Here is a 57671-nt window from a genome sequence, read left to right as displayed (position 1 = left end):
AGACAATTTATTGGTGATGAACCATTTGCTGTCTTATTAGGTGATGACATCGTTGAATCAGATAATCCAGCTATTAAGCAACTGATTGAAGCTTATGAAGAAACGGGGAAATCTGTCATCGGTGTTCAAGAGGTGGATGAAGCACAAACACATCGTTATGGTATTATTGATCCACTACAAAAGTTTGGTAGAAAATATGAAGTGAATGAATTTGTAGAAAAACCAAAACAAGGCACTGCGCCTTCTAATTTAGCTATTATGGGGCGTTATGTTCTAACGCCTGATATTTTTGATTACTTAGCTACGCAAGGCGAGGGTGCAGGCGGAGAAATTCAACTCACTGATGCCATAGAACGCTTGAACAGAGCAGATCAAGTCTATGCATATGATTTTGAGGGTGACCGTTATGATGTTGGTGAAAAATTAGGTTTTGTAAAAACGACGATAGAGTACGCTTTAAAAGATGAATCAATGCATGATGAGTTAGTTGAGTTTATAAAAAAACTGAAGCTAAATTAAATGACGATGAATTTAAAAAAGTATTAGCTAAAAAGTTTAATGTAATGACGTCTTTTTAAAAGTCATATGGAGTGATTGATAATGAAGCAAAAGAAAACCAATGCAATGAGAATGCTTGACCGAAGTAAAATACCGTATGAAGTTAATACTTATGAAGTTTCAGAAATACATATGGATGGTGAAAGTGTAGCTGAAAAGGTAGGCGTGGATCCCGGTCTTGTATATAAAACTCTTGTACTTGAGAATACAAATCACGCTCATTTTGTGTTTGTTATTCCAGTTCGCGAATCTTTAGATATGAAAGCGGCAGCGCACGCGGTGGGAGAGAAGAAACTGCATTTAATGCCACTTGATGATTTGAAAAAAATTACTGGATATATCAGGGGTGGTTGCTCACCTATTGGTATGAAACGCGCATTTCCAACGATAATAGATCAACAAGCAATGGACATCGATACCCTTTATGTAAGTGGTGGTGAACGGGGCACACAGATTAAAATAGATGTTAGAGACTTAATTAATGTGACGAAGGCAAAGATTGTCGAAGTCATACATAAATAAAAGCATGTAATAACAAAGCGGCAGACAGGAATCTGATTATATAGATTGCTGTCTGTCATTTTTTTGTATATAAGTATTTAAGATAACTCAATTTGCAACCACATGATGAACTACAAACGAGTATTAGATTTTAGATGAATAAATAACGTGTTTGTTCATATTATACAAACGATAAAAGATTAAGTTTGTGATGATAAAATTTAACGTAGCGCTTTATTTACAAATAACTAAAAATGACAATTAATAGAACTTTTAAGGTTGTATATGACTGTTTTTGATTGTTTTTGACGAAAAATGATTGAAAAAAGAAAGCGTAAACATTATAATGACATTGAGATGAGGTGAAGCGATGATAACGGAAAAACGCCATGAACTAATTTTGACTGAATTGTCAAAACAAGATTTTTTAACGTTACAAGAATTAATTGAACGCACAGGTTATAGTGCTTCAACAATTCGGCGTGATTTATCAAAATTGCAGAAATTCGGGAAACTCAAAAGAGTACATGGAGGTGCAACGCTAAATCAATCATCTGCATTAGAACCTAACTTGGCGGATAAAAGAAGTACCAATTTAAGGGAGAAACAAGAAATTGGTAGGCTGGCAGCAAGTCAAATTGAAAATCGAGATTGTGTGTTTTTAGATGCCGGTTCAACAACATTGGAAATGATTCCTTATATCAAAGCGAGTGACATTATTGTTGTTACAAACGGCCTAACACATGTTGAAGAACTATTAAAACATGGCATCAGAACACTGATTATAGGTGGGGAAGTCAAATCTACCACATTTGCAACCGTTGGTGCGAGCGCTTTAGAAACATTGCGTCGTTATCGATTTGATAAAGTGTTTTTAGGAATGAATGGTATTGATTTGAAATATGGTTTGACGACACCAGATGAACAAGAAGCAATTATAAAGCATCATGCCATGCAATTAGGCACACAAGTTTATGTATTGATAGACCACGATAAATACGAAAAAGTTTATTTTGCACATGTACCTTTAGAAGAAGGGATTTCAATCATTACTTCCAAAAAGGCACAATCACTTAAACAATTTCATCTGTTTGCTGGTCAATATAATTTTATTGGAGGCACATTATGATTTATACGGTAACTTTTAATCCTTCTATTGACTACATTATGTTCGCAAATGATTTTGAACTTAATGGATTAAATCGCGCCACGGAAACATATAAATTTGCAGGCGGTAAAGGCATTAATGTATCAAGAGTGCTTAAAACACTTGATGTATCATCAACGGCACTTGGATTTGCGGGTGGTTTTCCTGGTCAATTTATCGCAGAAACATTAGCTAAATCAGATATAGTTACGAACTTTGTACAAGTTAATGAAGATACAAGAATTAATGTTAAATTAAAAACTGGGAAAGAAACAGAAATTAATGCACCTGGACCGCAAATAACAGATGAACAGTTCGAAACATTGTTAACACAAATTAAAAAAACCACAAAAGAGGATACGGTTATAGTTGCTGGGAGCATTCCGAAAAGTGTACCGAATGATGCATATGAACAAATTGCTCAAATCACTAATGCAACGGGAGCCAAACTAGTGGTTGATGCAGAAAAAGATTTAGTTGAATCGGTATTGGGGTATCATCCTTTATTTATTAAACCGAATAAAGACGAGTTAGAAGTGATGTTTAATACTACGATTGAGACTGATCAAGATGTAATCAAGTATGCGACTGAAATATTAACAAGGGGTGCGCAATCGGTCATTATCTCGTTAGGCGGTGAAGGCGCAGTTTATGTCGATGCACAACAGAGCTTTAAAGCCATTGTGCCTAACGGTCACGTAGTTAATACAGTAGGATCAGGAGATAGTACGGTTGCTGGTATGGTTGCCGGTCTTGAGGCTGGATTGCCAATTAAAGAAGCATTTAAACAAGCAGTGTCTGCTGGAACCGCTACAGCATTTAACGAGGATTTGGCTACAGCAACTGCGATTGAAGATATTAAAAAGCAAGTCGTTATTACGACATTAGGTGGGAGGGAGTAATATGAGAATTACTGAGTTATTAACAAAAGATACAATTGCTATGGATTTATCAGCTTCAGACAAAAATGGTGTTATCGATGAATTAGTCAATCAGCTGAATCAGGCAGGTAAATTGAATGATTTAACAAGTTTTAAAGAAGCGATTCATAATCGTGAATCCCAAAGTACAACAGGTATTGGTGAAGGTATAGCGATTCCACATGCTAAAGTAGCTGCAGTTAATACACCTGCAATCGCATTTGGTAAGTCTAAAACAGGTGTGGATTATCAAAGTTTAGATATGCAACCAGCACATTTATTCTTTATGATTGCAGCACCTGAAGGCGGTGCTCAAACCCATTTAGATGCTTTAGCTAAATTATCTGGAATTCTGATGGATGAAAATGTCAGAGCATCATTATTACATGCGGAGTCACCAGAAGAAGTCCTTAACATTATCGATAAAGCTGATGATGAAGCAACGGAAGAAGAAGCCGCAGAAGCACAAGGCACGCCTGCTTCAACTACGGATTCAAACGAGCCATACATTTTAGCTGTAACAGCGTGTCCAACCGGTATCGCACATACGTATATGGCACGTGATGCTTTGAAAAAACAAGCTGAAAAAATGAACGTTAAAATAAAAGTAGAAACAAATGGCTCAGGTGGTATTAAGAATCACCTGACTGACGAGGATATCCAAAACGCAACAGGTGTCATCGTAGCAGCGGATGTACATGTAGAAACAGATCGTTTTGATGGTAAAAATGTCGTGGAAGTACCTGTAGCAGATGGGATTAAACGTCCAGAAGAATTAATTCATTTAGCGCAAGATACTTCGCGTAAACCATTTGTAGCTAAAGGTGGTAATACGGTAAATAAAGGCGCTGCAAGTAATGAAAAACAAGGTGTAGGTAAGACAATATATAAACACTTGATGAATGGTGTTTCTAATATGTTACCACTTGTTATTGCTGGTGGTATCTTAATGGCGATTGCTTTCTTATTTGGCGCAAATTCATTTGATCCAAAGAGTTCTGAATACAATGCCTTTGCTGAGCAATTGTGGAATATAGGTAACAAGAGCGCATTCATGTTTATTATTCCTATTCTTGCTGGTTACATTGCACGTAGTATTGCGGATAAACCAGGTTTTGCAGCAGGACTTGTAGGTGGTTTGCTTGCTAGTACAGGAGATTCTGGATTTATCGGTGGTATCATTGCAGGTTTCTTAGCAGGTTACTTAACATTAGGTATTAAGAAATTAACAAGTGGTATGCCACAATCATTAGAAGGATTGAAGCCAACGTTAATATTCCCAGTATTGTCTGTGTCTATTACTGGTTTGCTTATGATTTATGTGATTAATCCGCCTGCTTCTTGGTTGAATAATACATTATTGAATGGTTTACAAAGTTTATCTGGCACGAATATTATGTTACTCGGATTAGTCGTCGGTGCAATGATGGCAATTGATATGGGAGGACCGTTTAATAAAGCGGCCTATGTGTTCTCAGTAGCTGCATTAACAGAAGGAAATGCAGCACCTATCACGGCAGCAATGATTGGTGGTATGGTGCCACCACTTGCTATTGCAACAGCGATGTTAATCTTCCGTAAAAAATTCACCAAAGAACAAAAAGGTTCTATTGTACCAAACTATGTTATGGGCTTGTCCTTTATTACAGAGGGTGCCATTCCGTTTGCAGCCGCTGACCCACTTAGAGTTATCCCATCAATGATGGTTGGCTCAGGTGTAGCCGGTGCCATTGCATTAGGACTAGGCTCTTCAATTCAAGCACCACATGGTGGGATTATCGTCATCTTAGGTACGGACTTTAGTCATGTGTTGCAATCACTTATCGCAATAATTGTTGGCGCTATCGTGGCAGCAATCATTTATGGTTTATTAAAACCAAAATTAACGCAAGATGAAATACAATCTTCAGAAGCTATGAATGAGTAAAGTAGATTTATCGTAATAGCTTAGATTAAAAAAGTCAGAAACGTCTCATGTCATGAGTGCGATTTCTGGCTTTTTTTGTTTTATGAATTTTAGGATTAAAAACTTTTGAATATAATATTGACACTTGATTTGGTAAAATGTGAATAAAGACTGCAATAAAGATGCATAGAGTAAATAAACTTAAAGAAGGTTGAAAAAATGAGCGAATATGTTATTGAAAATGGACGGATTTATACTGAGACAGAGACAATAGAGCGAGGCTACCTCGTTATTAACAATGAGAAAATAACTGAAATTAAATCGGGAGACTATCACGGAGATTTAACAACAATTGATGCGCAAGGACAACATATTATACCTGGATTTATAGATATTCATATGCATGGTGGATATGGGGAAGATGCTATGGATGCTTCTTATGATGGGTTGAAACATTTATCTGAATCACTATTGTCAGAAGGAACTACGAGTTATCTAGCGACGACAATGACGCAATCTGATGAAAACATCACGAAAGCATTAGAAAATATAGTGAATTACCAAAAAGCGCAAGATCAATACAATGCAGCAACTATTGTCGGTGTACATTTAGAAGGACCGTTTATATCTGAACATAAAGTAGGCGCACAAAATCCAGCTTATGTTCAAAGACCTACTGTCGCAAAAGTTGAACAATTTCAAACCACAGCTAATAATCAAATAAAAGTAATTACCTTTGCACCAGAAGTTGAAGGTGCGCATGAAACACTAGAGGCATTACATAAAGAGATTCAATTTTCAATTGGACATACAGTCGCTACTTTTGATGAGGTAAATGATGCTGTTGCACATGGTGCCAAACATGTTACACATCTTTATAATGCTGGAACATCATTTGAACACCGAGAGCCAGGGGTCTTTGGTGCTGCTTGGTTGAATGATCAATTAAGTACGGAATTGATTGTTGATGGTATTCACTCACATCCTGCAGCCGTTAAAATTGCCTATAAACAAAAAGGGAATGCGCGCTTCTTTTTAATCACAGATGCTATGAGAGCTAAAGGCATGCTTGATGGAGAATATGATTTAGGTGGGCAAAATGTAATTGTTAAAGGGTCCGAGGCGCGTTTAGCTTCTGGCGCATTAGCGGGAAGTATATTGAAAATGAATACCGGCTTGAAAAACTTAATCAACTTTACAGGTGATACATTAGATCATTTATGGCGTGTAACGAGTCTAAACCAAGCGATAGCTTTAAATATTGATACACAAACAGGCAGTTTGGAAGTTGGGAAAGATGCAGATATTGTCATAGTCAATGACGATATCGACGTGCTAGCAACGATTAAATCTGGTAAGATTCACAAGTTTAAATCAGTACTTTAATGTAATAATAAATCTTTTTGAAAATTGATTTTAAGAATGGATTAATTACAAAAGTTGACTTAAGTTGTCATTTAGGTTTAAATGTTATGTTAGAATATTGATTTTTAAGCATGTAAATAACAAGAACTGTATCCATTATGATAAAATAAAAGAAATGCGTATTTTTAGGGAGGTGTCGCAATGGGGAGGATTTAGTATTCAACATAGTCATGCATAATAAAAAAAATACTTATGTTCGGTCACCTTTTGTGACACGAAATATGGAGGTGAATCCCTAGAAATAGGGAACTAATTGGAAACAGTGACCATAATGAATTTAGTAATATTTTTTCTTTTAATAGCATTAACAACGGTATTCGTAGGATCGGAATTTGCTTTAGTAAAAGTGCGTAGTACAAGAATCGATCAACTCGCTGCGGAAGGTAATGGTAGCGCACGCGTAGTTAAAAAAATGATAAAAAATCTAGACTATTACTTATCGGCATGTCAACTCGGTATAACAGTAACGTCATTAGGTTTAGGTTGGTTAGGTGAACCAACTTTCGACAAATTATTGCATCCATTATTTGAACTGATTCATTTACCAGATGCTTTAACTACTACAATTTCATTTATCGTATCCTTTATTATCGTGACATACTTGCACGTAGTATTGGGTGAGTTGGCACCGAAGACATTAGCGATTCAACATACTGAAAAATTAGCATTGTTATATTCAAGACCACTTTATTATTTTGGTGTCGTTATGAAACCATTAATTTGGTTAATGAATGGTTCAGCAAGGATGATTATTCGTATGTTCGGCGTTGACCCAGATGCGAATAACGATGCAATGTCAGAAGAAGAAATAAAAATCATAATTAATAATAGCTATAACGGTGGAGAAATCAATCAAACAGAATTAGCTTATATGCAAAATATCTTTTCATTCGATGAAAGACAGTCTAAAGATATCATGGTTCCCCGTACACAAATGATTACAATGAATGAGCCATTTAATGTAGACGAATTGTTAGAAACGATTAAAGAACATCAATTCACACGTTATCCAATCACAGCAGATGGAGATAAAGACCATGTGAAAGGCTTTATTAATGTTAAAGAATTTTTAACAGAATATGCTTCTGGTAAACAAATTAAAGTAAGTAACTACATTCATGATTTACCTATGATTTCAGAAACAACACGTATTAGTGATGCACTGGTACGTATGCAGCGTGAACATGTTCATATTAGTTTGATAATTGATGAATATGGCGGTACTGCTGGTATCTTGACAATGGAAGATATATTAGAAGAAATTGTTGGTGAAATCCGTGATGAGTTTGACGATGATGAAGTCAATGATATTGTTAAAGTAACGGAAAATAGATACCAAATTAATGGTCGTGTGTTATTAGATGATTTAAACGATCAACTTGGCATTGAATTTGAGGATTCAGAAGATATAGATACCATTGGCGGTTGGTTACAAGCACATAATACCAATTTACAGCAAAATGATTATGTGGATACTGAATACGATAGATGGGTTATTTCAGAAATTGATAATCATCAAATTATCACAGTTATTTTAGAATTAGAACATAATAAAACAAGACCAACTTTAGAAGAACTTGAAGAAGAAGAAGAAAACGATTAATCTAATTCCAGTTTCAGATGGAATAGTTATACGAAATCCTGACAAAGCATCAATGCTTTGTTGGGGTTTTTTGATTTTTACATATATGAAAAGATGATATAGTGTATTTTAGTAACAGTATTGGTAATATGTGCAGGATTTAGAAGCATAAATGAAAAGGGGTTTGAATTATGTTAGAAGACGTATATTATTTAAACAACGGTTATCCTATGCCGAAAGTTGGATTAGGTGTCTATAAAATTACTGATGACGAAATGAATGTTTCAGTAGCAACAGCACTAGATGCTGGTTATCGTGCATTTGATACTGCCTATTTTTATAAAAATGAAATAGCCTTAGGCAATGCATTAAAAAAAGCTGACATTCCGCGTGAAGATTTATTTATTACATCAAAATTATGGAATGATTATCAGGGTTATGACCGTACAATTGAATTTTTTACTAAATCTATTGAAAATTTAGGTACTGATTACCTAGATTTATTTTTAATACATTGGCCATGTGAAGCAGATGACTTATTTATAGAAAGTTATAAAGCTATGGAGGCATTATATGAAGCGGGTAGAATACGTGCGATTGGTGTATGTAACTTTAAACAACACCATTTAGAGAAATTAATGAGTGAAACAGATATCGTGCCAGCTGTGAATCAAATTGAAGTACATCCTTACTTTAATCAACAAGAACTGCAAGCATACTGTGATAGTAAAGATATTGCTGTTACAGCGTGGATGCCGTTGATGAGAAATCGAGGTTTACTTGAACATGAAGTCATTTTAAAACTAGCAGAACGCTATGAGAAGACACCGGCTCAAATTGTGTTACGTTGGCATCTTGCACATAACCGACTTATTATTCCAAAATCAAAGACACCTGAACGTATTAAAGAAAATTATGATATCTTCGATTTTAATCTTGAGCTCACAGATATCGCAGAAATTGATGCAATGAATCGTGATGAAAGACAAGGTAAAGATCCAGATGAAGTACGCATCGGTACATTAAAATAAACGAAAGATGAGTCTGGGACATAAATAGTTGTCTCAGACTCTTTTTCGTTTAGGCAGTAGATGACTGAATTGAAAATACGCTTATATCAAGCTTTTTTCAATCCTAGTCATCCTTGCCGGGGTGGGACTACGAAATCTCTATTAAAAAATTTGATTTCTGTCCCACTCCCTTTATTTATTGTTGCAATGGTTATTGTTTTCAAATAGTTCCAATAGTTGATAGACTTAATGTAACAATTTATATCTTTAATCATTTTAAATTTCAGTCAATATGATTGGTTGAGTAAAAATCGTTTTTACTGAGTTTATGAACATTAAATTGACATGAACGTGTTAATTTAAGCAAAGGCAGAAACTAAGCATATACATTAAGTTTTACCATTGAACATTAAGGCTATATAAAGATTGTGTAAATTTAATTGATTTAGATAGCATGATGTAGGTGGGAATTGATAAAGTAAAATTGAAGTAATTGAAATGAAGGTGTTTAGGTATGCAAATCAGAGTTATAGTACCTTGTTATAATGAAGGTGAAGTGATTTTAAAAACGTATGAAAAATTGACTGAGATTTTATCGAAAGATAGTCAGTACCATCACTATGACTACGATATATTATTTGTAGATGATGGTAGTAAAGACAAAACAATTAATTATATACAAGATATGGCTACAAAAGATCATCACGTAAAATTTATTTCATTTAGCCGAAACTTTGGTAAAGAATCTGCAATGATAGCTGGCTACCAACATAGTAAAGACTGTGATGGTGTGATTATGATAGATGCCGATTTACAACATCCGCCGGAACTCATCCCTCAGATGATTGAAGGTTATATGGACGGTTACGATCAAGTGATAGCTAAGCGTGATAGAATTGGTGAAAAACAATCCAGAAAAGTAATGACTAAAATTTATTATAAATTAATTAATCATTTTGTTGAAGATATTAAACTAGAAGACGGTATTGGAGACTTTAGATTACTGAGTCAACGTGCTGTTATATCACTCACACAATTAGATGAATATAATCGTTTTTCAAAAGGATTATATGAGTGGATTGGTTATAATACCAAAGTGTTTACGTATGAAAATGTAGAGCGTGAAGATGGCGAATCAAAATGGTCATTTAGTAAATTATTAAATTACGGTATAGATGGCTTAATTTCTTTTAATAATAAACCATTACGGGCCATGATATATCTCGGGCTTATCGTGTTCTTTATTAGTTTACTTTATATAGGATACATTTCAGTCGGTATTATGATTCGTGGTGTGGAAACGCCAGGTTATTTCTCTACGATTGCCGCTATCTTATTACTCGGTGGGATACAGTTGACATCCATTGGTATTGTAGGCGAATATATTGGACGTATTTATTATGAAGTGAAACAACGTCCAAAATACATCGTCCAAGCAACGAACTTTAACTATGCGTGTGATAATAATAAACAAAATATAAATCAAGACATTAACCATGAAATTGAACGCAACAATCGACAACATGAAATGTCTGAAAAAAGTAAATCAGAAAAAGAATTAATTAAAAACAGATGAGTTACCTGTTAATTGTTAAGCGTATTGAAAGTTAGTGTGCATAATGATTTTGCAACACACGCGATACAAGGTGGACACTTGATAAGTGGCTAGCTTGTATCGCTTTTTTATTTATATAAAGTGCAATTAGGACTAATAATATTATGATAAATGGTCAACAAAGACATAGAAAAAAAGCCAATTTCGATTATTCGAAATTGGCTTTTAAAAATTGCGATTATTTTTTACGTAATTTACCAAAAATAAATGATACAACTGCTACTAAGATAATTGTACCGATAAGTGCTGGGAACACAGCGATGCCACCTAAGTGCCAACCCCAATCTCCAAGTAGCCAAGAACCTAATGCTGAACCAACGATACCAGCAATAATATTACCTAAAATACCACCTGGAATATCTTTACCGACGATACCACCAGCAATCCAGCCGATTAAACCACCGACAATTAACATAAGAATAAAGCCCATAATGATTTACCTCCTTTAATAAAAACTTAATTAACTGTTATCATATACCACAAAATATAATATCTTAATCATTTATTAGAAAAAAATATATTCTGCCATAATAAAAACCCGATAAATAGTAAATGAATTATGATGAAAGCATACCAATAGGGTGTTAATAAGGTCATTATCGTAAAGGAAAGTATAATCAATAATTGCCCGACAAAGATAGGGCGCTTAATCCGATTCATAGGTTTAAGTTGTTCTTTTTCTTTTGGCTGAAAGGTACTATAAAATAGTAAAATTGCTCCAATAAGGAAAATAGCTGGCGCTAAATAAGGGATAGACATGTAATAAGAATCATGACTCGTACTATATGTAAGAATGAGTGAAGTACTCAAAATGATTGTGAGTACAACTGCGATAAATTTTTGGTCTGTTACCTTGAAAGCAGCTACTTTTCGGTCTAGATATAATTGTAATAATGTCCAAATTATTAGTTGACCACATGTATAAAATACGATGTAATCATATTCTCCAACTAGAAATATATTAATAAAACTGTTGAGACAGATTGCTATTAGTATAGAGCTAAACTTTAGTTGTTTAAAATTCTGACGATATAAATCAATACCAAGTATGATGCATATCGCAGCGATATTTATAATGATATTAATCAGCATGATGCTCTCCTAACCTAGATACTTCATTGAAACATTATATCAATTAAGTTAAAGTTAATCATTTAATTTCATGTCTTTAATTAAAAATTATCCAATATAGTTTGAATAAGAATAACTTGATATAAATGAATGAAATGATGTCTACAGTGATAATCCACTATATAATATTTGCATCACAAAAAAAGCGATTCGTTATATAGACAAAGAGCATTATACAACGGATCGCATTCAATACTCAATTTAAACACCTTTTTTGTTACTCCAAAGCAGTGTGTGTAATTGAGGTAATACATATACATTATTCATATCACTACTCACCATCACACGGTCTACCAATGTTTCATATAATGATAATAATTTTTCAGTGTGAGCTTCTACATGCTCACCATCTAAGTAGGGATTTCCGACCTGTAAATAGAAAGGCACAGTAGGATAACGATGATGAATCATCTTAGCGAATTGGTAGTCTTCGTCATCAAAGATTACAACTTTCAAGTTCAATGATTCCGGCACACATTGCTCGATGACTTCATCTAGAATAGGGAGATTAGGTTTCATTTTTGAACTTGGTGGTTTGGGGCTAATAGTTAAGTCATCAATTTGAGTCATCCATGGTTGGAATTTGCTACCTTGTGTTTCTAAAGCACTTTGAATCCCTTTGTCATCAAATAAATCTACTAATTGTTGAATGCCTTTAATTAAAGCAGGATTTCCACCTGAAATAGTGACATGATTAAATGAATCGCCAGCAATATGATAAAGTTGGTCATATATTTCTTCAGCTGACATCATTCTAATATCTTCTTTAGCACTACCGTCCCAAGTGAAACTTGAATCGCACCAACTACAACGATAATCACACCCTGCTGTACGCACAAACATGGTCTTTCTACCTATCACGCGTCCTTCACCTTGAATAGTTGGGCCAAATATTTCTAAAACGGGTATTTTACTCATGTTTTGTCTCCTTTGGTCGATAAACAACGTAACTGGTAGGTGTTTCTCTGACATAGACCTGTAAACATTTAGGTTGGTTGTCACGTTGATTCAACGAAGTTTGAACCATTTCATAAATAGTTTGGGCAACGATTTCGGTAGAAGGGCTTTTGCCTTCAAATTGAGGTAAATCATTAAGTAAATAATGATCAAATTGGCCATGAACCAATTGTTTCAATTCACTAAAATTCACTAAGAAACCATTGTGATCTAAAGTGTCACCAGCAATTGTTAAATTTACAAAGTATGTGTGACCATGTATACGCATGCATTTTCCTGCATCATCACTTGGTATGTAATGTGCAGCAGAAAAATTAAAGTCTTTATTTAGTTCGAAGCTATAGGGATGTTGTACGCTTGGATAATTTTGTTGGAACATATTAGTCCACTCCTTTTTCCGCTAGATAAGCATTTAAACCATTTGCTCTTAATTGACAAGCTGGACATTCTCCACAGCCATCTCCAATGACGCCGTTATAACAAGTTAACGTATTGTAACGGATATAATCTAAAACGCCTAAATCATCACTTAAAGCCCATGTGGCTTTTTTATCTAACCACATTAAAGGTGTATGAATGACGAAGTCTTTATCCATAGAAAGTGATAATGTGACATTCATTGATTTAACAAAGCTATCTCTACAGTCTGGATATCCTGAAAAGTCAGTTTCGCAAACGCCGGTAATAATATGTTTGGCATTGGTTTGGTAAGCTAATGCACCAGCAAATGAAAGGAATAATAAATTTCTTGCAGGTACAAAGGTATTTGGAATACCATCATCACCAACCTCGATGTCTAAGTCGTGTTGCGTTAATGCATTGGGTGTAAGTTGTGAAAGTAATGACATATCAAGTAGATGATGCTTCACACCTTGTTCATCTGCAATTTGCTTTGCGACTTCAATTTCGGTGTCATGTCTTTGACCATATGCGAATGTGACAAGTTCTACTGACTCAAAATGTTTTTTTGCCCAAAATAAGCACGTCGTACTATCTTGACCACCACTAAATACGACGATGGCTTTGTTATTGTCTAATGTTTGTTCTGACATTTGTCTTGCACTCCTTAAAAATAGTCGAACTAACTGGTACAGGGTATAGATAAGCGCATAAAAAAACGCCTATCTCTATAAAAAAGACAGACGTTATACATGTGTCTAGTTTTTTATAGAGGGTATCAGCTAGGAACCTCTTTATATTCATTTATAACGTGATTCAGAATAATATATTTAAACTGTAAAATCAAGCTAATATTTGTGATAATAAGTATAACAGACTATTAAACATTTTTAAAAAGAGGCGACAACATGATATTAATTATTGATAATAAAGATTCGTTTACTTATAACATTGTAGACTATGTAAAACAAAGTTATCGTGGCTTAATCGAAGTGATAGACGTTACGTATTTAACAGTAAATAAAATACATGAGCTAGCACCTAAAGCAATTATTATTTCTCCGGGGCCAGGTGCGCCCAGAGATTATCCATTATTAAATGAGGTTATTAAAACATTCTCTGAAGCAATGCCCATACTAGGTGTTTGCCTTGGCTTCCAACAAATTGTGACTTATTTTGGTGGCGATATTATCAAAAGTGATAAACCGATTCATGGGCATACTACTCAAATTCGACATAGTGGCAAAGGTCTATTTCATCAATTACCGGAAACTTTTAAAGTTATGCGCTATCATTCTTTAAAAGCTCATGCACAAAATTTTCCGAATACATTAGAAATTACTGCAATCAATGAAGACAATATTATTATGGGATTAGAACATAAAGTATTACCTATATATGGCGTTCAATATCATCCTGAATCAATCCTAAGTGAACATGGGTTAACACAAATACAAACATTTATAAATATAGTGGAGGCGTATCATGCAAATACACTTTAATTATCGTTATACATTAGATGAAGAAAATTATGAAATGCATCAATATTTACTCACACAGTGTACAGATAAAAAAGTAGCTCTGAACATTGAAACGGTTGGGGAAGTGATTTCTTTTGCAGAAGCTAAGCAAAAAGCAGGTTATTATGTTGCGCTTTATATAGCCTATGAAGCGGCACCGTATTTTAATCCTCAAATGTCTACAGTGAAAATTGAAGATGCGTATATATATGCAGCAGCTTATGCGTTTGATCAAGCTACGGATGCTGAAAAACAAAATGACAAACAACCACCGCAACAGAAATGTAATTTTAAATTTAAACACCCATCGTCTCAACTGGTAGAACATATTAAAATGATTCAATCGGCGATTATTGAAGGCAATACATATCAAGTAAACTACACAACACGTTTAACAGATCAAATACGACAACCCATTGCAGATTTATATTATACGTTATTACAACAAAATCATGGTTTTTATGCTGCACTTATAGATACAGAAGAAATACAAATTGCCTCTATGTCACCCGAATTATTTTTCCAACGAGGCCCTTTTAAAAACAAAGCAGATGTACTATTAAGTAAACCAATGAAAGGGACCATCGCACGAGGTAAAACGAAAGCAGAAGACCAACTTAACCAAATGACACTGGCAGAATCGGCAAAAGATAGAGCGGAGAACGTGATGATTGTAGATTTATTACGTAATGATATGAGTCGAATTGCAAAGACTGGAACCGTAAAGGTCTATAAACCTTTTCATATCGAAACGTATAGCACCGTTTTTCAAATGACTTCAATGGTAACAAGTGAACTTAGTAGCAAGACAGATTTAATAGATGTATTAACTGCTTTATTCCCTTGTGGTTCAATTACCGGTGCACCTAAATTGAATACGATGCAATATATTAAAGATTTAGAACAGACACCGAGACATGCTTATTGTGGCACAATCGGCTTATTATTGCCGGAGGGTAAATCTATTTTCAATGTGCCAATTCGCACAATACAATACTTAAATGATGAAGCAATTTATGGAGTGGGTTCAGGGATTACTATTGATTCTATACCTGAAAATGAAGTGCAAGAATTTAAAGATAAAACAAAAATACTGGAGAGATTATAATGCAGCTATTTGAAACTTTGCGTATGGAAGCAGGTAAATTACCAAGATTGTCTTATCATAAAGCACGAATGGAACGGTCAGCAGCACGATTAGGATTCAGGTTTGATGGTGATTTATGGAAAAATGAGATCAATACCATCATTGAAAAACATCCAGTAGGACATTTTAGAACGAAACTTATTCTAAATCCAGATGGCACAATGCAACATGTCGTTGCAGATTTATCAGATAAAAAGGCATTTACAGCAAAATTTCAACAATTACAAAATCATATACCTAGATCAGTAGTAATCAACAAAACAACGCAAAGAGACCACTTAGCGCACATGCATGAGACAGACCTTATACTACTTTATGATGAAAAGGGTAAAATATTAGAATTTGATATTGGGAATGTAGCTATTAAAGAAAATAATCAACTTTTTACACCTGTTTATGAAGCAGATTTTTTACTCGGTTGTAAGCGACAAGAGATGATCGACAATGGCGCATTGCTAGAAAAAAACTTTTATTTAAACGAATTAAAGGAAAAAGTTGCGCAAGGCAAGGTATCCCTTTTTCTGATAAATAGTTTGAGAGAGGTTGCCGACGTAGAAATTTATCTATAGAATATAAAAAGTATAAACATGGTGTAGTAAATAAAATCATAAAGTGGTTTAATCATGAATTGAGTAAATAAAATAAGGGCAAAATAACAGTAGAATGTGAGTGAAGCAAAATGATGATACTAGCTTGGATACTAGTAATTATTATAATTTCTGTCATTACCAAATGGGTAGTACATTTATTAACACAACGACAAAGCATTTACTTAACTAAGTTGGTCATTACGACATCATGTATCATTCAGTTTATTATTGTCTTTTTTTTGATGAAAGCAATCGTACATTATCTGGCACAAGCATTAGATGTGTTTTATCGATAGTAACAAATTACGAGGTGAGCCTATGAAAATATATAGTCAAGGGGACCAAGCTATTGTGGTTTCTATAGAAAAAGAGGTCTCTAAAGATTTAACTGAAGAGTTATTAGCTTTGAAAAAGTATTTAGCAGATAAACAATATCCATTTATTACTGAAATTGTGCCGACGGAATCAGATATGATGATTTGTTATGATGCACGTGACATGATCAAGCACCACCATATACAGTCTCCATTCTTATATATGAAAGCATTGATGCAAACTATACAATTAGAGATTAAACATGAAGACGCGCCCGCACCTTCAATAGAAATACCAGTTATTTATGGAGGAGAATATGGTCCGGATTTAGACGCTTTATTAGCACATTATAAATTGGACTTTGAAAAATTTGTAAAATTACATACGCAACCAACATATTTTGTTTCTATGATGGGCTATACACCAGGGTTCCCTTATTTGACTGGCATGTCTAAACGTTTATTCGTCAATCATACTGGAGGTAATAAAACCTTCATACCTGCAGGATCAGTTATTATCGAAGGCAAAAAGACGGGGATTACGACGACAGATACTTATGGTGACTGGTTAGTGATTGGTTATACACCTGTAAAATTATTTAATCCAGAATTAAAAGATTTCACCAAACTTAAGCTTGGTGATAATGTTGTATTTCAAGCAACGACAGAGGAATCGCTGGATTTAGGAGGCTTTGAACCATGTCAATCATAATAGAAGGCGAAGGGTTATTTTCTAGTTTTCAAGATTTTGGACGAAAAGGCTATGAACATGACGGTGTGATTCCAGGTGGTGCCTTAGATCCGCTTTCCCATGAAATAGCAAATAGATTAGTAGCCAATGATAAACATGAAGCTACATTGGAAATGACAAATAGAATGGCAAGCTTTCGTTTTACGGAGCCTACATTAATTGCTATGAGTGGTGGCAGCTTTAAAGCTGAGACAGCACATATGAAAGTCTTGCCAAACAAATTATATTTAATGGAAAAAGGTGACGTCCTAGCATTTACTGAAACGAAGCATACATCTCGGGTGTATTTGGCAATAGGTGGCGGTTTCGAGTTAGATGAATGGTTAGGTTCAACATCAACAGATTTTAAATCGAATATCGGTGGTTTCCATGGACGAAGTTTAAAAAAAGGTGACGAAATCAATATGAAACGTGATTATACCGAGCGTCATCATAAACTTTTTGAGAATTTAGAAGAAACACATCAAACTGACTGGGGAATTGATGGCTACGCATTGTCCTTTAATTATATGTCTGATGTGTTCCATGTTATTAAAAATAAAGGCACAGAAGACTTTGAACAAAAAGCATTAAGTCGATTTACATCTGGTGAATATAAAGTGACGAGTAAAGCGAACAGGGTCGGCATGTATGTAGAAGGTAAACCAGTAAAAGCTTTCTATGAAGATATGCCTGCGCATCAATCAGTACAAATTGGCACGATACAAGTTAAAAGAGATGGCACACCCATTATTTTACTGAACGATCATTATACATTGGGTAGTTACCCCCAAATTGGTACAATTGCAAGCTATCATTTAACTAAATTAGGACAAAAGCATCAAGGTACTAAATTGAAGTTCCAATTTATCGATGTAGAAAGCGCGGAGAAAAATTTAATTAAATACACAAATTGGTTGAATCAACTATTTCATGGTATTGAGTATCGTATGCAATTAGAAATGCTCAAATAACAGTGTTGAACTGAAATTGAACAATTAAACTTTAGTGAGCTGTAATCCACAAGTGTATCTTGTTGGATTGCAGTTTTTTTATTTATATCAGTATCTATCACTGGAGTGAAGATTAAATTATGATGACATACGACTCAAGCCTGATTAATATACATAATATGCAGTGTATAATTAAATGGCATATTAATAATTAATAACCAGTTAACATCGTTTTAATAAGCCGTTAACAAAGTATTTATTTAGTCCTTAAATACATAAAAAAGTGTGTTTTTACTTGATATTCAACTGGATTTGCTTTATATTTATTAATTGAACTGTGTGCGTTTTGTTACGAATGCATTACAAATGATTGAAGTTTGTAAATGACTCGTAAAACACGACGTTAATTAAATCAATATAGTTTAAATATGCCAACTTAATGGATATTTAAAAAATTAAATTTAAAAAATGAAGTAATACACTGACTTTACTATTAATAAATTATAATCTGATTTGAAGATTTTAATAAATATTAGCCAGAAGTATCATCAACAAAGCAAATAAGGACGCAGACTGAGTTAGAGATATCAACATCGCTAACAAGTTTATTGAAAAAGTAACTTAGCCATTCTATACGAGGTTTGGATTGTATTCTAGCCATTATTAATCTATATCGGGGGATAAAAACATGAAATTGCACAAAAAGAAATTGACTCTTTTTGCGTTTTTTATTTTAACAGTATTAACTGTCACTTTAAAAACGTATTTTTCATACTATGTTGATTTTTCTTTAGGTGTTAAAGGATTAGTTCAAAACTTAATCTTATTAATGAATCCATACAGTTTAATCGCATTAGTACTAAGTATTTTCTTATTTTTCAAAGGTAAGAAAGCATTTTGGTTCATCTTTATTGGTGGCTTTATATTAACGTTCTTACTATATGCAAATGTTGTATACTTCAGATTCTTTTCTGATTTCTTAACATTTAGTACATTGAATCAAGCTGGGAATGTTGAATCTATGGGTGGTGCAGTGACGGCATCATTCAAATGGTATGATTTTGTATACTTTATTGATACAATCATTTACTTATTCGTTTTAATCTTTAAACAAAAATGGCTTGATAAGCGCGTGTTCAGTAAGAAATTTGTTCCAGTCGTGATGGCTGCTTCAATCGCATTATTCTTCTTGAACTTAGCGTTTGCTGAATCAGATCGTCCAGAATTATTAACGCGTACATTTGACCATAAATATTTAGTTAAGTACTTAGGACCATATAACTTCACTGTTTATGATGGTGTTAAAACAATACAAAATAATCAACAAAAAGCATTGGCAAACGAAGATGATTTAACAAAAGTATTGAATTATACAAAACAAAAGCAAACTGAGCCTAATAAAGAATATTTTGGTGCAGCTAAGAAGAAAAATATTATTAAAATTCACTTAGAAAGTTTCCAAACGTTCCTAATTAATAAAAAAGTGAACGGTGAAGAAGTAACGCCTTTCTTAAACAAACTTTCAACAGGTAATGAAGGCTATAGATACTATCCAAACTTCTATCATCAAACTGGTCAAGGTAAAACATCGGATTCAGAGTTTACAATGGATAACAGTTTATTCGGCTTACCTCAAGGGTCAGCGTATTCTCTAAAAGGTGATAATACTTACCAATCGTTACCTGCTATATTAGATCAACAACAAGGTTATACATCTAGTGTTATGCATGGTGACTACAAAACATTCTGGAACCGTGATCAAGTATACAAACACTTTGGTATAGATAAATTCTATGATGCGACATATTATGATATGTCTGAAGATAATATTGAAAACTTAGGTCTTAAAGATAAAGAGTTCTTTAAAGAATCTGCTGACTATTTAGCTAAAGAAAAACAACCGTTCTACAATCATTTAATTACGTTAACAAACCATTATCCATTTACAGTGTCTCCTGAAGACGCATCAATTGAAAAACCAAACACTGGTGACTCAACGGTAGATGGTTATATACAAACAGCAAGATATTTAGATGAATCATTAGAAGAATTTGTAAATGAATTGAAGAAAAAAGGTCTATATGACGACTCAGTTATTATGATTTACGGTGACCACTATGGTATCTCTGAAAATCATAACAAAGCGATGGAAAAATTATTAGGCGAAGATATTACGCCAGCTAAATTCAACGATTTAAACCGAACTGGTTTCTGGTTGAAGATTCCTGGTAAAGAAGGTACCGTTGATAAGACTTATGCAGGTCAAGCAGACGTAATGCCTACAATCTTACACTTAATGGGTATCGACACGAAAAATTATCTCATGATGGGTACAGATTTATTATCTAAAGATCACAATGACACAGTACCATTTAGAAATGGTGACTTTGTAACCAAAGACTATAAATATGTTAATGGCAGAATTTATGATAATAAGAATAATGAACCTATGACTGAAAAACCTAAAGACTTCGAAAAACGTAAACAACAATCTGAAAAAGATTTACAGATGAGTGATGACGTGCTTAACGGAGACTTATTGAGATTCTATGACAACCCAGATTTCGATAAGATTAAACCATCAGAGTATGAATATAAAACAGGTCCAAAAGGACAAGAGAAAAAATAATTTTATTAAAGCGCTCGAGACACCAAAGTCTCGGGCGCTTATTTTTATAACGTAATCGATAAGTACGCGCATTGATTGCGTATGGTGAATGCGTCACAATGTGCTAAAAATTTTATAAAAGAAAAAACGTCAATTTCTATGTATAAAAAATAGAAATTGACGTTTTTTACTGGAAATCCTATAAAGTTTGAATAGGGTATGATCGTATGCCTTATCTCTTATCCTAGAGCTACATCAAGTATCATCATGATTGTGAAACCAACCATTAAACTTAACGTTGCAAGATCAGTGTTATTACTGGCTTGGGAATCAGGGATTAGTTCTTCAACCACAACGAATATCATTGCACCTGCAGCAAATGCTAACGCATATGGTAGCATGGGTGTAATAATTAATACGGCTGCTGCACCAATCGTTGCAAATATAGGTTCAACGATTGCGGATGCTTGTCCATAATTAAAAGCTTTCCATCTTGAGGCTCCTGCAGCTCGTATCGGCATAGATAGGGCAGCGCCTTCAGGAATATTCTGGATACCAATACCAATTGCGAGTCCAAGTGCACCTAAAAATGTCGCTTGTCCATTACCAGATACAATACCGCCAAATGCGACACCGATTGATAGGCCTTCAGGAATGTTATGGAGTGTAATAGCTAAAACAAGTAACGTGTTTTTATTGAGTTTTTTAGTACTTACACCTTCGTGGTATTGGTTTGTGTCTTGGGTGTTAGGGTGTATATGTGGGATGACTAAATCTAATCCACGAATGAAAAGACCGCCCAATAGAAAACCGATAGCAGCGGGTAACCATGCTACTGATGAACCTTCGCCATAGTCAATAGCTGGTTGTAAAAGAGACCAAAAACTTGCTGCAATCATTATACCTGCAGCAAACCCCTGCATAGAATTTAATATTTTGTCGTTTACTCTTTTAAAAATAAAGACCGCTGCTGCTCCTAATGCAGTTAGTAGCCAAGTGATAATACCTGCTATTAATGCTTGGATATAAGGAGGTAAGTTTTGGAAATTTTCCGACATAAGCTTCGCTCCTTTGTATCATTTGAGTTCAAAAAGGTGTATAATATATAGAACTGAAATTAAGTTTAACAGAAATAATTATAATTTTCGATATTTAAAAGGATGTTGGACAATGGAAGCATACAAAATTGAACATTTACATAAATCATATGCCGATAAAATCATTTTTGATGATTTGCAATTGTCTATTTCTGAAGGTGAAAAAATAGGACTTGTAGGTATAAACGGTACAGGAAAAAGTACACTACTCCAAGTGATAGCTGGATTAGATGAAGACTTTAATGCTGAAGTCTCGCATCCTAACGCCTATCGCATTAGATATTCTTCGCAAAAGCAAGAATTTGATCGTAATATGACTGTATTTGAAGCTGTATTAACTTCAGAAACGAAAACACTACAAGTGATTCGTGCATATGAATCAGCTTTAAATCAATATACTGCAACACAAAGCGATGATGATTTCAAAAAAATGATGCATGCACAAGAAGAGATGGATAATTATCAGGCGTGGGATTATAGTGCAGAAATTAAAACGATTCTGTCAAAATTAGGTATTAATGACACGACGAAAGAAGTGAGTGCACTTTCTGGTGGTCAACAAAAAAGGGTTGGCTTAGCTAAAACATTAATAGAACAACCTGATTTACTACTCTTAGATGAACCTACCAACCATTTAGATTTTGAATCTATCAATTGGTTAATCAATTATGTAAAACAATATCCGCATACAGTATTGTTTGTAACGCATGATCGTTACTTTTTAAATGAAGTATCGTCACGCATCATAGAACTTGATCGCGGTAAACTCACGACATATACAGGTAATTATGAAGCTTATATTGCTAAACGTGCTGAAAATGAAGTCATAGAACAAAAACAACAGGCTAAGCAACAATCCTTATATAAAAAAGAACTCGCATGGATGCGTGCTGGTGTTAAAGCCCGTTCTACTAAACAACAAGCTAGAAAGAACAGATTTAATGATTTGGAACAAGATGTGAAAGGACAACAACATCAAGATAAAGCATCGTTGAATTTGGCATATTCAAGACTTGGAAAACAAGTGTTTGAATTAGAGCATTTAACCAAACGGATAAATGATAAAACGCTATTTGAAGACATCACACAAATCATTCAAAGTGGCCAACAAATAGGTATTGTGGGGCCAAATGGCGCAGGTAAGACAACATTACTGAATATATTGAGCGGTGAAGATCAAAGTTATGAAGGTAATCTTAAAATTGGTCAAACCGTTAAGGTCGCATATTTTAAACAAACAGAAGAGCGTCTCGAGCGCGACATCAGGATGATTGACTATTTAAGAGAAGAAAGTGAAGTTGCTAAAGAAAAAGATGGCACTTCCGTATCTATAACGCAATTGCTTGAAAGATTTCTATTTCCAAGTGCAACACATGGTAAAAAAATCTATAAATTATCAGGTGGCGAGCAAAAAAGGTTATATCTTTTAAAATTATTAGTCCATCAACCGAATGTGCTACTACTAGATGAACCAACAAATGATTTAGATACAGAGACACTTACAATTCTTGAAGATTATGTTGAGACATTTGGTGGTGCCGTCATCACTGTCAGCCATGATCGATACTTTTTAAATAAAGTCGCTCAGGAATATTGGTATATTCATGACGGAAAAATGGAACGCATCATCGGTACGTTTGAGGATTACGAAGCATATAAAAAAGAGCAAGATCAAAAGATAGAACAACAGGCTAAACAACAATCAAAAGATAAAACAAATAATGAGAAGAAAAAGAAAAAAGGTTTATCATATAAAGAGCAAAAAGAATATGAAACTATCATTGAACGTATTGATACAACTGAACAGAGATTAGAAGAGATTGATGAAGAAATGGTTGCAGCAAGTTCAGATTACGCTAAGATAAAAGCGTTGAATGAAGAACAAAAGCAATTAAATGAACAGTATGAAACAGATATCTCAAGATGGAGCGAACTTGAAGAACTAAAAGAACAATGAGGGATTTTATAACATGGAGTCAACATTATCACATTATTTTGGCTATGACACTTATCGTCCTGGTCAAAAAGAAATCATAACTAGAGTCATGAACCATCAAAATGTGCTAGGTGTGTTACCAACTGGTGGGGGAAAATCAATTTGTTATCAAGTACCAGGATTAATGTTGGGTGGAACAACGATTGTCATCAGCCCATTAATTTCTTTGATGAAAGACCAAGTTGATCAATTAAAGGCCATGGGTATACATGCAGCTTACTTAAATAGTAGTTTGACGCAAAAGCAACAAAAAGAAATTGAGACCCAACTTCGAAAAGGTGAGATTCAATTTTTATATGTTGCACCGGAACGTTTTGATAATGTTTATTTTATAAGATTATTACAACAACTATCTATTCATTTAGTTGCATTTGACGAAGCACATTGTATTTCAAAATGGGGTCATGATTTTAGACCGAGTTATCAAGATGTTATTCATAAAGTGTTTGCATTACCACAAGATTTTACGATTGTAGCACTTACAGCGACAGCCACGATAGAAGTTCAAAAAGACATCATGGAACGTTTGAATATTGGTAAGCATGATGAGGTTAAAACAAGTACAAAACGACGTAATTTAGTTTTTAAAGTAAATCCGACTTATCAACGTCAGAAATTTGTGATGGAGTACGTCAAAGAACATAAAAATGCAGCGGGTATTATTTATTGTTCAACGCGTAAACAAGTAGAAGAATTACATGACGCTTTAGAAAACAACGGCGTAGATAGTACCATATACCACGCTGGGCTTTCTAATAAAGAACGTGAGGCAGCACAGAACGATTTTGTTTATGACCGTGTCCGTGTTGTAGTAGCTACCAACGCATTTGGTATGGGAATTGACAAATCTAATGTTCGTTTTGTGATCCATTACAATATGCCAGGTGATTTAGAATCTTATTATCAAGAAGCAGGACGTGCAGGACGTGATGGTTTAAATAGTGATTGTATATTGCTATTTAGTGAACGTGATATTGGCTTGCACCAATATTTTATTTCATCATCAAAAGCAGACGATGATTACAAAGATAAAATGGGTGAAAAGCTTAATAAAATGATACTTTATACTAAAACTAAGAAATGTCTGGAAGCGACGCTTGTTCATTATTTTGAGCCAAATGAAAAATTAGAAGAATGTGGCCAATGTAGTAATTGTGTCGTTGAAAATAAAACGTACAATATGACGGATGAAGCTAAGATGATTGTCAGTTGTATTGCACGTATGAAACAACAAGAAAGTTATAGTGTGATTATTCAAGTGTTGAGAGGCGAAGAGTCAGATTATATTCGCTATTGTGATTATCATCAGCTATCAACACATGGCATTATGAAAAATTATACAACATCTGATCTCAGTCACCTTATTGATGAACTTAGATTTAAAGGATTTTTAAATGAACACGATGAAATTTTAACTTGTGATAATTCAGTCAAAGAATTATTGAATAACCAAGTAGATGTATATACAACACCATTTAAACGTAAGTCAAAAGAGAAAGTAAATATCAATACGGTCGAAGGTGTAGACCGTGCATTGTTTGATGAATTAATTAACGTACGCAAGCAATTAAGTGAGTCGTTAAGTATTCCACCAGTCAGCATATTCTCAGATTTCACATTAGAAGAATTTGCAAAAAGAAAACCAGAATCTAAACAAGAGATGATTTTGATTGATGGTGTAGGAAGTTATAAATTAAAGCATTACTGTCCAATGTTTTTAGAAAAAATCCAAACATACAAAGCTAAAAGTTAAATGAGCAAAACATTTTAATTTTCAAAAATATATCTATATACTTAATAATAATATAAATGAAAATGTGTACTTATCATGAACAACATAACTGCGAAGTTAATTTGACAATAATTAATATTTCTATGCAACCATGTATGCCATAGATTTAGTTTTTGTTAAAAATTAACTTCGCTATTTTTATAAAAAGTTTTATAAGATGTATGTTTAATGTTGTTTTGAGTTTTTGATGAATAATACATAAATTATATATAAATAGGGAATAAACTATAATAATTGTAATTTGAGTATATTAAAGTGAAGGTGATAAAGTGATAGAATTTAAAAATGTAGTAAAACGTTATGGGGATAAAACAGCCGTAGATGATATCAGTTTCAATATACAAAAAGGGGAATTTTTTGTATTGATTGGGCCATCTGGTTGCGGTAAGACGACAACTTTAAAGATGATTAATAGATTAATCTCACTTTCAGAAGGTTACATCTATTTTAATGATAAGCCGATAAGTGACTATCCTGTTTATGAAATGAGATGGGATATTGGGTATGTGTTGCAACAAATTGCTTTATTTCCACATATGACAATTAAAGAAAACATTGCGCAAGTACCACAGATGAAAAAATGGAATGAACAAACAACGAATCAGCGTGTTGAAGAACTCATGGATATGGTTGGTTTAGAACCAGAAACATATAAAAATAGAAAACCTGATGAGCTATCTGGTGGTCAACAACAACGTGTAGGCGTTGTTCGAGCATTAGCAGCCGATCCACCAGTTATCTTAATGGATGAGCCATTTAGTGCGTTAGATCCCATTAGTCGAGAGAAATTACAAGATGATTTATTAGAACTTCAACAACAAATCAAGAAAACGATTATTTTTGTGACACATGATATTCAAGAAGCAATGAAATTGGGAGATAGAATTTGTTTGTTAAATAAAGGTCATGTAGAACAAATTGATACGCCAGAAGGATTCATCAATCATCCTAAAAATGACTTTGTGAAACAATTTATGGGAAATCAATTACAACGTACGGTTAATGATTTAAAATTATCAGAAATCATTGATGGACTTCCTATCCATGAGCAAGATGTGAAAGCAGGTTATCCTGTTATCGATAGTGACAAATACGTGAAAGATATCTATTCAGCGTTAGCAAGTCATGAAACAATTATCGTTCAAGATATTACAAATGCTACGCAACACGTGTTAAGTCGTCAGGACATTTTTGAAATATTATCGGAACGTAAAGGAGGTCATCATGAATGAATACCTTCATAGATACACTCATTCAACGTAGGGGAGAATTATTAACCACGATATTTGAACATATTCAAATTTCATTTATTGCTCTGTTGATTGCGGCTTTAATAGGTGTACCATTAGGTATTGCCTTAACAAAGACACGTAAATTGTCTGAAGTTATTATGAATATTGCTGCAGTGTTACAAACAATACCTTCTCTTGCTTTATTAGGTCTTATGATCCCGTTGTTCGGTATTGGTAAAGTACCAGCGGTGATTGCGTTAGTTGTATATGCATTATTACCTATTTTAAGAAATACATATACAGGTATAAACGAAGTGGATCCATCACTAGTGGAAGCGGCAAAAGGGATAGGTATGAAACCTGGACGACGTCTTTCGAAAGTCGAATTACCTATTGCTATGCCTGTTATTATGGCTGGTATTAGAACAGCGATGGTTTTAATTATTGGGACTGCTACACTTGCAGCATTAATAGGTGCTGGTGGTTTAGGTGATCTTATCTTGTTAGGTATCGACCGAAATGATACTTCATTAATACTAATTGGTGCCATTCCAGCAGCATTATTAGCTATACTATTTGATTTAGTTTTAAGATATATGCAAAACATGTCATATAAAAAATTACTTATTTCGCTTGGCGTCATTGTAATTATTTTATTATTAGTGATTATTGCGCCTATGCTAGGTCAAAAGGGTGACAAAGTGACTCTAGCAGGTAAATTAGGTTCTGAGCCATCTGTGATTACGAATATGTATAAGATTTTAATTGAACAAGATACCGAGGATACTGTAGAAGTTAAAGACGGTATGGGAAAAACATCATTCTTATTTAATGCATTAAAATCGGATGACATTGATGGCTATTTAGAGTTTACAGGTACGGTACTAGGTGAACTAACAAAAGAGGATTTAAAATCTAAAAAAGAAGCGCAAGTCTATCAACAAGCAAAATCTAGTCTGGAAGATAAATTTGATATGACAATGCTGAAACCAATGAAATACAACAATACGTATGCTTTAGCAGTTAAAAGAGACTTTGCAGAAGCACATCATATTAAGACGATTGGTGATTTAAATAAAGTAAGTGATCAGATTAAACCTGGCTTTACTTTAGAATTTAATGATCGTGGCGATGGTTATCCTGCCGTTAAAAAAGCATATGACCTTGATTTAGGTGACGTGAAAACAATGGAGCCTAAATTACGTTATCAAGCAATTGAAAATGGAGACATTAATTTGATTGATGCTTATTCAACAGATGCTGAACTTAAAGAATATGATATGGTTGTATTAGAAGATGATAAACATGTCTTCCCACCTTATCAAGGGGCACCTATGTTTAAGGAATCATACTTAAAAGAACATCCAGAAATTAAAAAACCACTGAATAAATTAGAAGGTAAAATTTCAGATGAAGATATGCAACAGATGAATTATGATGTAACCGTTAAGAATAAAGATCCATATCAAGTGGCAAAAGATTATTTAGAAAAACACAATTTAATAAAACATTAGTATACAAAAATATGAGGCTGAGACATCTAATGATGTACTGGCCTCATATTTTAAACTTAATTTGATGATAAGGATGCATTGATTTTCGTTGAACATTGGGTTTATAATGGTTATTAAGTTTTGAAATTTCTGTAAATTCAAGGAGGACCGATACAACAATGAAGAAACAAATAGACCAATTATCAGCATATGAACCTGGGTTATCACCTAGAGCATTAAAAGAAAATTATGGTATTAAAGGCGAATTACATAAATTAGCATCGAATGAGAATTTATATGGTCCGTCACCAAAAGTTAAAGAAGCAATTCAAGCACATTTAGATGAATTGCAATATTATCCAGAAACAGGTTCTCCATTAATCAAAGAGGCAATTAGCAAACATTTAAATATAGACCCAGCACGCATTTTATTTGGTGCAGGTTTAGATGAAGTCATTTTAATGATTTCGAGAGCAGTATTGACGCCTGGTGATAAAATTGTGACGAGCGAGATGACGTTTGGCCAATATTATCATAACGCAATTGTAGAATCTGCAAATGTGGTGCAAGTTCCATTACAAAACGGTGAATTTGATTTGGATGGCATCTTATCAGAAATAGATAATGATACTAAACTGGTATGGTTATGTAATCCAAATAATCCGACTGGTAGATATTTTACACATGATGCGCTTCGCAATTTCTTGGAACGTGTACCAAGTCATATTCCAGTGATTGTAGATGAAGCATACGTAGAATTCGCTACAGCCAAAGATTTTCCAGATACTTTAGCTTTACAACAAGAATTTGAAAACGCATTTTTATTGCGTACATTTTCAAAAGCATATGGCTTAGCAGGCATGCGTATTGGTTATGTAATTGCAGCAAAAGAAGCCATTGAAAAGTATAATATCATACGTCCACCATTTAACGTAGGACGTTTATCTGAATATGCTGCATTAGCTGCGTTGGAAGATCAAGAATACTTAGCTTCTATCCGTGAACGTAATGCAGAGGAAAGAGAAAAATTCTTTGAATTATCACAAAGTGATCACTTTTACCCAAGCCAAACTAATTTTGTCTTTGTTAAGACGGACAAACCACATGAATTATATGAAGCATTACTCAATGTGGGATGCATAACAAGAGAATTTCCGAATGGCGTAAGAATTACGATCGGTTTCCCAGAACAAAATGCAAAAATGCGTGAAGTATTAGCGCAGTTTACTTTATAAAAGGTGTATGAACGAAACGTTCTACGTTACTAAATGTGTAATTTTATTGCAATTTTGGTTTCGTTGAACGTTTTTGCTATACTTAAATAAATATTAACTATTAGATTTAGCCTGTATGACGATGTATCGTGTGCTATTTATTTTAGATTATGAATTGAAAAGGGAGTAGAGTGAGACATGACAAAAAAGAAGATTGCGATTGATATGGACGAAGTGCTTGCAGATACTGTAGGTGCATTGATTGAAGATGTCAATCAACGTACAGACTTAGGGATTACGATTGATATGTTAGATGGCATTAAGTTGAGACATGCCATGCCAGAGCATGATGGTTTGTTAACTGAAATTTTAAGGGAGCCTGGTTTTTTTAAGAAATTAAAAGTGATGTCAGATGCGCAAGATGTTGTTAAAAAATTAACAGAACACTATGATGTGTTTATCGCAACTGCAGCAATGGACGTTCCAACGTCATTTCATGATAAATACGCGTGGTTAAGAGAGTACTTCCCATTCTTAGATCCACAGCATTTTGTATTTTGTGGTAGAAAAGATATTGTATATGCAGATTATTTAATTGATGATAACCCAAGACAACTAAGTATTTTCAAGGGTACACCAATTATATATACGGCTACACATAATATTAATGATGATAGATTTACACGTGTTAATAACTGGAAAGAGGTAGAACAATATTTCCTAGGTGATAGTGCATATCATATCTAAACATTGTCATAAAATTGGGTAGAGACATAAATCATTTAGAAAAATAAAAAACGGTAATTTCTATTTTAATTCAATAGAAATTACCGTTTTATTTATTGCTATGAAATTGATCCATTATTTATAAGTTAGAGATGAATGTAAGTGAATTCATCTCATATCACTATATCATTTATTCACTTTCTGGTTGGTTCGTTGCTTGTGCTTCAGGCAATGTCAAGATTTGAATAGCATTTGGGATAACTTCAATTTCTAAAGGTGTTTTTAGATTAATTTCTCCATCAATATCCACCTTCATTTGTGGATCTGTTTCAATCGTTATTTTTTTTGCCGGTAAATGTTTAATGCCTTCTGTCATTTTGTTCCAATTCATGCTATCACGTTGTTTAAATACATCATTTAAAACACTTGAACTTTGTTCTTTGAAGATGAACGTATTTAAATAACCATCATTAGGTGATAAATCGGTTAATGGAATACGACTTCCACCTATAAAAGGTCCATTGGCTACGACGAGCATTGAAGTATTACCGTCTACGGTTTGATCATCAACTGAAATTTTATAATCAAAATGCTCTGGATTAAGTAACGTTTTAACTGTAGAACCTACATAACTTAACTTACCAAAGATATCTTTATTACCATTTTGTACATTTTCAGCATTTTGAACAATTAATCCAAGTCCAACAAAGTTGAGTGCATATTCATCATTGATCTTCATGACATCGTGAGGTCTTAATTCCGCATTCATCAGTTGTTGGCTGGCCATTTTATGACGTGGATTAAGATTTAAAGTTTTTACAAAATCATTAAATGTGCCTCCTGGAATGATACCAATAGGAAGATCTAATTCACTCTTCATAATGCCATTAACTAACTCATTGACCGTACCATCGCCGCCTAAAATAAAGATAATATCAACATCATCACTGTAACGTTTATCTTTAATTTTTTGGCAGAAGGTAATAATATCTCCTTCATTTTCACTGAGTTGTATTGATAAATGTTTACAAAATGTAGTTAAGGATGTTGCGACATCTCCTAGACCTCTATAGATGTCTTTAATCCCGGTATGTTCATGGTAAAATAATACGCCATGTTTAAATTGTTTTTTAGTCAAGGTGCTCACCATATTTCTTTGATTTTAGATTTATATCTATATCAGTATACCCGTTTTTAGTTAAAAATATGTTTAATGTCGTATATATGTATGTAGGGATTCATGTATTAATCAAGTTTATCTGCGAATTGTATTTGAGTATGGTGATAAAAATTTCCATATATGGGGCCGCAAATCAGCCATTCAATAAAAAATATCTCTATATAAGTGTCACATAGAGGTGAAAAGGGGCTTTCTTACTTTAATCTATGTTGTATCAATGGTTGATACCTAGGATCATTGTATGCGTGAGAGATTTCAAGCTCGAGCCATAAACCATAGACCAATAAGGACATTCAAAATCGTAAAACTTTAAAAAAAGAGGACTCATCCATTTATGGAAGTCCTCTTTTTGAGCATGGGTACGTATGACCCAGATGTTTTTAAAATGAAAATCATCAGAATAAATAGTTTTTTGAAATTGTAGAAACTATTTAATACCGCGCATGCCTTTTACAATTTTTGGTATGAAAGCAAGAATAACAAGGCTGACTACGATTGCAATACCACCTAAAAGTAGGAAGTAATTTTTATGGCCAAGAGGTTCAATCAATTTAACTAAGGTACCGTTAATTGCTTGCGCACATGCATTCGTTAATAACCATAAACTCATCATTTGTGTGTTAAATGCTTTTGGTGCTAATTTAACTGCTGCACTGTTACCTGTAGGAGATAAACATAATTCACCAATAACACAAATAATGTAGGAAAGAATAACCCAGTTAACACTTAAATTATTACCAGATGTGTGACCAATTAAACCAATCATAATGTAAGAAGCACCAGCTAGTGACGCACCGAGTACAAATTTAGTTGCTAAGCTTGGTTGGCGTCGTGCCATTTTCGCCCATATCAGTGAGATAACAGGTGCTAATAGCACGATGAATAATGGGTTAATGGATTGGAATAGTGCTGGACCGAAGTCTGTTTTCCAACCAAAGAGGTTTAATTTCATATCACTACTTTCAAACGCAAATAGGTTAAGCACGTTAGCACCTTGTTCTTGAATAGACCAGAATACGACACCTAAAAGGAACAATGGTATAAATGAAATGACACGTGAGCGCTCATCATCGGTAACGTCTTTACTGCGTATCATAATGGTGAAGTAGATAATTGGTAATGCGACACCAAGTATCAATACAGTTGTACTAACGATATTAAATGATAATGTACCAGTTAATCCTGTAATAACAAGCACTGCAGCAATAATTAAAATAGCCACGATAAATATCAATGCATATTTTTTCTTTTCGCTTTGGTTTAATGGATTCGTTGGTTTTGTACCTACATTACCGATATTTTTCTTGTTAAATATCATGTACCAAGCTAAACCAAGCGCCATACCTACGGCTGCAATTAAGAAACCAGCATGGAAATTACCAGTATTTACGAATTGATTTAGAATCAATGGTGAAATAAGTCCACCTAGATTGACAGACATATAGAAAATAACAAAGCCTGCATCAATACGTGTATCATTTTCTGGGTATAATCGACCAACGATATTAGAAATACTTGGTTTCATTAAACCAGATCCAACGATAATGAAGAACATTGAGATAAATAATCCGACAATATCTAATGGTAAACTTAAGAAAATATGCCCGATAATAATGAGTACACCACCATAGAAAGTAGCAGCACGTGTACCCGTAATTCTATCCGAAACCCAACCACCAAGTACCGATGTCATATATATTAGTGCACCGTAAACAGCCATAACTGACTGTGCGGTACCTTTATCCATACCTAGTCCGCCATCTTTTATAGCGAAATACATATAAAAGATAAGTAAAGCGCGCATACCATAGTAGCTAAATCTTTCCCAAAATTCTACAAAGAATAGCACCCCTAGTCCTTTAGGATGTCCAAAAAATCCTTTTTGAGGAATTGATTCTACTGCTGAGTCTTGCGCTATGTATTTGTCTTGCATAAAACATTCCCGTCCTTTCTTACTCCCAATAAAAATATATAAAAAAGATTTTACGCTTTATTAAATTAAATTGCAATAATATTCTAAAAATAAGAATATTGAGAATGTTCTGTTATTTTATGCAATCAATTTTATGCCATTTAATTTCCTCATTTAAATGATGATAATTAGATGTAATTATAAAATGAATAATATATAGCTTGCTTTGCATCAGTAATGAATGTGAAGAGGGGTATGTTTGTACTCAATGTCCTTATAATAAAAAACTATTAGGAAATAAAAAAACTGCTCATCCAGCTTTATAAGCTTGGATGAGCAATATTAATTCATTTAAAATCATAAGTTGATATTAAATAGTAATATGAACGATTAGTAAACGCCTTTCATGGCACGTTTTACTTTAGGTGAAATGATTAATAGAAGTATACCGATAACGACTGCAAATAAACCTGAATACATAAAATAGTCACTTTGATTTATTTTTGTATAGACAACAACAAGTTGTGCGTTAAGTCCTTGTGCAGTAGCATTACTTAACATCCACAAACTCATCATACGTGCTGTAAATGTCACAGGTGCTAATTTAGTCGTTGTAGACAAACCAACAGGTGATATACAAAGTTCACCAATTGTAATTAATAAGAAACTGAGTACAAGCCATAATGGATTTATTAATTCAACGCCTGTAGCTAAAGGAATAATCATAACTAAGTAAGACAAACCAGCAACGATTACACCGATAGCAAATTTATAAACGGTAGGTGGATTGTGTTTACCTAATTTCATCCAAAGTGTTGCAAATATTGGTGCAAGTACCACGATAAAGATTGGGTTGAGTGACTGTGCCCAAGCTGATGGTATCGAAAAGTCAATTAAACCATTTGTAAGCACTGACATTTCTAATTGTGTCTTTTTATCTGCGAATGTTGCTAAAATCGTTGAGCCTTGTTCTTGAATCATCCAAAAGGCAACAGATGTGATATATAAAGGTATGTAACTGTAAACACGTGAACGTTCATCTTTCGTTACATCTTTACTCGCAATCATATTAATAAAGATGTAAATCGGTAATACGATACCTAAAATAGTAATTAAGAAACTGAAATTTTCTAAAGTTAAAGCATTATTTAATTGCAGGATAAGTAAGTAAATTAAGAATAATAGAATGATACCACCAGATATCAAACCGAATTTTTTAAGTTCAGGCTTAGTTAGTGGATTAGGAACATTACGACCAGCTAATCCTAAGTTTTTCTTACGTTTAATTGCGTAAACGACTAAACCACAGAACATGCCAATTGCAGCAGCTAAGAAGCCAGCATGGAAACTAATTCTAGTTTGTAAGTAACCCGTTAATAACGGTGCAGTCAAACTACCTAAGTTAATACCCATGTAAAATAATGTGAATGCAGCATCACGACGGACATCGTTACGATCATATAATTCACCAACGGTCGTTGAGATATTAGGTTTTAATAACCCCGTACCAGCAATAATGACTGCGAGTGCTACCATGACTAATGTTAAGTTATTTGGTAGTGAAAGTAAGATATGACCTATCATAATCAAGAAGCCACCATAAAAGACGGCATTCTGGGTGCCGGTAATCCTGTCGGCAATCCAACCACCGATGACACCTGACATGTAGATTAATGTACCGTAGATAGCAACAATTTGCATTGCAACGGCTTGACTTAGACCGAAACCACCCTCAGCAACACTATAGTAAAGATAGTATATGAGTATCGCTTTCATACCATAGTAACTGAACCTCTCCCAAAATTCAGTGAAGAATAATGTACTTAGTCCTTTTGGATGGCCGAAGAAACCGGTTCTTGGAGTACTTTCCATAATTTCTTCGTGTGTATAATTAATTTTTTTCATAATTTCCCTCCCCCTAAATGGTTGGATTTATTTTATACTTTTTTAATAAAAATGACAAGTGTATATCTCAATAGTGCAAAATTAAGTTTGAAATCAATTTAATAAAAAATGAAATAATATAAAAATAAACTACCGGCAAGATACTTTAAGATCTTGTGGGTAGTTATTATAATGAAGAAAAATTAACGATTATCGATTTTTTCAGGGTAAAGATCATGATTCATTAAACGATGTTCTGCCATTTTTTCATATTTAGAATCTGGACGGCCATAATTGGTATATGGATCAATTGAGATGCCACCACGTGGTGTGAACTTGCCCCAAACTTCAATATAATGAGGGTCCATGAGTTCGATTAAATCATTCATTATGATGTTCATGCAGTCTTCGTGGAAATCACCGTGATTTCTAAAACTAAATAAATAAAGTTTTAAAGATTTTGATTCAACCATTTTGATATTTGGAATATAAGAAATATAAATTGTAGCGAAATCTGGTTGACCAGTAATAGGGCAGAGTGATGTGAACTCAGGGCAATTGAATTTAACAAAATAATCGCGTCCCTGATGCTTATTATCAAACGACTCTAAAACGTCAGGTCTATAATCAAAATCGTATTTGTTATTTTGATTACCGAGTAATGTAATATCTTCTAATTCTTCTTTATTACGTCCTTCTGTCATGGTAAAGCACTCCTTATGTTTTTGGTTTTTGTTCTTCTTTTTGAATTGATAGCGGTTGGCGTCTTGCTTTTTCAAACATGTAGTAGCTTGAAGCTATGATAATGACATAACCCAAGATTGCATAGAAATCTGGTGATTCTCCGAATAATATAAAACCGAAGAATGCAGTAAATATAATCGATGCATAAGTGAATATCGAAATGTCTTTAGCTGGAGCGTAACTATAGGCTAGTGTAATACCAATTTGACCAGCAGCTGCTGCGAGCCCAGCTCCAATTAAATAAATAACCTGCATCATACTCATGGGTTCGAATGTGAAGATCGTAAATGGAATCAATACTACAATAGAAAAGAATGAAAAATAAAATACAATTGTATAGGGTGCTTCGCGAGTGCTCAATGCACGTACACACGTATATGCACTTGCAGCAAAAATACCAGAGAATAAACCGCCAATAGCAGGAATCATAGAGGATGAGAATTCTGGTTTAACCACGAATAACATACCGAATATTGCAATGACCATCGCTATAATTTGATAGTTACGAACTTTTTCATTTAGAAATATCAAACTCAGCAAAATAGTCCAAAAAGGATTGAGTTTCATTAGCGTATCAGCGTCACTTAATATCATATGGTCTATCGCATAGATATTTAATAAAACACCGATTAGACCTAAAGTCGAACGTGAAATTAAAAGTGGCTGACTGCTAAGTTTACCAAATAGGGGTTGCTTATATTTATAAATGAAATATAAAGGGATAAACATAGCTACTAAATTTCGAGCGAGTGACTTTTGAAACACCGGCAAATCACCAGCTAATCTGAAGAAAACAGACATAAAGCTAAAGCCAATTGCTGAAACTAGGATAGCAATGATTCCTTTAACTTTAGGATTCATATGTATCGCCTCGATTATTTTAATTTTTAACGTATTCATATTAGCATAATTATATAGATTATGTATATATACTTGAAAGTAAAAGGGAAATGATATAACATAAAAATACGAACAAACGTTCTGTATTGGTTCAATGAAATTCAAGACATATTTCAAAGTATTTTATTGCTTAGATAATTTCAATTGTGAGCAATTTAGCATTAGATGATAAGCTGAGTGACGCTATATCAATAGTTACAAGGTTTTAGAAAAAAGCAACTAAAATAGCTTTAAATTCCGAAAAAAATTTTTTATAAATAGAAAAGTACGAGTTAACGTTGAATTGGTGCCATTTCTGTTTCGAATTCAAACTTTTGTCAAAAACAAAGCCCTTTAAATAACTTTCTGAGTTATGTATAATGAAACACATAATATAGTATTTGTGACCAGGACAAAACACAATATATTGTGTTTTGGGACGTAGTCAATTTATTTATAATAAATCAAATTTTAAGTAAAATCACACTATTTTGGACGTTTAATCATGACAAATCAAGCATTAATGCTTAATTATTGAGTTTTTACATAATCACATATAGTTAAAAGAAATCACTATATATTGTGGTTACCCAATATGTGCGCTACGGTTACTTATAATACATTTAAAATATAAATACGATGAAAGTACTATTTAATAACGTCAAAGTGAACTTAATAACATACTAGTATTAGAAAGAAGGTGATCCAATGAAGGTTGTTTATTTTTCATTCTCTGGTAATGTACGTAGATTTATTAAAAAAGCAGAAATTACTAACACTATGGAAATTACTCAAAATAATTGTACTGAGAAGATTGAAGAACCATTCATCTTGGTCACTGGAACGATAGGTTTTGGAGAAGTACCACAACCAGTTCAGTCATTTTTAGATATAAATCATGATTTACTAAGAGGCGTTGCAGCTAGTGGAAACCGCAATTGGGGACAAAACTTTGCGAAAGCTGGACGATTTATCGCGGAAAAATATCAAGTTCCTTTACTAATGAAATTTGAAGTTCAAGGTACACAAAATGATATTAGCGAATTTAAAGATAAGGTGGGACAGTTCAATGAAGATTATGGACGAGAAGAAATACAATCATATTGAGTTAAATAACGAAGTAACGAAACGTAAAGATAATGGCTTTTTTAATTTAGAAAAAGATCAAGAGGCGCTTGAAGTTTATTTAGAAGAAATTCAGGATAAAACAATTTATTTCGACACTGAAATTGAGCGTTTGCGCTATCTCGTTGACAATGACTTTTATTTTGATTTGTTTGCAAAATATTCAGAAGCTGATCTACAAGAAATTACAGATTATGCTAAAAGTATTCCGTTTAAATTTGCAAGTTACATGTCAGCAAGTAAATTCTTTAAAGATTACGCACTTAAAACAAACGATAAAAGTCAATATCTAGAAGATTATAAGCAACACGTAGCGATTGTTGCACTTTATTTAGCTAATGGCCATAAAGCGACTGCCAAACAATTTATTTCAGCAATGGTGGAACAACGATATCAACCAGCGACACCAACATTCTTAAATGCTGGCCGTGCACGTCGTGGAGAATTAGTATCTTGTTTCTTACTAGAAGCGGATGATAGTTTAAACTCTATTAATTTTATTGATTCAACTGCAAAGCAATTAAGTAAAATTGGGGGCGGCGTAGCCATTAATCTTTCTAAACTACGTGCGCGTGGAGAAGCAATCAAAGGAATTAAAGGTGTAGCGAAAGGTGTGCTACCTGTTGCAAAATCTCTTGAAGGCGGCTTTAGTTATGCAGATCAATTAGGTCAAAGACCTGGTGCAGGTGCTGTTTATTTAAATATTTTTCATTATGATGTGGAAGAGTTTTTAGATACGAAAAAAGTGAACGCCGATGAAGATTTACGTTTATCAACGATTTCAACTGGTTTAATTGTGCCATCTAAATTCTTTGATTTAGCAAAAGAAGGAAAAGATTTCCATATGTTTGCACCGCATACCATTTATAAAGAATACGGTGTAACGTTAGATGACATTAATTTAGATGAATACTATGATGAACTTGTTGCAAATCCTAATATTGATAAAAAGAAAAAAGATGCACGTGAAATGTTAAATACGATTGCACAAACACAATTGCAATCTGGTTATCCTTATTTAATGTTCAAAGATAATGCAAATAAGGTACATGCTAACTCAGACATTGGCCAAATTAAAATGAGTAATTTATGTACTGAAATTTTCCAATTACAAGAAACGTCTATCATTAACGATTACGGTACAGAAGATGAAATTAAACGTGACATTTCATGTAACCTTGGTTCTTTAAACATCGTTAATGTTATGGAATCAGGCAAGTTTAAAGATTCAGTTCATACAGGTATGGATGCATTGACAGTAGTGAGTGATGAAGCAGATATTCAAAATGCGCCAGGCGTTAGGAAAGCCAATAGAGAGTTACATTCTGTAGGTTTAGGTGTAATGAATTTACACGGTTATCTAGCTAAAAATAAAATTGGTTATGAATCAGAAGAAGCTAAAGACTTTGCCAATATTTTCTTTATGATGTTGAATTATTATTCTATAGAACGCTCTATGGAAATCGCTAAAGAAAGACAAGAAGTATACAAAGATTTTGAACAATCAGACTATGCTAATGGTAAGTATTTTGAATTTTACACTTCACAAACATTTGAACCTAAATATGAAAAAGTACGCAAATTATTTGATGGTTTAGAAATTCCGACACCAGAAGATTGGAAAGCACTGCAAGAGCAAGTGGAAACAAACGGTCTTTTCCATGCATATCGCTTAGCGATTGCACCGACACAAAGTATTTCATATGTCCAAAATGCTACGAGTTCTGTAATGCCAATCGTTGATCAAATCGAACGTCGTACGTATGGTAATGCGGAAACATTCTATCCAATGCCATTCCTATCACCAGAAACAATGTGGTATTACAAGTCAGCATTTAATACGGATCAAATGAAATTAATTGATTTAATCTCAACGATTCAAACGCATATTGACCAGGGTATCTCTACAATTCTTTATGTTAATTCTGAAATTTCTACGCGTGAATTATCAAGATTATATGTATATGCGCATCATAAAGGTCTAAAATCTTTATACTATACACGTAATAAATTATTAAGTGTAGAAGAGTGTACAAGTTGTTCAATTTAATAAATGAAATGTAAACGTGCAAAGTGAACAGCGGTGTTATGAGGCAGCCTTATCCAATGGTTAGATTAGGCTGCATATCACTGCTTAATTAAATATTTACTGGATAGGGGACGATAACTAAATGAAAGCAGTCAATTGGAATACGCAAGAAGACATGACGAATATGTTTTGGCGACAAAATATTTCACAGATGTGGGTAGAAACTGAATTTAAAGTATCTAAAGATATTGCAAGCTGGAAAACATTAACAGATCCTGAAAAAGAGGCTTTTAAAAAAGCATTAGCTGGTTTAACAGGATTAGATACACATCAAGCTGACGATGGCATGCCATTGATTATGTTACATACTACGGATTTAAGAAAAAAAGCCGTTTATTCATTTATGGCAATGATGGAACAAATCCATGCTAAAAGTTATTCACATATCTTTACAACGTTACTACCTTCCAGTGAAACAAACTATTTATTAGATAAATGGGTTATTGAAGAACCACATTTAAAATACAAATCAGATAAAATTATCAATAATTATCATAAATTATGGGGTAAAGAAGCTTCAATTTATGATCAATATATCGCACGAGTATCAAGTGTGTTCTTAGAAACATTTTTATTCTATTCAGGTTTCTATTATCCGCTTTATCTTGCTGGGCAAGGTAAAATGACGACTTCTGGAGAAATCATTCGTAAAATCTTATTAGATGAATCTATTCATGGTGTATTTACTGGTATGGATGCTCAATCTTTACGTAATGAACTTTCAGAAAGTGAAAAGCTGCAAGCAGATCAAGAAATGTATAAATTATTAGATGATTTATATAAAAATGAGGTAGCTTATACGCATTCACTTTATGATGATATTGGTTTAGCTGAAGATGTATTAAACTATGTGAGATACAATGGTAACAAAGCATTATCTAATTTAGGATTTGATCCGTACTTTGAAGAACGTGAATTCAATCCAATTATTGAAAATGCTTTAGATACAACGACTAAAAACCATGACTTCTTTTCAGTTAAAGGTGATGGTTATACATTAGCGTTAAATGTAGAAGCATTAAAAGATGAAGACTTCGTTTTTGACGAGTAGAAGCACTATTAATTATAAAAATGTCATGATGAAAGTACAATTTTAAGCAAGCATTAGTCAACCGTATATAATAAGTGAAAAGCCGAGACATTATGTCTCGGTTTTTTTACTTATGGATAAAATAAACAGGCATGATATTTAAATAGAGATATACATTATATAAAGTCCATTAGAATAAAATTACATAAAAATGAACAATTAAAATAAAAAAGTGTGTTTTTCAAGGTTTGATATTAAATATAACGCTATACATATATAGATTGTATTTAAATACTTTTGTTTAAATTGCTCAAGGCTATTGAATTTACCATTAAAAATGGTAAAATTTTATTATAGGTATTGATAATGATTATCATAACCAATATAGTTTGAGCATCGCATTTTATAGTGGAAGGGTTAGAGGTAGGTCATTTATGAAATTTTTATTAAATGGTATTGTCTTAGCTATTATATTACTGGTACTTACAATCCTTTCTTTATTTATAGGCGTAAGCAAGGTATCAATTACAGACATTTTCCATCTTACAGAATCACAGATGAATATTATTGTTTCAAGTAGAATTCCGAGAACGGTTAGTATCATCATATCGGGTAGTACGTTAGCGCTAGCTGGTTTAATTATGCAACAAATGATGCAGAATAAATTTGTCAGTCCTACTACTGCTGGAACGATGGAATGGGCGAAACTAGGTATTTTATTATCAATGATTTTCTTTCCACAGGAGAATATCATTATAAAGTTAATTTTTGCAGTAGTTTTAAGTATTGCAGGTACTTTCCTTTTCGTTAAATTAGTACAATATATTCGTTTTACAGACGTCATTTTCATACCACTATTAGGCATCATGTTAGGTGGTATCGTATCAAGTTTTGCAACATTTATCGCGTTGAGAACCAATAAAGTACAAAGTATAGGAAATTGGTTAAATGGTAACTTCGCCATTATTACAAGCGGTAGATATGAGATTTTATACTTAAGCATTCCTTTATTAATACTTACATATATATTCGCCAATCATTTTACTATTGCTGGTATGGGGAAAGATTTTAGTAATAACTTAGGAGTCAATTATGAAAAAATAATTAATATAGGATTGTTTATCACGGCTACGATTACAGCACTGGTTGTTGTAACTGTAGGCACGTTACCATTCTTAGGGCTTATTGTTCCTAATATTGTCTCAATTTTTAGGGGAGACCATCTGAAAAATGCATTGCCGCATACAGCGATGCTAGGTGCTATATTTGTAATGTTTTCTGATATTTTTGGCAGAATCATTGTATATCCATATGAAATTAATATCGGTTTAACGATTGGGGTCTTTGGCACTGTTATTTTCATAATCTTGTTAATGAAAGGACGACATAATTATGCAAATTAGTGCTAAGTCTAAATTATTTACGTTAATAGCAATTACTGTGGTTATCGCGGGATTGTATCTCATTATAGGTATTGATTTCGAAATATTCCAATATCAATTTACAAGTCGTTTGCGTAAATTGATCCTCATGATTTTAGTAGGTGGTGCCATTGCTGCGTCTGTCGTTATTTTCCAAGCGATTACCACGAACAGACTTTTAACACCATCTATTATGGGGTTGGACGCTGTATATATGTTTGTAAAAGTATTGATTGTTTTTGTATTCGGAGTACAATCCGTATTTGTTACAAATCTATACATTAGCTTCCTTATATCACTCATAGTCATGATTGGTTTTTCATTATTATTATTTCAAGGCATTTTTAGAATCGGAAATGTTTCAGTCTATTTAATATTACTTGTTGGTATTATTTTAGGCACATTCTTTAGAAGTATCACAGGCTTTTTAGAATTAATTATCAATCCAGAAGATTTTTTAGCTGTACAAAGCGCAATGTTTGCTAATTTTGATGCGTCAAATACGAAATTGGTCACTTTATGTGGTGTGATACTTATCATTTTAATTATGATTACTGTATACGCAATACCTTATTTAGACGTGTTGCTACTAGGTCGAGATCAAGCTATCAATTTAGGGATTTCTTATCAGACATTAACACGTATTTTATTAATTCTAGTTGCAATTTTGGTGTCTATTTCAACGGCATTAGTAGGACCAATTACATTTTTAGGGTTACTGACAGTAAACTTGGCTCATGAATTAATGAAAACGTATCAACACAAATATATTTTACCGGCAACCATTTGTATAAGTTGGATAAGTTTGTTTTTAGCGCAAGCAATTGTAGAGAATTTCTTTCAAGCAACAACGCAAGTTAGTATCATCATTGATTTAGTAGGTGGCAGTTACTTCATTTATTTATTAATTAAAAGGAGACATGCGAATTGATACGAGTACAAGGGCTTAATAAAACGATACAAGATAAAGTGATTTTGCAAGATATTGATGTAGAGATACGCAAGGGACGACTTACATCGATGATAGGGCCTAACGGTGCAGGTAAAAGTACGCTATTGTCTGCTATTACACGATTAATTGACTTTGAAGAAGGTACCATCGATATAGAGGGCAAAGCGATTACAGATTATAAAAGTAATGACTTGGCTAAAAAACTATCAATTTTAAAACAATCTAATCATACAGAATTGAATATAACGGTTGAAGAGTTGGTTAAATTTGGACGTTTTCCTCATTCCAAGGGGCGTTTGAAGCAAGAAGATAGAGATCAAGTTGAGTATGCACTCGAGTTATTACATCTTACTGAAATTAGAGGTCGTTATTTAAAAACACTTTCTGGTGGACAGCGTCAACGTGCTTATGTAGCAATGACTATTGCTCAAGATACGGATTATATTTTACTTGATGAACCGTTAAATAATATGGATATGAAACATTCAGTTCAAATTATGCAAACTTTGAGAAGATTAGCCAAAGAGTTGGATAAGACGATTGTAGTCGTTATTCATGATATTAATTTTGCCTCTTGCTATTCAGACGATATTATTGCTTTGAAAGATGGCCAACTTGTTAAGGCAAGTACGAAAAATGAAGTCATCCAAACAGATATTTTAAAAGAATTATATGATATGGATGTCAAAATTGAAGAGATTCGTGGACAACGTATTTGTATTTATTACGATGAAGTGACCGAAGTGCCGGAATTATCATTTGCACAGTCGATGTAAGATGATGCGTGGACTTTGAAGGGAGTGATGCAACCGTAACGTTGTTAAACTTTTAGGGACATAGAAGGTAGTACATATTAAAAATTCAGGAGGAGTTAAGCACATGAAAAAGTTAGGATTATTATTAGTAGTTGGGTTAATGTTTTTATTAGTAGCATGTAGTAATGGCGGATCAGAAGATAAAAAATCTTCAGACACTGATTCGAAGAGTAAAGATTCAAATGAAACTGTAAAAATTGAAAATAATTATAAAGCAAATGGTGAAAAGCGTGATGGTAGTGATGCCAAGACTGTTAAAGAAACAGTTGAAGTGCCTAAAAATCCTGAAAAGGCAGTTGTTTTAGATTATGGTGCATTAGATACAATGAAAGAACTTGGTCTTCAAGATAAAGTTAAAGCGCTTCCTAAAGGTGAAGGTAACAAGTCATTACCTGATTTCTTAAGTGATTTCAAAGATGATAAGTATTTAAATACTGGTAGTCTTAAAGAAGTTAATTTCGATAAAATTGCAGAAGCTAAACCAGACGTAATATACATATCTGGACGTACAGCAAATCAAAAAAACCTAGATGAATTTAAAAAAGCAGCACCTGATGCAAAAGTTGTTTATGTTGGTGCAGACGATAAAGATGAATTGAATTCATTGAAGAAAAATGCAGAAAATCTAGGGAAAATTTATGATAAAGAAGATAAAGCTAAATCATTAAATAAAGAATTAGATGATAAAATTGCTAGTATGAAAGAAAAAACAAAAGATCTAAAAAATGATAAAGCATTATTCTTATTAGTTAATGAAGGTGAATTATCAACATTTGGTTCTGGTGAACGTTTCGGTTCGATGATTTTCGATACAATGGGCTTCACTCCTGCAGATGATAACATTAAAGATAGCCAACATGGTCAAAACGTTACAAATGAATATATTGCTGAGAAAGATCCAAGTATTATTTTCGCAATGGACCGTGGTCAAGCAGTAAGTGATAACGCTACAGCTAAAAAAGCATTAGGTAATGACGTTATTAAAGATGTTAAAGCAATCAAAGATAATAAAGTGTATGAATTAGATCCAAAACTTTGGTATTTTGCTAGTGGATCAACAACAACAGCGATAAAACAAATCGATGAAGTTGAAAAAGCGATGGAAAAAATAAAAAAGCATTAAAATGTGGGGATATTGATTGAAAAAAGCGTCTGGAATTTATTCTAGGCGCTTTTTTGTTGAAAAGAAAATAAGTTAAAACGTTAAATTATTCATCACTATCATACTAATGTTATAATATTTTTATCATCATACTTTCGAGTAAATATATAAATGCTAGATAGAGCGTTTTAAAGAAATAGTAGGGGGACAAAGTACATGATATTAGATAATGTAAATCCAAATGATTTATTTCCAACTGAGAAAAAAGGACCAACTGTTCTAGGCACAATAGAGTATTCAGTACAAGGTTCGACTGAATTTGAGGGTGCTTTTATAGCTACAAATGAGAGAATCATTTTAAATGTTGATATGAACGGTGAATTTTATTATAGAAGTATTGCATATAATGAAGTTGAAAAAATTGAATATGATGGAGAAAAAATTAATTTCACTTTTAACATTGGGCCTATGCCTATGAAAAATATTCAAAAAGGTGACGTTGCTACATTTGTACAATATGTTAGTGATAAAATTGACCAATAGTTCACTGGGAATATGAGATACAAACAAATAAAGAAATAACAAAAAGCGTAGATGCACACCATGACATCTACGCTTTTTAATATGACAAAATTAAGTTTTATATCGTTTCTTTATTAAATTTCAAAGTATAAATGATAATGATACTTACAGCGATTATTAAAATGGGCATCGCATTTTGGACAAGCTTCTATCATCATGTAGTCATTAATTGTCATTTCATGATTACAGACACCACATAAAATAGCTTTTTCGTGAAATTCATTTGCTTGCCATCGCTGAATCTTATGTGATTCATGTTCATTGTGGCATTTATAACAAGGATAGTATTTATTACAACATTTAAACTTAATGGCAATAATATCTAAAGGTGTTTGATAATGTGTACAGCGTGACTCATTATCTACAGTGGATCCATATACTTTTACCATAGTGATTTCTCCTATTGTTCATTGAGTGGGTGTTCTCCAATAATTCTAACTTCAGGGTGCAGCTCAACATCAAATTTTTCTTGTACTATTTTTTGAACGTAATGAATTAAATCTTCATAATCTGTTGCCGTTCCTTTATCTACGTTAACCATAAAGCCAGCATGTTTTGTTGAAACTTCAACGCCACCAATGCGATGACCTTGCAAATGAGCATCTTGAATCAACTTACCAGCGAAATGACCAGGCGGACGTTGGAATACACTACCACATGAAGGATACTCTAGTGGTTGTTTTGATTCTCTTCTTTCTGTTAAATCATCCATAGAAGCTTGTATTTCTTGTTGATCGCCAGGTGCTAAGGTAAAGGCAGCTTCTAATACAACGAGATGTTCTTTCTGAACAATACTATTACGATAGTCCAACTCAAGTTCTTTATTGGTTAACGTGATTAATTCACCTTTGTTATTAACGCAAAGTGCATAATCAATACAGTCTTTTACTTCACCGCCATAAGCACCAGCATTCATAAATACAGCGCCACCGATGGAACCGGGTATGCCGCATGCGAATTCAAGACCAGTTAAGCCATGGTCTCTTGCAGCACGTGAAACATCGATGATTGCAGCGCCACTACCTGAAATGATAGCATCGTCGGACACATCAATGTAATCAAGTGAAAGTAAACTAATCACAATACCGCGAATACCACCTTCACGAATAATAATATTAGACCCATTACCTAAATACGTCACAGGTATATCATGTGTGTAAGCATAATGCACAATGGCTTGCACATGTTCGTTGTGGGTTGGGGAAAGATAATAATCGGCTTTACCCCCTGTTTGAGTGTATGTATATTTTTTTAGAGGTTCATCAATTTTAATAATTTCTTCTGGGACAATTGCTTTTAATTCTTTTAAGATGTCATCCTTATGCAACTATAGAACATCCTTTCCTGTTGAATTCATTTATTCATTATACCAATGATTTGGAGTCTTTGCTAAATACTATGGTAATTAATTTTGTTAAATTATTAATACAATGATCATCGTGTGTTTAATATTGATGTGAGGCTATATTTCATAATCCATATTTAAGTTAATTTACTGTGTGAGAGAATGAATCAAATAATTGTTGTTTCTTATTTTCATATGCACGTATAGATCGAACTTCATTAGCTAACATCAATTTCTTAGAACCAAATTGTGTAGCGGTGTGTTGATCATGAGACAATTGATGATGCGTTTGAATATACGCTTTGTATAGGTTAGAATCTTTTTGAATAATATGTAAACGTGCTATTTGTTTTAAATCTATTAAATTATTAAATTGTGCCATAATTACTTTTTTCTTATATGAATGGTGTAAACGATAAAAACCTTCATAATTCAAACGTTTTTCATCCAAAGCGGTGATATCATGTAAATTATCTACGCCTACTAATATATCTAAAATGGGTTCAGTAACGTAATTGAAATGTGATGTTCCACCGATATGAAGTGTAGTTTTAACAGGTGTGTCGAGCAGGTTAAAAAGCATTTTTTTCAAATTTTGATATTGCTCTGCAAAATAATTATCTTTGTCCTCAGAAATAAATGCTTGGATGTTTGAATTCATATAGGTTGTTCACTCCTTTCTTTATTGTGATATAACTGTTAAACTGTAAATTCTGAAATAATATATCACATATTATTTTCAAGTTAAATAAGTTTCTGTATAATACTGAATGATAAGGAGTGCAGAAATGAAAAAATTACTTTGCATTGTTTTGTTGTTTGGCTTTGTGATAACCCTTGGTGCATGCGGTAATGAAGGTGCTAACGAATTCAAAGATTTTGATAGCTCACTGAATGATGTGAAAAATAAGGAAAAAGAACTTAATCATGTCATGGATGACATTTCATTGAAGCAATTAGATGATTTAAGTAAAACAGATACGACTGATAAGGATAAAAAAGCATTTAATAACTTGCAAAATAACATTAATCGCAAATTAATCCCTAAGTTAGAGGAATATGAGACAGCAGCTAAAAAATTACCGGCAGAATCTGAAGAAACGAAAAACTTAAAATCTACCTACTTAAAGTCAGTCAAAGATAAGAAAGCAGCTATTAACGATTTGAAAGTATTTGTTGATTTATGCAATCAAGCAATTAAAGCAAATGAAGATATTTTAGAATATACGAAGTTATTTGAGAAAAGTAGATCTCAAGTTGAAGCGCACATGCAAGACGCAAATGATGCAGGCGCACGCACAGATGTTAATAATTTCAAACATAAATTAGAAGAAAACAACAAAGAACTGAGACATACAGCAGAAAAAGAGTTGGATTCAACAGATTCAGCTAAAGTTAAGCAATCGATTGAAAAAGACATCATGCCTTTAATTAATAAACAAATTAAAGATTTAAACAAAGCTGAAATTACGAATAACTATGTAAATAGTGCGCGTAAAAATGCGATTGAAATGTATTACAGCTTGCAAAATTATTATGAAACACGTGTAGAAACGATTGATATTAGTGATGAGTTATCAAAAATAGATCATAAAACTTTACCTAAAGAAAGTGAAGATTTAGAAAAATATGATGCCGTATTTGATAAACAATATAACAATATAAAAGAAGACTATAATTAACAAAGAAATTTGTATTGTTATAAAAATTTAAATAAACGGTTAACAACAAAAAGAGTATTGTGTATAATTGGAAACAATGATATGAGTATATCGTGGAGATTTCACACTTTTTGAAACAATTTGGGTGTGTTAAATATTTTTAGAGGTGAATAGAATGGCTATAAAGCTGAGTTCGATTGACCAGTTTGAGCAAATTATAAAAGAAAATAATTATGTATTTGTATTGAAGCACAGTGAAACGTGCCCAATTTCAGCAAATGCAATGGATCAATTTAATAAATTCTTATATGAACGTGATATGGATGGTTATTATTTAATTGTGCAACAAGAAAGAGACTTATCGAATTATATAGAAGAAAAAACAAATGTAAAACATGAATCGCCACAAGCATTTTATTTTGTTAAGGGACAGGCGATTTGGAATGCGAGTCACAGTGATATTAACGTTACGACTTTAGCTAACGCTGAAGAGTAAAACATAACAGAATATGCAAAAAAACGCTTGTTAACCGCTTCTCTAAATGAAAGTGATTAGCAAGCGTTTCTTATAATGTGAAAAATGTTCATCTGACATGTATAATAAATAGTTGAATATGAAATATAGACTACTACTTTATTGGGAATGACTATATGTGGCTACTTATAGATACAGGTAGTGAGGTTGGGATAGCGAACACATGCTATAAATAGACTTCGCAGACGATGGCCAACATATTTATCTGTTGCCTACTTCATTAACCAAGACCACAAATTTTTGTGGTTCAATCTGGTTGAAAATGACTTTATAATAGTTTATGTTTCATTATACAAAAATACAAAAATGAATTGATAAAATACTTGAGGTGACAATATGAAAGTTTTAGTGGCGATGGATGAATTTAATGGAATTATTTCGAGTTATCAAGCAAACCGCTATGTGGAAGAAGCGGTAGCAAGCCAAATTGAGAAAGCAGATATCGTTCAAGTGCCATTGTTTAACGGACGCCATGAATTAATGGATTCTGTCTTTTTATGGCAATCAGGAACCAAATATAGAGTGCCTACACATGATGCTGATATGAATGAAGTAGAAGCCATTTACGGTATTACAGATAGTGGTATGACTGTGATTGAAGGTAATTTATTTTTAAGTGGTCAAAAACCGATAAATGAACGCACGAGTTTTGGTATGGGTGAAATCATTGCTGATGCACTTGAAAATGATGCAGACCATATTGTTATATCATTAGGCGGTATCGCAAGTTTTGATGGTGGTGCAGGCATGTTACAGGCCTTAGGTGCTAAATTTTATGATGATGAAGCTCAAGAAGTTGATATGCGTGAAGGTAGTCGTATGTTGAAGTACATTCGAAAAATAGATACTTCTGCATTAAACTCAAAATTAAAAGATGTTCGTTTTCAAGTAATGTCAGATTTTGATAGTAAATTATATGGTAAACATAGTGAGATTATGCAAACCTATGAAACTTATGGTTTAAGTAGAGAAAATGCAGCAGAAATTGATAATTTAATTTGGTATTTAAGTGAAATATTTAAAAGCGAACTCAAACTCGCGCTTGGACCGATTCAAAGAGGTGGTGCAGGAGGCGGTATTGCTGCGGTGCTAAAAGCGCTTTTTGATGCAGAAATTATGACAAGTCATGCATTAGTTGACCAAATAACACATTTAGATTCATTGATTAAACAGGCGGATTTAATTATTTTTGGAGAAGGTGTCAATGAAGAAGACCAAATATTAGAAACTACAACTGTTCGCCTTGCAGAGTTAGCTACGAAATATGACAAACCATCGATTGCAATTTGTGCAACACCAGATAAATTTGATTTATTTGAATCAATGGGTGTTACATCAATGTTTAATACATTTATTGAAATGCCTGAAAGTTTTACTGATTTTAAAATGGGGATTCAAATTAGACATTATACAGTTCAGGCAATTAAATTACTGAAAACACAATTCAGTACAAATTAAACGTAAAGTGAAACAAGCATATCTTATTTTAAGTCGTATAAACTACCATTTATAGCAATTTAATCAGGAACTAATACTTAGATTAGTTGCATAATGGGGCGTATACTGACAGGATGTATATTTTAGATATGTGGCCATGTTCAAAGTAATAAAAATAGAGCTAATCCATATCGGATTAGCTCTATTTTTTGTATTTGTGTCATAGGCGCTACATGTTTAAAAGTAAAAACAACTACTTTTAGTATTACTTATCGTAAGTATTTACAACTTCTTCAGCTATACCGACTACAACTTGTACTGCTTTTTCCATGACATCAATAGACGCGTATTCGAATGGTCCATGGAAATTGTCACAACCTGTGAAAATGTTTGGTGTAGGTAGTCCCATATATGAAAGTTGAGAACCATCAGTACCACCGCGTATTGGTGCGGTATTTGCTGGAATGCCTAATTTTTCGAAAACACGTTTAGGTATATCAATCACGTGTGGGTTAGGTTCGATTTTTTCACCCATATTGTAATATTGGTCATTAATTTCTACTTCAATAGGTTCATCTTCGAAATGTGAGTTAATATCATTTTTTATTTCGACGAGACGTTTTTTACGTAATTCAAATTCGTTTCTATCATGATCACGAATAATATATTGTAAGGTTGTTTTTTCAACATCGCCATTTATTTTCATTAAATGATAAAATCCTTCATAGCCTTCCGTTCTTTCTGGAACTTCATTTTGTGGTAATAAAGCATTAAATTGCTGACCTAATAATACAGCGTTTATCATAGCATCTTTCGCTGATCCAGGATGAACGTTCACGCCATGGCATGTCACGATCGCTTCTGCAGCATTAAAGCTTTCATACTGTAATTCTCCGTACTCACTACCATCCATCGTGTATGCGAAATCAGCATTAAAACGTTCTACATCAAATTCATGTGGACCTCTTCCAATTTCTTCATCGGGCGTAAAGGCTACTCGAATTTTACCGTGTTTAATTTCAGGATGTGAAGTTAAGTATTTTAAAGCTTCCATAATTTCAACTACACCGGCTTTATCGTCAGCACCTAACAAAGAAGTACCATCTGTAATCATTAATGTATGACCTTCAACGTTTTTCATAGCAGGGAATACATCTTGGCTTAATGTACGGTTCGTCTTACCTAATTGAATCGGTGTCCCATCATAGTTGTCAATAATTTGAGGATTTACATGAGACGCGTTGAAGTCAGGTGAAGTATCAATATGTGCCAAAAATCCGACAGTAGGTAAATCGATGTCTACATTACTGTCTAAAGTAGCAAATAAGTAACCTTGTTCGTCAATATCAGTTTCTAATCCCAAATCAGTCAATTCGTCATTTAATAAATTTAATAAATCCCATTGTTTCTCAGTTGAAGGCGTCGTTGTAGATTCTGGATTGGATTGTGTGTCGATTGTTACATATCTTGTAAGTCGATCAATTATGTCTTGTTTCATTTAAAAACACCCCTTAAGCTCTATTATTTATATTATAAGATTTTTTATATGTTTTGCCTTTCATTTTACCATAATGCTGTTTAACACGTGTATAGATATAATAAATGATTTCAGCACATAAGATACCGAATGCAATAGCTCCAGAGATTAACGTGACCTCAAGGAAGGTATTCACCGCATGCGTATACTGATTACTTACAAGAAAACGTGTGGCTTCGTAAGCTAAACCACCAGGTACAAGAGGTATAATTCCTGGAACGATAAAGATAATAACAGGACGTTTATAACGTCTACTCATGACATGACTCATAATTGCTAAAATAAAACTACCTAAAAATGACGCTAACACTTTACCTAAATCAGCATCAAAGGATAATTTATAAATAATCCATCCCATGGCACCAACAAAACCACAGGCTAAAAGGAGGCGTCTAGGTGCATTAAAAAGAATAGAAAATAACATTGATGCGAAAAAGCTAATCACAAACTGTAAAAAGTAATAAACAATGAACATTATCAGCACTCCTTTTCTAAAAGATTAATAAGACGATAGCAACACCGGCACCAATTGCAAATGAGGTTAGTGCAGCTTCAACGCCACGTGACATGCCTGCAATTAATTCACCAGCCATTAGATCACGAATTGCATTTGTAATCAATATACCGGGTACTAAGGGCATAACACCGGCAATGGTTATGATATCTTGGTTGTGTGCCCAACCTATTTTAGTGAAGAAAGCAGCGATAGCTATAACAACAGCTGCACTGATAAATTCAGAAAAGAATTTAATTTGAATATAGCGTTGTACATAGCTGAAAGTTAAAAAGGCACCAGCACCAGTGATGATTGCAAATATAAAATCATTAATGACGCCACCAAACATAAATAGGAAAAAGCCACAGGCAATTGCTGCTGCAACAAAATTGGTAATTGATGAATACTGCAAGGAAGCATGGTGTAAATGGATAAGTTCAGATTTTGCTTGATCAATATCTAGCTTGTTACTAGATATTTTACGAGACAAACTATTTGTTAATGCAATTTTTTCTAAATCTGTAGTACGTTCACGAATTCTAATGAGTCGTGTATTTGTACGATTATTTAACGAAAAAATGATTGCAGTTGATGTTACAAAGCTATATGTATCATCTAAACCATAACTTGCAGCGATTCTTGTCATTGTATCTTCAACACGATACGTTTCAGCACCGCTTTCTAGTAAAATTCTGCCTGCGATTAATACGACATCAATGACTTTATCTTCATCAATGATGGTAATTGAATCTGACATAGCTTCGCACCTCCTGAATTGTTAATAGAACAATTGAAAGTTTACATTGTCGAATAAAAACTTTCAATAGCGTATCTTACGGTAATTAATGTTTTATATAACATTATATATTGTAACAAACTCATTTTAATTACTATAATTATTCAATGCTTTAATTGAAACTTTATTTAGAAAAAGTAAAACATATGGATGAATCGCGCTGTGTGAAGGGCATGGTAGGTGAAAGAAACGTTACATTTATTTATACGAAAAAAAGAGTTTGGGACAAAAATAGATGTCTCAAACTCTTTTTCATTTAGGTAGTAGGTGGCTGCATTGAAAATGTAAAGTCCCACTCCCTATAATTTAACAATTGGGTTAAACATGACTTGGTTACGGCCTTCGTTTTTAGCCATATGCAACATATCGTCAGCAATTTTAAACACTTTTCGTTGTGATTTGTAATCATCTGTTGTCAAGTATCCAACGCCAATAGATACGGATAATTTAATGACTTCTTTGTTTGGTAAATGGAATGTAGATTGTTCTACACCGCCACGAATACTCTCACTTAATTTGACACATTGGTCTAAAGTATAATCATACAAAACAATAGAAAATTCTTCACCGCCATTACGATAAATACTAAACTGTTGTGGCACATAGTTTTTAAGTAATTGAGCCACTTGTCTGAGTACAGCGTCGCCCGATTTATGTGAATACATATCGTTCACATCTTTGAAACCGTCGATATCAATCAGTAATAAACCTAAACTTTGGTTATTTTCTTCAGATAAACGAGCTGTTTCATTTAAATGTCTATCGAATTCTTTAACATTACCTAATCCAGTTAAGTAATCTACTTTATCTTCGTTCTCATATCGATTGACTAATGAGAAGAAATGCCAAATATCAACAAAGGTAATAGACGAAGTTATTGTTAAGACAAATGAAATCGGAATTAAAAATAAGACTTCTGTAATCTCGTAATATGGGCTGATTAATGATAAAATTGCAAAAATAACTAATGCAATGACATTTAGTATTTGCAATGAAATGATATCACTTTGTTTTAAGAATGGACCTATCGCACCAATGATGCCTGCTATTACGATAAATATCATAGCAGTAATTATTGTATAATCCCCAATCAGAACATTGACTAAGCCGACAATAAAGGCGGATAGAACAGTGTAAAACATATTCGTATATCTACCTAAAAATAGGATAGGTACAAAGGATAAATAGAGTGTATACTCATTGAATATTGGGACAGGGTACGCAGATAGTAAAAGCGCTACTATCGTCATTAAAACAGTGACATATTCTTTTGAAAATACCATAATTCTATTTTCTGAGTATTGTAGACGATGGAATAAATAAATTCCAGCTACGGTAACAGAAATATTATAGATAATAGCTTCAAACATTTTTACTTTACACTCCTTTAAATAAACACTTAGTTATTGTAAGTGAAAACTTACAATTTGTCATCATGGGGTGAATAGAAAATTCTAACATTCACTTAATATTCATGTTAAAATTATTTTTTAGTGAAAAATTAAAAATTCACTAAAATTGATTTAATAAATAATATCCCTAAATATAACGCATTTATTATCGCACTTCTAGTTGTATAAGTAAAAGCGTATAAGGTATTATAAAGTTATGTAAAAATATCAATTGTGTAATGAGACTATATTTTTATTAGGAAGTATTAAAATAGTCATTTTTGAAGTGAATTCACAATTTAATGAAACAAATATTTTCAACATAGACTTTGAAATTTAAAATAATTAAGAACCATATTAATGAAGGTGAACTGATGTATACATTATTACTAATCATTTTTTCAATGATAGTCAGTTTAATACTTACACCAATAGTCATAAAAGTTTCTCATAAATTAGGGATTGTAGATCAACCGAATTTTAGAAAGGTACATACTAAACCTATTTCAGTACTTGGTGGAACTGTGATACTCTTATCGTTTTTAGTTGGAATTTGGCTTGGACATCCTATAGAAACTGAGGTCAAACCGCTTGTTATTGGATCTGTATTAATCTATTTGGTTGGTTTGATAGATGATATCTATGACTTAAAACCAATTATGAAATTACTTGGCCAAGTAATTGCGGCGTTAGTCGTTGTTTACTATGGTGTTACAATTGACTTTATTTCATTACCTATTGGTCCAACGATACATTTTGGTATATTTGGTATTCCAATAACGGTCATTTGGATTGTTGCCATTACGAATGCGATAAATTTAATCGATGGATTAGATGGTCTAGCGTCAGGCGTTTCAATGATTGCACTGATGACAATTGGCTTTATAGCAATATTACAAGCCAATATATTTATTATAATGATATGTAGTGTATTGATAGGTGCACTTTTAGGATTTTTATTCTTCAATTTCCATCCAGCAAAAATCTTTTTAGGTGACAGTGGCGCGCTATTAGTTGGATTTATTGTAGGCTTTCTATCATTACTCGGGTTTAAAAACATTACATTTGTATCCTTATTCTTCCCAATCGTTATTTTAGCAGTACCATTTATCGATACACTATTCGCTATGATACGTCGAGTGAAGAAAGGTCAACATATTATGCAGGCCGATAAATCTCATTTGCATCATAAATTTTTAGAATTAGGCTATTCGCATCGACAAACCGTGTTATTGATATATTCAATTGCGATACTGTTTAGTCTCTCTAGTATTATATTATACTTATCCCAACCTTGGGGTGTATTCATGATGCTCATACTCATATTCATTACAATTGAATTGATTGTAGAATTTACAGGATTAATTGATGATGATTACAGACCTCTATTGAAATTAATAGAAAATAAAGAGCATAATAAAGATGAACAGTGATAGCAATGAAATTGTGAAACTATAAAACCGACAAGTCAGAGGTTACTGACTTGTCGGTTTTTTTGTACGATTCGGTTTGTTTAAGTACTTGTAAAATAAGACATATATCTATCATTTATATTTAATCTGTTGGTATATCAAACGGTAACCTCATGACTTCGCCTTCTTCTAAATCATAATTACCAGACGTTGTTCTATTTAAAAATGCAATAAATTCATCATAGTCAGACGCGACAACATCTATTTGATAACTTACTTTGTCTGTATAATTTTGATCACGTAATAAATAGGACGTGCTTTCAAGTTCATATTCGAATTTCCCTGTTAAATCATAATTAATGGTTACAGTTGTAGGTATAGCGGGTTTAAGTTCTACACGACCAATATCGTAAATAACGTCTCTAACGGCACCACTATAAGCGCGAATAAGGCCGCCGCCACCTAGTTTAATGCCACCAAAATAACGTGTAACAACCACGCAAGCATTATGTATTTCTAATTTTTTTAAAATACCTAACATTGGTACGCCAGCAGTACCGCTTGGTTCACCATTGTCATTGGCTTTTTGTATATTCATTTGATCGCCAATTGTATATGCAAAACAATTATGTGTTGCTTCACGGTGTTTTGTAGACACTTGATTAATAAAGGCTTTCGCATCTTCTTCTGATTCTACTGGTTTAATATGTGCAATAAAACGAGATTTATTGATTACATTTTCAATTATATGTTCTGCTTTTATCGTTATAATTGTGTCTTCCA

The 57671-nt window shown here is 33.2% G+C and carries 52 protein-coding genes (2 of these 52 only partly in view); 33 read left to right on the top strand and 19 right to left on the bottom strand.

Going from position 1 to position 57671, the window contains the following annotated elements:
- The 9 genes from galU to ACP7BT_RS05570 all read left to right on the top strand — a co-directional run.
- Positions 1-519, top strand: the 3' portion of a protein-coding gene (gene galU, locus ACP7BT_RS05610; protein WP_011303674.1) for a UTP--glucose-1-phosphate uridylyltransferase GalU. The gene continues 351 nt to the left of window position 1, outside the view; the window shows 519 of its 870 coding nt (coding positions 352-870); its start codon lies beyond the left edge, outside the window; its stop codon occupies positions 517-519.
- Positions 520-600: 81 nt separating this feature from the next.
- On the top strand, positions 601-1080 hold the full coding sequence (gene ybaK / locus ACP7BT_RS05605) for a Cys-tRNA(Pro) deacylase (protein ID WP_002483962.1): 480 nt from the start codon (positions 601-603) through the stop codon (positions 1078-1080).
- Between the two features lie 349 nt (positions 1081-1429).
- Positions 1430-2188 (top strand): DeoR/GlpR family DNA-binding transcription regulator, encoded by a 759-nt coding sequence (locus ACP7BT_RS05600; protein WP_002483961.1) that lies wholly within the window; start codon positions 1430-1432, stop codon positions 2186-2188.
- Positions 2185-3108, top strand: coding sequence for a 1-phosphofructokinase (gene pfkB / locus ACP7BT_RS05595; protein WP_041079727.1), 924 nt, complete (start codon positions 2185-2187; stop codon positions 3106-3108). The genes ACP7BT_RS05600 and pfkB overlap by 4 nt, the downstream gene beginning before the upstream one ends.
- Position 3109: 1 nt before the next feature.
- Positions 3110-5053 carry a PTS fructose transporter subunit IIABC gene (locus ACP7BT_RS05590; RefSeq protein ID WP_041079726.1) on the top strand — a complete coding sequence of 648 codons (1944 nt, stop codon included), beginning with the start codon at positions 3110-3112 and terminating at the stop codon, positions 5051-5053.
- A gap of 198 nt (positions 5054-5251) precedes the next feature.
- Complete coding sequence (gene nagA, locus ACP7BT_RS05585; protein WP_002483958.1) at positions 5252-6418, top strand: N-acetylglucosamine-6-phosphate deacetylase; 1167 nt, start codon at positions 5252-5254, stop codon at positions 6416-6418.
- A gap of 292 nt (positions 6419-6710) precedes the next feature.
- Positions 6711-8060 (top strand): hemolysin family protein, encoded by a 1350-nt coding sequence (locus ACP7BT_RS05580; protein ID WP_011303668.1) that lies wholly within the window; start codon positions 6711-6713, stop codon positions 8058-8060.
- A gap of 170 nt (positions 8061-8230) precedes the next feature.
- Entirely contained in the window at positions 8231-9070 is an 840-nt protein-coding gene (locus ACP7BT_RS05575; protein WP_002483956.1) for an aldo/keto reductase, read from the top strand.
- Between the two features lie 493 nt (positions 9071-9563).
- Positions 9564-10625, top strand: coding sequence for a glycosyltransferase family 2 protein (locus tag ACP7BT_RS05570; RefSeq protein ID WP_041079725.1), 1062 nt, complete (start codon positions 9564-9566; stop codon positions 10623-10625).
- A gap of 217 nt (positions 10626-10842) precedes the next feature.
- On the opposite strand, the gene ACP7BT_RS05565 is transcribed toward ACP7BT_RS05570, so the two are convergent.
- From ACP7BT_RS05565 to queC, 5 genes are all read right to left on the bottom strand, one after another.
- Positions 10843-11094 (bottom strand): GlsB/YeaQ/YmgE family stress response membrane protein, encoded by a 252-nt coding sequence (locus ACP7BT_RS05565; RefSeq protein WP_002483954.1) that lies wholly within the window; start codon positions 11092-11094, stop codon positions 10843-10845.
- A gap of 68 nt (positions 11095-11162) precedes the next feature.
- A complete protein-coding gene (locus ACP7BT_RS05560) occupies positions 11163-11756 on the bottom strand; it encodes a hypothetical protein (RefSeq protein WP_002483953.1) in 594 nt (197 codons plus the stop codon).
- 240 nt (positions 11757-11996) lie between these two features.
- Positions 11997-12713: a 7-carboxy-7-deazaguanine synthase QueE gene (gene queE / locus ACP7BT_RS05555; protein ID WP_002483952.1), complete on the bottom strand. Its 717-nt coding sequence runs from the start codon at positions 12711-12713 to the stop codon at positions 11997-11999.
- Complete coding sequence (queD, locus tag ACP7BT_RS05550; RefSeq protein WP_037538975.1) at positions 12706-13131, bottom strand: 6-carboxytetrahydropterin synthase QueD; 426 nt, start codon at positions 13129-13131, stop codon at positions 12706-12708. Before queD ends, queE begins: the two co-directional genes overlap by 8 nt.
- Before the next feature lies 1 nt (position 13132).
- Positions 13133-13804, bottom strand: coding sequence for a 7-cyano-7-deazaguanine synthase QueC (gene queC, locus ACP7BT_RS05545; RefSeq protein ID WP_002483950.1), 672 nt, complete (start codon positions 13802-13804; stop codon positions 13133-13135).
- 255 nt (positions 13805-14059) lie between these two features.
- On the opposite strand from queC, the gene ACP7BT_RS05540 reads away from it, so the two are divergent.
- The 6 genes from ACP7BT_RS05540 to ltaS all read left to right on the top strand — a co-directional run bounded on the left by ACP7BT_RS05540 (position 14060) and on the right by ltaS (position 21034).
- Positions 14060-14653 carry an anthranilate synthase component II gene (locus tag ACP7BT_RS05540; RefSeq protein WP_041079722.1) on the top strand — a complete coding sequence of 198 codons (594 nt, stop codon included), beginning with the start codon at positions 14060-14062 and terminating at the stop codon, positions 14651-14653.
- Positions 14637-15779 (top strand): aminodeoxychorismate synthase component I, encoded by a 1143-nt coding sequence (gene pabB / locus ACP7BT_RS05535; RefSeq protein ID WP_069821747.1) that lies wholly within the window; start codon positions 14637-14639, stop codon positions 15777-15779. The genes ACP7BT_RS05540 and pabB overlap by 17 nt, the downstream gene beginning before the upstream one ends.
- The gene (locus ACP7BT_RS05530) at positions 15779-16387 is read left to right on the top strand and encodes an aminotransferase class IV (RefSeq protein ID WP_041079720.1); all 609 of its coding nucleotides are present in this window, start codon (positions 15779-15781) and stop codon (positions 16385-16387) included. The genes pabB and ACP7BT_RS05530 overlap by 1 nt, the downstream gene beginning before the upstream one ends.
- A gap of 339 nt (positions 16388-16726) precedes the next feature.
- Positions 16727-17434 carry a 5-oxoprolinase subunit PxpB gene (gene pxpB / locus ACP7BT_RS05525; RefSeq protein ID WP_002483946.1) on the top strand — a complete coding sequence of 236 codons (708 nt, stop codon included), beginning with the start codon at positions 16727-16729 and terminating at the stop codon, positions 17432-17434.
- On the top strand, positions 17422-18426 hold the full coding sequence (locus tag ACP7BT_RS05520) for a biotin-dependent carboxyltransferase family protein (protein WP_002483945.1): 1005 nt from the start codon (positions 17422-17424) through the stop codon (positions 18424-18426). The genes pxpB and ACP7BT_RS05520 overlap by 13 nt, the downstream gene beginning before the upstream one ends.
- A gap of 667 nt (positions 18427-19093) precedes the next feature.
- On the top strand, positions 19094-21034 hold the full coding sequence (ltaS, locus tag ACP7BT_RS05515) for a polyglycerol-phosphate lipoteichoic acid synthase LtaS (RefSeq protein ID WP_037538973.1): 1941 nt from the start codon (positions 19094-19096) through the stop codon (positions 21032-21034).
- A gap of 218 nt (positions 21035-21252) precedes the next feature.
- Here ltaS and ACP7BT_RS05510 read toward each other — a convergent pair whose 3' ends face one another.
- The gene (locus tag ACP7BT_RS05510) at positions 21253-22071 is read right to left on the bottom strand and encodes a ZIP family metal transporter (RefSeq protein ID WP_041079719.1); all 819 of its coding nucleotides are present in this window, start codon (positions 22069-22071) and stop codon (positions 21253-21255) included.
- Positions 22072-22183: 112 nt separating this feature from the next.
- Between ACP7BT_RS05510 and ACP7BT_RS05505 the strand changes: the two genes are divergently transcribed.
- The 6 genes from ACP7BT_RS05505 to ACP7BT_RS05480 all read left to right on the top strand — a co-directional run bounded on the left by ACP7BT_RS05505 (position 22184) and on the right by ACP7BT_RS05480 (position 30584).
- Entirely contained in the window at positions 22184-24067 is a 1884-nt protein-coding gene (locus ACP7BT_RS05505) for an ABC-F family ATP-binding cassette domain-containing protein (protein WP_115338645.1), read from the top strand.
- 13 nt (positions 24068-24080) lie between these two features.
- A complete protein-coding gene (gene recQ, locus ACP7BT_RS05500; RefSeq protein ID WP_011303656.1) occupies positions 24081-25859 on the top strand; it encodes a DNA helicase RecQ in 1779 nt (592 codons plus the stop codon).
- A 308-nt stretch (positions 25860-26167) separates the two neighbouring features.
- A complete protein-coding gene (locus ACP7BT_RS05495; RefSeq protein WP_002483940.1) occupies positions 26168-27130 on the top strand; it encodes an ABC transporter ATP-binding protein in 963 nt (320 codons plus the stop codon).
- Positions 27127-28644, top strand: coding sequence for an ABC transporter permease/substrate-binding protein (locus tag ACP7BT_RS05490; RefSeq protein WP_041079717.1), 1518 nt, complete (start codon positions 27127-27129; stop codon positions 28642-28644). Before ACP7BT_RS05495 ends, ACP7BT_RS05490 begins: the two co-directional genes overlap by 4 nt.
- A gap of 158 nt (positions 28645-28802) precedes the next feature.
- On the top strand, positions 28803-29858 hold the full coding sequence (gene hisC / locus ACP7BT_RS05485; protein WP_041079716.1) for a histidinol-phosphate transaminase: 1056 nt from the start codon (positions 28803-28805) through the stop codon (positions 29856-29858).
- A 177-nt stretch (positions 29859-30035) separates the two neighbouring features.
- The gene (locus tag ACP7BT_RS05480; protein WP_210124671.1) at positions 30036-30584 is read left to right on the top strand and encodes a 5' nucleotidase, NT5C type; all 549 of its coding nucleotides are present in this window, start codon (positions 30036-30038) and stop codon (positions 30582-30584) included.
- A 169-nt stretch (positions 30585-30753) separates the two neighbouring features.
- Here ACP7BT_RS05480 and ACP7BT_RS05475 read toward each other — a convergent pair whose 3' ends face one another.
- From ACP7BT_RS05475 to ACP7BT_RS05455, 5 genes are all read right to left on the bottom strand, one after another.
- Positions 30754-31713: a diacylglycerol/lipid kinase family protein gene (locus ACP7BT_RS05475; RefSeq protein WP_426303747.1), complete on the bottom strand. Its 960-nt coding sequence runs from the start codon at positions 31711-31713 to the stop codon at positions 30754-30756.
- Positions 31714-32170: 457 nt separating this feature from the next.
- Complete coding sequence (locus tag ACP7BT_RS05470; protein WP_002483934.1) at positions 32171-33676, bottom strand: peptide MFS transporter; 1506 nt, start codon at positions 33674-33676, stop codon at positions 32171-32173.
- Between the two features lie 369 nt (positions 33677-34045).
- Entirely contained in the window at positions 34046-35560 is a 1515-nt protein-coding gene (locus ACP7BT_RS05465) for a peptide MFS transporter (protein ID WP_011303650.1), read from the bottom strand.
- A 182-nt stretch (positions 35561-35742) separates the two neighbouring features.
- Positions 35743-36243 (bottom strand): preQ(1) synthase, encoded by a 501-nt coding sequence (gene queF / locus ACP7BT_RS05460; protein ID WP_002483932.1) that lies wholly within the window; start codon positions 36241-36243, stop codon positions 35743-35745.
- Positions 36244-36256: 13 nt separating this feature from the next.
- Complete coding sequence (locus ACP7BT_RS05455) at positions 36257-37144, bottom strand: DMT family transporter (protein ID WP_011303649.1); 888 nt, start codon at positions 37142-37144, stop codon at positions 36257-36259.
- Positions 37145-37870: 726 nt separating this feature from the next.
- Between ACP7BT_RS05455 and nrdI the strand changes: the two genes are divergently transcribed.
- From nrdI to ACP7BT_RS05415, 8 genes are all read left to right on the top strand, one after another.
- Entirely contained in the window at positions 37871-38269 is a 399-nt protein-coding gene (gene nrdI / locus ACP7BT_RS05450; RefSeq protein WP_069821751.1) for a class Ib ribonucleoside-diphosphate reductase assembly flavoprotein NrdI, read from the top strand.
- Positions 38232-40337, top strand: coding sequence for a class 1b ribonucleoside-diphosphate reductase subunit alpha (nrdE, locus tag ACP7BT_RS05445; protein ID WP_037538966.1), 2106 nt, complete (start codon positions 38232-38234; stop codon positions 40335-40337). The genes nrdI and nrdE overlap by 38 nt, the downstream gene beginning before the upstream one ends.
- Before the next feature lie 121 nt (positions 40338-40458).
- Positions 40459-41427, top strand: coding sequence for a class 1b ribonucleoside-diphosphate reductase subunit beta (gene nrdF / locus ACP7BT_RS05440; RefSeq protein WP_002483928.1), 969 nt, complete (start codon positions 40459-40461; stop codon positions 41425-41427).
- A gap of 413 nt (positions 41428-41840) precedes the next feature.
- Positions 41841-42809 (top strand): ABC transporter permease, encoded by a 969-nt coding sequence (locus ACP7BT_RS05435; protein WP_069821752.1) that lies wholly within the window; start codon positions 41841-41843, stop codon positions 42807-42809.
- Positions 42799-43758, top strand: a complete 960-nt coding sequence (locus ACP7BT_RS05430; protein WP_002483925.1) for an iron chelate uptake ABC transporter family permease subunit — start codon at positions 42799-42801, stop codon at positions 43756-43758. The genes ACP7BT_RS05435 and ACP7BT_RS05430 overlap by 11 nt, the downstream gene beginning before the upstream one ends.
- Complete coding sequence (locus tag ACP7BT_RS05425) at positions 43755-44555, top strand: ABC transporter ATP-binding protein (protein WP_069821753.1); 801 nt, start codon at positions 43755-43757, stop codon at positions 44553-44555. The genes ACP7BT_RS05430 and ACP7BT_RS05425 overlap by 4 nt, the downstream gene beginning before the upstream one ends.
- 103 nt (positions 44556-44658) lie before the next feature.
- Entirely contained in the window at positions 44659-45717 is a 1059-nt protein-coding gene (locus ACP7BT_RS05420; RefSeq protein WP_069821754.1) for a ferrated catecholamine ABC transporter substrate-binding lipoprotein SstD, read from the top strand.
- Positions 45718-45912: 195 nt separating this feature from the next.
- Positions 45913-46239, top strand: a complete 327-nt coding sequence (locus ACP7BT_RS05415; RefSeq protein ID WP_002483922.1) for a PH domain-containing protein — start codon at positions 45913-45915, stop codon at positions 46237-46239.
- A gap of 113 nt (positions 46240-46352) precedes the next feature.
- Here the strand turns inward: ACP7BT_RS05415 and ACP7BT_RS05410 are convergent, their stop codons facing one another.
- The 3 genes from ACP7BT_RS05410 to ACP7BT_RS05400 all read right to left on the bottom strand — a co-directional run bounded on the left by ACP7BT_RS05410 (position 46353) and on the right by ACP7BT_RS05400 (position 48284).
- Positions 46353-46667, bottom strand: a complete 315-nt coding sequence (locus tag ACP7BT_RS05410; protein WP_011303643.1) for a CHY zinc finger protein — start codon at positions 46665-46667, stop codon at positions 46353-46355.
- An 11-nt stretch (positions 46668-46678) separates the two neighbouring features.
- Positions 46679-47605 (bottom strand): UDP-N-acetylmuramate dehydrogenase, encoded by a 927-nt coding sequence (gene murB / locus ACP7BT_RS05405; RefSeq protein WP_002483921.1) that lies wholly within the window; start codon positions 47603-47605, stop codon positions 46679-46681.
- Positions 47606-47765: 160 nt separating this feature from the next.
- Positions 47766-48284, bottom strand: a complete 519-nt coding sequence (locus ACP7BT_RS05400) for a GrpB family protein (RefSeq protein WP_041079710.1) — start codon at positions 48282-48284, stop codon at positions 47766-47768.
- A gap of 127 nt (positions 48285-48411) precedes the next feature.
- On the opposite strand from ACP7BT_RS05400, the gene ACP7BT_RS05395 reads away from it, so the two are divergent.
- The 3 genes from ACP7BT_RS05395 (at position 48412) to ACP7BT_RS05385 (ending at position 51277) form a co-directional block, all read left to right on the top strand.
- A complete protein-coding gene (locus ACP7BT_RS05395) occupies positions 48412-49305 on the top strand; it encodes an EMYY motif lipoprotein (RefSeq protein WP_041079709.1) in 894 nt (297 codons plus the stop codon).
- A 154-nt stretch (positions 49306-49459) separates the two neighbouring features.
- Complete coding sequence (gene ytxJ / locus ACP7BT_RS05390) at positions 49460-49780, top strand: bacillithiol system redox-active protein YtxJ (protein ID WP_011303640.1); 321 nt, start codon at positions 49460-49462, stop codon at positions 49778-49780.
- A 375-nt stretch (positions 49781-50155) separates the two neighbouring features.
- On the top strand, positions 50156-51277 hold the full coding sequence (locus tag ACP7BT_RS05385; protein ID WP_002483917.1) for a glycerate kinase: 1122 nt from the start codon (positions 50156-50158) through the stop codon (positions 51275-51277).
- Positions 51278-51521: 244 nt separating this feature from the next.
- Here ACP7BT_RS05385 and pepT read toward each other — a convergent pair whose 3' ends face one another.
- The 4 genes from pepT to gdpS form a co-directional block, all read right to left on the bottom strand.
- Complete coding sequence (gene pepT / locus ACP7BT_RS05380; RefSeq protein WP_011303639.1) at positions 51522-52754, bottom strand: peptidase T; 1233 nt, start codon at positions 52752-52754, stop codon at positions 51522-51524.
- Between the two features lie 13 nt (positions 52755-52767).
- Positions 52768-53268 carry a threonine/serine exporter family protein gene (locus tag ACP7BT_RS05375; RefSeq protein WP_100217405.1) on the bottom strand — a complete coding sequence of 167 codons (501 nt, stop codon included), beginning with the start codon at positions 53266-53268 and terminating at the stop codon, positions 52768-52770.
- Between the two features lie 16 nt (positions 53269-53284).
- The gene (locus ACP7BT_RS05370) at positions 53285-54046 is read right to left on the bottom strand and encodes a threonine/serine exporter family protein (RefSeq protein WP_041079707.1); all 762 of its coding nucleotides are present in this window, start codon (positions 54044-54046) and stop codon (positions 53285-53287) included.
- 338 nt (positions 54047-54384) lie between these two features.
- Positions 54385-55455 (bottom strand): GGDEF domain-containing protein GdpS, encoded by a 1071-nt coding sequence (gene gdpS, locus ACP7BT_RS05365; RefSeq protein ID WP_011303636.1) that lies wholly within the window; start codon positions 55453-55455, stop codon positions 54385-54387.
- A gap of 395 nt (positions 55456-55850) precedes the next feature.
- Between gdpS and ACP7BT_RS05360 the strand changes: the two genes are divergently transcribed.
- Positions 55851-56909: a glycosyltransferase family 4 protein gene (locus tag ACP7BT_RS05360; protein ID WP_002483912.1), complete on the top strand. Its 1059-nt coding sequence runs from the start codon at positions 55851-55853 to the stop codon at positions 56907-56909.
- 121 nt (positions 56910-57030) lie between these two features.
- Here the strand turns inward: ACP7BT_RS05360 and ACP7BT_RS05355 are convergent, their stop codons facing one another.
- On the bottom strand, positions 57031-57671 hold the 3' portion of the coding sequence (locus ACP7BT_RS05355; protein WP_041079705.1) for a YigZ family protein. 1 nt of this gene lie beyond the right edge of the window; 641 of the gene's 642 nt are visible here — the last part of the coding sequence; only part of the start codon is in view: it crosses the right edge, with 2 bases visible at positions 57670-57671; the stop codon is at positions 57031-57033.

This window comes from Staphylococcus sp. Y174-1, assembly GCF_049897865.1.
Classification (GTDB): domain Bacteria; phylum Bacillota; class Bacilli; order Staphylococcales; family Staphylococcaceae; genus Staphylococcus; species Staphylococcus saprophyticus.
The sequence above is the reverse complement of the archived record's forward strand: the minus strand, read 5'-3'. Positions and strand labels throughout refer to the sequence as shown.

What these genes read in the sequence shown, in the direction of transcription:
- ybaK (WP_002483962.1), top strand. Translation starts at nt 601, where the DNA reads ATGAAGCAAAAGAAAACCAATGCAATGAGAATGCTTGACCGAAGTAAA.
- ACP7BT_RS05600 (WP_002483961.1), top strand. Translation starts at nt 1,430, where the DNA reads ATGATAACGGAAAAACGCCATGAACTAATTTTGACTGAATTGTCAAAA.
- pfkB (WP_041079727.1), top strand. Translation starts at nt 2,185, where the DNA reads ATGATTTATACGGTAACTTTTAATCCTTCTATTGACTACATTATGTTC.
- ACP7BT_RS05590 (WP_041079726.1), top strand. Translation starts at nt 3,110, where the DNA reads ATGAGAATTACTGAGTTATTAACAAAAGATACAATTGCTATGGATTTA.
- nagA (WP_002483958.1), top strand. Translation starts at nt 5,252, where the DNA reads ATGAGCGAATATGTTATTGAAAATGGACGGATTTATACTGAGACAGAG.
- ACP7BT_RS05575 (WP_002483956.1), top strand. Translation starts at nt 8,231, where the DNA reads ATGTTAGAAGACGTATATTATTTAAACAACGGTTATCCTATGCCGAAA.
- ACP7BT_RS05570 (WP_041079725.1), top strand. Translation starts at nt 9,564, where the DNA reads ATGCAAATCAGAGTTATAGTACCTTGTTATAATGAAGGTGAAGTGATT.
- ACP7BT_RS05565 (WP_002483954.1), bottom strand. Translation starts at nt 11,094, where the DNA reads ATGGGCTTTATTCTTATGTTAATTGTCGGTGGTTTAATCGGCTGGATT.
- ACP7BT_RS05560 (WP_002483953.1), bottom strand. Translation starts at nt 11,756, where the DNA reads ATGCTGATTAATATCATTATAAATATCGCTGCGATATGCATCATACTT.
- queE (WP_002483952.1), bottom strand. Translation starts at nt 12,713, where the DNA reads ATGAGTAAAATACCCGTTTTAGAAATATTTGGCCCAACTATTCAAGGT.
- queD (WP_037538975.1), bottom strand. Translation starts at nt 13,131, where the DNA reads ATGTTCCAACAAAATTATCCAAGCGTACAACATCCCTATAGCTTCGAA.
- queC (WP_002483950.1), bottom strand. Translation starts at nt 13,804, where the DNA reads ATGTCAGAACAAACATTAGACAATAACAAAGCCATCGTCGTATTTAGT.
- ACP7BT_RS05540 (WP_041079722.1), top strand. Translation starts at nt 14,060, where the DNA reads ATGATATTAATTATTGATAATAAAGATTCGTTTACTTATAACATTGTA.
- pabB (WP_069821747.1), top strand. Translation starts at nt 14,637, where the DNA reads ATGCAAATACACTTTAATTATCGTTATACATTAGATGAAGAAAATTAT.
- ACP7BT_RS05530 (WP_041079720.1), top strand. Translation starts at nt 15,779, where the DNA reads ATGCAGCTATTTGAAACTTTGCGTATGGAAGCAGGTAAATTACCAAGA.
- pxpB (WP_002483946.1), top strand. Translation starts at nt 16,727, where the DNA reads ATGAAAATATATAGTCAAGGGGACCAAGCTATTGTGGTTTCTATAGAA.
- ACP7BT_RS05520 (WP_002483945.1), top strand. Translation starts at nt 17,422, where the DNA reads ATGTCAATCATAATAGAAGGCGAAGGGTTATTTTCTAGTTTTCAAGAT.
- ltaS (WP_037538973.1), top strand. Translation starts at nt 19,094, where the DNA reads ATGAAATTGCACAAAAAGAAATTGACTCTTTTTGCGTTTTTTATTTTA.
- ACP7BT_RS05510 (WP_041079719.1), bottom strand. Translation starts at nt 22,071, where the DNA reads ATGTCGGAAAATTTCCAAAACTTACCTCCTTATATCCAAGCATTAATA.
- ACP7BT_RS05505 (WP_115338645.1), top strand. Translation starts at nt 22,184, where the DNA reads ATGGAAGCATACAAAATTGAACATTTACATAAATCATATGCCGATAAA.
- recQ (WP_011303656.1), top strand. Translation starts at nt 24,081, where the DNA reads ATGGAGTCAACATTATCACATTATTTTGGCTATGACACTTATCGTCCT.
- ACP7BT_RS05490 (WP_041079717.1), top strand. Translation starts at nt 27,127, where the DNA reads ATGAATACCTTCATAGATACACTCATTCAACGTAGGGGAGAATTATTA.
- hisC (WP_041079716.1), top strand. Translation starts at nt 28,803, where the DNA reads ATGAAGAAACAAATAGACCAATTATCAGCATATGAACCTGGGTTATCA.
- ACP7BT_RS05480 (WP_210124671.1), top strand. Translation starts at nt 30,036, where the DNA reads ATGACAAAAAAGAAGATTGCGATTGATATGGACGAAGTGCTTGCAGAT.
- ACP7BT_RS05475 (WP_426303747.1), bottom strand. Translation starts at nt 31,713, where the DNA reads ATGGTGAGCACCTTGACTAAAAAACAATTTAAACATGGCGTATTATTT.
- ACP7BT_RS05470 (WP_002483934.1), bottom strand. Translation starts at nt 33,676, where the DNA reads ATGCAAGACAAATACATAGCGCAAGACTCAGCAGTAGAATCAATTCCT.
- ACP7BT_RS05465 (WP_011303650.1), bottom strand. Translation starts at nt 35,560, where the DNA reads ATGAAAAAAATTAATTATACACACGAAGAAATTATGGAAAGTACTCCA.
- queF (WP_002483932.1), bottom strand. Translation starts at nt 36,243, where the DNA reads ATGACAGAAGGACGTAATAAAGAAGAATTAGAAGATATTACATTACTC.
- ACP7BT_RS05455 (WP_011303649.1), bottom strand. Translation starts at nt 37,144, where the DNA reads ATGAATCCTAAAGTTAAAGGAATCATTGCTATCCTAGTTTCAGCAATT.
- nrdI (WP_069821751.1), top strand. Translation starts at nt 37,871, where the DNA reads ATGAAGGTTGTTTATTTTTCATTCTCTGGTAATGTACGTAGATTTATT.
- nrdE (WP_037538966.1), top strand. Translation starts at nt 38,232, where the DNA reads ATGAAGATTATGGACGAGAAGAAATACAATCATATTGAGTTAAATAAC.
- nrdF (WP_002483928.1), top strand. Translation starts at nt 40,459, where the DNA reads ATGAAAGCAGTCAATTGGAATACGCAAGAAGACATGACGAATATGTTT.
- ACP7BT_RS05435 (WP_069821752.1), top strand. Translation starts at nt 41,841, where the DNA reads ATGAAATTTTTATTAAATGGTATTGTCTTAGCTATTATATTACTGGTA.
- ACP7BT_RS05430 (WP_002483925.1), top strand. Translation starts at nt 42,799, where the DNA reads ATGCAAATTAGTGCTAAGTCTAAATTATTTACGTTAATAGCAATTACT.
- ACP7BT_RS05420 (WP_069821754.1), top strand. Translation starts at nt 44,659, where the DNA reads ATGAAAAAGTTAGGATTATTATTAGTAGTTGGGTTAATGTTTTTATTA.
- ACP7BT_RS05415 (WP_002483922.1), top strand. Translation starts at nt 45,913, where the DNA reads ATGATATTAGATAATGTAAATCCAAATGATTTATTTCCAACTGAGAAA.
- ACP7BT_RS05410 (WP_011303643.1), bottom strand. Translation starts at nt 46,667, where the DNA reads ATGGTAAAAGTATATGGATCCACTGTAGATAATGAGTCACGCTGTACA.
- ACP7BT_RS05400 (WP_041079710.1), bottom strand. Translation starts at nt 48,284, where the DNA reads ATGAATTCAAACATCCAAGCATTTATTTCTGAGGACAAAGATAATTAT.
- ACP7BT_RS05395 (WP_041079709.1), top strand. Translation starts at nt 48,412, where the DNA reads ATGAAAAAATTACTTTGCATTGTTTTGTTGTTTGGCTTTGTGATAACC.
- ytxJ (WP_011303640.1), top strand. Translation starts at nt 49,460, where the DNA reads ATGGCTATAAAGCTGAGTTCGATTGACCAGTTTGAGCAAATTATAAAA.
- ACP7BT_RS05385 (WP_002483917.1), top strand. Translation starts at nt 50,156, where the DNA reads ATGAAAGTTTTAGTGGCGATGGATGAATTTAATGGAATTATTTCGAGT.
- pepT (WP_011303639.1), bottom strand. Translation starts at nt 52,754, where the DNA reads ATGAAACAAGACATAATTGATCGACTTACAAGATATGTAACAATCGAC.
- ACP7BT_RS05375 (WP_100217405.1), bottom strand. Translation starts at nt 53,268, where the DNA reads ATGTTCATTGTTTATTACTTTTTACAGTTTGTGATTAGCTTTTTCGCA.
- ACP7BT_RS05370 (WP_041079707.1), bottom strand. Translation starts at nt 54,046, where the DNA reads ATGTCAGATTCAATTACCATCATTGATGAAGATAAAGTCATTGATGTC.
- gdpS (WP_011303636.1), bottom strand. Translation starts at nt 55,455, where the DNA reads ATGTTTGAAGCTATTATCTATAATATTTCTGTTACCGTAGCTGGAATT.
- ACP7BT_RS05360 (WP_002483912.1), top strand. Translation starts at nt 55,851, where the DNA reads ATGTATACATTATTACTAATCATTTTTTCAATGATAGTCAGTTTAATA.